Source organism: Burkholderia sp. YHN3-13 (genome assembly GCF_055810675.1).
In genome coordinates, this window is the sequence record NZ_JBVVNQ010000003.1 from 226922 (window position 1) to 284319 (window position 57398).

The 57398-nt window shown below is 68.9% G+C and carries 50 protein-coding genes (2 of these 50 running past the window's edge); 29 read left to right on the forward strand and 21 right to left on the reverse strand.

Annotated features, from left to right (window positions below; genetic code table 11):
- From AC0KUR_RS09310 to AC0KUR_RS09335, 6 genes are all read right to left on the reverse strand, one after another.
- On the reverse strand, nt 1-274 hold the 5' end (the start) of the coding sequence (locus tag AC0KUR_RS09310) for a dihydrodipicolinate synthase family protein (protein WP_059560929.1). The gene continues 662 nt to the left of window position 1, outside the view; the window shows 274 of its 936 coding nt (coding positions 1-274); the start codon lies at nt 272-274; its stop codon lies beyond the left edge, outside the window.
- A 70-nt stretch (nt 275-344) separates the two neighbouring features.
- Complete coding sequence (locus AC0KUR_RS09315; protein ID WP_034192097.1) at nt 345-1229, reverse strand: glycosyltransferase family 2 protein; 885 nt, start codon at nt 1227-1229, stop codon at nt 345-347.
- Nucleotides 1230-1351: 122 nt separating this feature from the next.
- Nucleotides 1352-2056 carry a GntR family transcriptional regulator gene (locus AC0KUR_RS09320; RefSeq protein WP_034192096.1) on the reverse strand — a complete coding sequence of 235 codons (705 nt, stop codon included), beginning with the start codon at nt 2054-2056 and terminating at the stop codon, nt 1352-1354.
- 82 nt (nt 2057-2138) lie between these two features.
- Nucleotides 2139-2906 carry a maleate cis-trans isomerase family protein gene (locus tag AC0KUR_RS09325; RefSeq protein WP_226253183.1) on the reverse strand — a complete coding sequence of 256 codons (768 nt, stop codon included), beginning with the start codon at nt 2904-2906 and terminating at the stop codon, nt 2139-2141.
- 20 nt (nt 2907-2926) lie between these two features.
- The gene (locus AC0KUR_RS09330) at nt 2927-4171 is read right to left on the reverse strand and encodes a D-amino acid dehydrogenase (RefSeq protein ID WP_069706177.1); all 1245 of its coding nucleotides are present in this window, start codon (nt 4169-4171) and stop codon (nt 2927-2929) included.
- 13 nt (nt 4172-4184) lie between these two features.
- Complete coding sequence (locus AC0KUR_RS09335) at nt 4185-4532, reverse strand: RidA family protein (RefSeq protein WP_034192093.1); 348 nt, start codon at nt 4530-4532, stop codon at nt 4185-4187.
- A 306-nt stretch (nt 4533-4838) separates the two neighbouring features.
- Between AC0KUR_RS09335 and AC0KUR_RS09340 the strand changes: the two genes are divergently transcribed.
- The 10 genes from AC0KUR_RS09340 to rfbB are packed head-to-tail and all read left to right on the forward strand — an operon-like array spanning nt 4839 to nt 13984.
- Nucleotides 4839-5933, forward strand: a complete 1095-nt coding sequence (locus AC0KUR_RS09340) for an ABC transporter substrate-binding protein (RefSeq protein WP_049032445.1) — start codon at nt 4839-4841, stop codon at nt 5931-5933.
- A gap of 16 nt (nt 5934-5949) precedes the next feature.
- On the forward strand, nt 5950-6843 hold the full coding sequence (locus AC0KUR_RS09345) for a branched-chain amino acid ABC transporter permease (protein WP_059560921.1): 894 nt from the start codon (nt 5950-5952) through the stop codon (nt 6841-6843).
- A complete protein-coding gene (locus tag AC0KUR_RS09350; RefSeq protein ID WP_083286585.1) occupies nt 6836-7723 on the forward strand; it encodes a branched-chain amino acid ABC transporter permease in 888 nt (295 codons plus the stop codon). The genes AC0KUR_RS09345 and AC0KUR_RS09350 overlap by 8 nt, the downstream gene beginning before the upstream one ends.
- Nucleotides 7720-8502, forward strand: a complete 783-nt coding sequence (locus AC0KUR_RS09355; protein ID WP_473375752.1) for an ABC transporter ATP-binding protein — start codon at nt 7720-7722, stop codon at nt 8500-8502. The genes AC0KUR_RS09350 and AC0KUR_RS09355 overlap by 4 nt, the downstream gene beginning before the upstream one ends.
- Nucleotides 8499-9218, forward strand: coding sequence for an ABC transporter ATP-binding protein (locus AC0KUR_RS09360; protein ID WP_473375753.1), 720 nt, complete (start codon nt 8499-8501; stop codon nt 9216-9218). Before AC0KUR_RS09355 ends, AC0KUR_RS09360 begins: the two co-directional genes overlap by 4 nt.
- Complete coding sequence (locus AC0KUR_RS09365) at nt 9215-10594, forward strand: MFS transporter (RefSeq protein WP_069706174.1); 1380 nt, start codon at nt 9215-9217, stop codon at nt 10592-10594. The genes AC0KUR_RS09360 and AC0KUR_RS09365 overlap by 4 nt, the downstream gene beginning before the upstream one ends.
- 42 nt (nt 10595-10636) lie before the next feature.
- Nucleotides 10637-11533, forward strand: a complete 897-nt coding sequence (gene rfbA / locus AC0KUR_RS09370) for a glucose-1-phosphate thymidylyltransferase RfbA (RefSeq protein WP_175028275.1) — start codon at nt 10637-10639, stop codon at nt 11531-11533.
- Nucleotides 11530-12102 (forward strand): dTDP-4-dehydrorhamnose 3,5-epimerase, encoded by a 573-nt coding sequence (gene rfbC / locus AC0KUR_RS09375; RefSeq protein WP_175903471.1) that lies wholly within the window; start codon nt 11530-11532, stop codon nt 12100-12102. The genes rfbA and rfbC overlap by 4 nt, the downstream gene beginning before the upstream one ends.
- Nucleotides 12099-12983 carry a dTDP-4-dehydrorhamnose reductase gene (gene rfbD, locus AC0KUR_RS09380; protein ID WP_473375754.1) on the forward strand — a complete coding sequence of 295 codons (885 nt, stop codon included), beginning with the start codon at nt 12099-12101 and terminating at the stop codon, nt 12981-12983. Before rfbC ends, rfbD begins: the two co-directional genes overlap by 4 nt.
- Entirely contained in the window at nt 12980-13984 is a 1005-nt protein-coding gene (rfbB, locus tag AC0KUR_RS09385; RefSeq protein WP_069706172.1) for a dTDP-glucose 4,6-dehydratase, read from the forward strand. Before rfbD ends, rfbB begins: the two co-directional genes overlap by 4 nt.
- Here the strand turns inward: rfbB and AC0KUR_RS09390 are convergent.
- Complete coding sequence (locus AC0KUR_RS09390) at nt 13921-14397, reverse strand: hypothetical protein (protein ID WP_473375903.1); 477 nt, start codon at nt 14395-14397, stop codon at nt 13921-13923. The genes rfbB and AC0KUR_RS09390 overlap by 64 nt on opposite strands.
- A gap of 270 nt (nt 14398-14667) precedes the next feature.
- Complete coding sequence (locus tag AC0KUR_RS09395) at nt 14668-15906, reverse strand: SfnB family sulfur acquisition oxidoreductase (protein WP_034192082.1); 1239 nt, start codon at nt 15904-15906, stop codon at nt 14668-14670.
- Nucleotides 15907-16209: 303 nt separating this feature from the next.
- Here AC0KUR_RS09395 and AC0KUR_RS09400 point away from each other — a divergent pair, with 303 nt between their 5' ends.
- On the forward strand, nt 16210-16368 hold the full coding sequence (locus tag AC0KUR_RS09400) for a hypothetical protein (protein WP_473375755.1): 159 nt from the start codon (nt 16210-16212) through the stop codon (nt 16366-16368).
- Nucleotides 16365-17765: an LLM class flavin-dependent oxidoreductase gene (locus AC0KUR_RS09405; RefSeq protein ID WP_473375756.1), complete on the forward strand. Its 1401-nt coding sequence runs from the start codon at nt 16365-16367 to the stop codon at nt 17763-17765. Before AC0KUR_RS09400 ends, AC0KUR_RS09405 begins: the two co-directional genes overlap by 4 nt.
- 127 nt (nt 17766-17892) lie before the next feature.
- Here the strand turns inward: AC0KUR_RS09405 and AC0KUR_RS09410 are convergent, their stop codons facing one another.
- Entirely contained in the window at nt 17893-19320 is a 1428-nt protein-coding gene (locus AC0KUR_RS09410; RefSeq protein ID WP_059560897.1) for an MFS transporter, read from the reverse strand.
- Between the two features lie 347 nt (nt 19321-19667).
- On the opposite strand from AC0KUR_RS09410, the gene AC0KUR_RS09415 reads away from it, so the two are divergent.
- Genes AC0KUR_RS09415 through AC0KUR_RS09425 form a run of 3 tightly spaced genes read left to right on the forward strand, consistent with a single transcriptional unit; the run spans nt 19668 to nt 22319 of the window.
- Nucleotides 19668-20660: an aliphatic sulfonate ABC transporter substrate-binding protein gene (locus tag AC0KUR_RS09415; RefSeq protein WP_059560894.1), complete on the forward strand. Its 993-nt coding sequence runs from the start codon at nt 19668-19670 to the stop codon at nt 20658-20660.
- Nucleotides 20661-20670: 10 nt separating this feature from the next.
- Complete coding sequence (locus tag AC0KUR_RS09420) at nt 20671-21525, forward strand: ABC transporter permease (RefSeq protein ID WP_473375757.1); 855 nt, start codon at nt 20671-20673, stop codon at nt 21523-21525.
- Nucleotides 21522-22319: an ABC transporter ATP-binding protein gene (locus AC0KUR_RS09425; protein WP_124608300.1), complete on the forward strand. Its 798-nt coding sequence runs from the start codon at nt 21522-21524 to the stop codon at nt 22317-22319. The genes AC0KUR_RS09420 and AC0KUR_RS09425 overlap by 4 nt, the downstream gene beginning before the upstream one ends.
- A gap of 222 nt (nt 22320-22541) precedes the next feature.
- Here the strand turns inward: AC0KUR_RS09425 and AC0KUR_RS09430 are convergent, their stop codons facing one another.
- The 3 genes from AC0KUR_RS09430 to AC0KUR_RS09440 all read right to left on the reverse strand — a co-directional run bounded on the left by AC0KUR_RS09430 (nt 22542) and on the right by AC0KUR_RS09440 (nt 27959).
- Nucleotides 22542-22949, reverse strand: coding sequence for a VOC family protein (locus AC0KUR_RS09430; protein ID WP_473375758.1), 408 nt, complete (start codon nt 22947-22949; stop codon nt 22542-22544).
- Between the two features lie 348 nt (nt 22950-23297).
- Nucleotides 23298-26891: a YadA-like family protein gene (locus AC0KUR_RS09435; protein WP_473375759.1), complete on the reverse strand. Its 3594-nt coding sequence runs from the start codon at nt 26889-26891 to the stop codon at nt 23298-23300.
- A 669-nt stretch (nt 26892-27560) separates the two neighbouring features.
- Nucleotides 27561-27959 carry a hypothetical protein gene (locus AC0KUR_RS09440; protein ID WP_473375760.1) on the reverse strand — a complete coding sequence of 133 codons (399 nt, stop codon included), beginning with the start codon at nt 27957-27959 and terminating at the stop codon, nt 27561-27563.
- A gap of 70 nt (nt 27960-28029) precedes the next feature.
- On the opposite strand from AC0KUR_RS09440, the gene AC0KUR_RS09445 reads away from it, so the two are divergent.
- Nucleotides 28030-28845 (forward strand): response regulator transcription factor, encoded by an 816-nt coding sequence (locus AC0KUR_RS09445; RefSeq protein WP_034192077.1) that lies wholly within the window; start codon nt 28030-28032, stop codon nt 28843-28845.
- A 21-nt stretch (nt 28846-28866) separates the two neighbouring features.
- On the opposite strand, the gene AC0KUR_RS09450 is transcribed toward AC0KUR_RS09445, so the two are convergent.
- Complete coding sequence (locus AC0KUR_RS09450) at nt 28867-31056, reverse strand: TonB-dependent siderophore receptor (protein WP_473375761.1); 2190 nt, start codon at nt 31054-31056, stop codon at nt 28867-28869.
- A gap of 315 nt (nt 31057-31371) precedes the next feature.
- Nucleotides 31372-32277 (reverse strand): helix-turn-helix transcriptional regulator, encoded by a 906-nt coding sequence (locus AC0KUR_RS09455; protein ID WP_473375762.1) that lies wholly within the window; start codon nt 32275-32277, stop codon nt 31372-31374.
- 119 nt (nt 32278-32396) lie between these two features.
- Here AC0KUR_RS09455 and AC0KUR_RS09460 point away from each other — a divergent pair, with 119 nt between their 5' ends.
- The 3 genes from AC0KUR_RS09460 (at nt 32397) to AC0KUR_RS09470 (ending at nt 36320) form a co-directional block, all read left to right on the forward strand.
- A complete protein-coding gene (locus AC0KUR_RS09460) occupies nt 32397-33317 on the forward strand; it encodes a LysR family transcriptional regulator (RefSeq protein WP_473375763.1) in 921 nt (306 codons plus the stop codon).
- A gap of 275 nt (nt 33318-33592) precedes the next feature.
- A complete protein-coding gene (locus AC0KUR_RS09465; RefSeq protein WP_034192073.1) occupies nt 33593-35467 on the forward strand; it encodes an amidohydrolase in 1875 nt (624 codons plus the stop codon).
- Nucleotides 35468-35666: 199 nt separating this feature from the next.
- A complete protein-coding gene (locus AC0KUR_RS09470; protein ID WP_034192072.1) occupies nt 35667-36320 on the forward strand; it encodes a hydrolase in 654 nt (217 codons plus the stop codon).
- Between the two features lie 495 nt (nt 36321-36815).
- Here AC0KUR_RS09470 and AC0KUR_RS09475 read toward each other — a convergent pair whose 3' ends face one another.
- The 3 genes from AC0KUR_RS09475 to AC0KUR_RS09485 form a co-directional block, all read right to left on the reverse strand.
- A complete protein-coding gene (locus tag AC0KUR_RS09475) occupies nt 36816-37229 on the reverse strand; it encodes a DoxX family protein (RefSeq protein ID WP_034192071.1) in 414 nt (137 codons plus the stop codon).
- A gap of 260 nt (nt 37230-37489) precedes the next feature.
- Complete coding sequence (locus tag AC0KUR_RS09480; protein WP_473375764.1) at nt 37490-39247, reverse strand: winged helix-turn-helix domain-containing protein; 1758 nt, start codon at nt 39245-39247, stop codon at nt 37490-37492.
- Nucleotides 39248-39640: 393 nt separating this feature from the next.
- Nucleotides 39641-40042, reverse strand: coding sequence for a DUF3331 domain-containing protein (locus AC0KUR_RS09485; protein WP_049028920.1), 402 nt, complete (start codon nt 40040-40042; stop codon nt 39641-39643).
- A 419-nt stretch (nt 40043-40461) separates the two neighbouring features.
- Here AC0KUR_RS09485 and AC0KUR_RS09490 point away from each other — a divergent pair, with 419 nt between their 5' ends.
- On the forward strand, nt 40462-41442 hold the full coding sequence (locus AC0KUR_RS09490) for an alpha/beta fold hydrolase (RefSeq protein WP_034192068.1): 981 nt from the start codon (nt 40462-40464) through the stop codon (nt 41440-41442).
- A 100-nt stretch (nt 41443-41542) separates the two neighbouring features.
- Here AC0KUR_RS09490 and AC0KUR_RS09495 read toward each other — a convergent pair whose 3' ends face one another.
- Entirely contained in the window at nt 41543-43123 is a 1581-nt protein-coding gene (locus tag AC0KUR_RS09495; protein ID WP_059561341.1) for an MFS transporter, read from the reverse strand.
- 83 nt (nt 43124-43206) lie between these two features.
- Between AC0KUR_RS09495 and AC0KUR_RS09500 the strand changes: the two genes are divergently transcribed.
- A complete protein-coding gene (locus AC0KUR_RS09500) occupies nt 43207-44241 on the forward strand; it encodes an HlyD family secretion protein (RefSeq protein ID WP_473375765.1) in 1035 nt (344 codons plus the stop codon).
- The gene (locus AC0KUR_RS09505) at nt 44238-45674 is read left to right on the forward strand and encodes an efflux transporter outer membrane subunit (protein ID WP_473375766.1); all 1437 of its coding nucleotides are present in this window, start codon (nt 44238-44240) and stop codon (nt 45672-45674) included. The genes AC0KUR_RS09500 and AC0KUR_RS09505 overlap by 4 nt, the downstream gene beginning before the upstream one ends.
- Before the next feature lie 25 nt (nt 45675-45699).
- Here AC0KUR_RS09505 and AC0KUR_RS09510 read toward each other — a convergent pair whose 3' ends face one another.
- Nucleotides 45700-46971, reverse strand: coding sequence for an NAD(P)/FAD-dependent oxidoreductase (locus tag AC0KUR_RS09510; RefSeq protein WP_473375767.1), 1272 nt, complete (start codon nt 46969-46971; stop codon nt 45700-45702).
- A gap of 220 nt (nt 46972-47191) precedes the next feature.
- Here AC0KUR_RS09510 and AC0KUR_RS09515 point away from each other — a divergent pair, with 220 nt between their 5' ends.
- From AC0KUR_RS09515 to AC0KUR_RS09545, 7 genes are all read left to right on the forward strand, one after another.
- The gene (locus AC0KUR_RS09515; protein WP_034192064.1) at nt 47192-47464 is read left to right on the forward strand and encodes a UBP-type zinc finger domain-containing protein; all 273 of its coding nucleotides are present in this window, start codon (nt 47192-47194) and stop codon (nt 47462-47464) included.
- Nucleotides 47465-47752: 288 nt separating this feature from the next.
- Entirely contained in the window at nt 47753-49033 is a 1281-nt protein-coding gene (locus tag AC0KUR_RS09520) for a c-type cytochrome (RefSeq protein ID WP_473375768.1), read from the forward strand.
- Complete coding sequence (locus AC0KUR_RS09525; RefSeq protein ID WP_034192062.1) at nt 49030-49530, forward strand: (2Fe-2S)-binding protein; 501 nt, start codon at nt 49030-49032, stop codon at nt 49528-49530. The genes AC0KUR_RS09520 and AC0KUR_RS09525 overlap by 4 nt, the downstream gene beginning before the upstream one ends.
- Nucleotides 49530-51791 carry a xanthine dehydrogenase family protein molybdopterin-binding subunit gene (locus AC0KUR_RS09530; RefSeq protein ID WP_473375769.1) on the forward strand — a complete coding sequence of 754 codons (2262 nt, stop codon included), beginning with the start codon at nt 49530-49532 and terminating at the stop codon, nt 51789-51791. Before AC0KUR_RS09525 ends, AC0KUR_RS09530 begins: the two co-directional genes overlap by 1 nt.
- A gap of 69 nt (nt 51792-51860) precedes the next feature.
- On the forward strand, nt 51861-52778 hold the full coding sequence (locus AC0KUR_RS09535; protein ID WP_034192060.1) for a LysR family transcriptional regulator: 918 nt from the start codon (nt 51861-51863) through the stop codon (nt 52776-52778).
- Between the two features lie 141 nt (nt 52779-52919).
- Nucleotides 52920-54137 carry an MFS transporter gene (locus AC0KUR_RS09540; protein WP_473375770.1) on the forward strand — a complete coding sequence of 406 codons (1218 nt, stop codon included), beginning with the start codon at nt 52920-52922 and terminating at the stop codon, nt 54135-54137.
- A 99-nt stretch (nt 54138-54236) separates the two neighbouring features.
- Complete coding sequence (locus AC0KUR_RS09545) at nt 54237-55349, forward strand: alkene reductase (protein WP_473375771.1); 1113 nt, start codon at nt 54237-54239, stop codon at nt 55347-55349.
- 70 nt (nt 55350-55419) lie between these two features.
- Here AC0KUR_RS09545 and AC0KUR_RS09550 read toward each other — a convergent pair whose 3' ends face one another.
- The gene (locus AC0KUR_RS09550; RefSeq protein ID WP_034192057.1) at nt 55420-56094 is read right to left on the reverse strand and encodes a hypothetical protein; all 675 of its coding nucleotides are present in this window, start codon (nt 56092-56094) and stop codon (nt 55420-55422) included.
- Between the two features lie 94 nt (nt 56095-56188).
- Nucleotides 56189-57398, reverse strand: the 3' portion of a protein-coding gene (locus AC0KUR_RS09555) for an amidohydrolase (RefSeq protein ID WP_473375772.1). It continues 671 nt past the right edge of the window; 1210 of the gene's 1881 nt are visible here — the last part of the coding sequence; its start codon lies beyond the right edge, outside the window; the stop codon is at nt 56189-56191.

Consider the following 57398-nt stretch of genomic DNA (forward strand, 5'->3'; position numbering starts at 1 on the left):
CCGGATTGAAGTGGGTCGTGGTCACGATCACGGGCACCCGCCCCGCGACGTGCTCGAGGATCATCCCGGTGAGCCGCTCGCGTTCGTCGTCGGACAGCGAGAACTGCTCCGAGTAGTTCGCGAGGATGCACAGCCCGTCGGCGCCCGCGTCGATGATGAAGTCGACGCAACGCATCTGCCCTTCCAGGTCCAGTTCGCCCGATTCGGTGAAAATGGTCGGCGCGACGGAAAACGCGCCCGTATAGCGGCGAGTGGCCTGCGTGTCGTGAATCATCTTGTCCGCCTCTGTTATTTAGGATTACATAAATGATGAAACGATATTTCGCACGTCGTCATACGTTGATTCAGACCCTGCCGTACCGGCCGCGCAGCCCGTCCGTCACGCCGCACAGAATCGCGTGCAGCTTGGTTCGCTTGTCGCGGGCATGCAGCAGGATGAACGCCACGTGCTTCAGCGTGATCAGGTTGATCAGCAGCATGGCCGGATAGCGGCGCCAGTAGTCGCGGGCGACCAGGATGCAATTGCGGGCCGCGTAGTAATGGCGCAGTGCGCTCTGGTCGAAGATCTCGACGCGCGGCCAGTGCTGCCGGGCCGACGGACTGCCGAGTTCGTGCGGCAGCGACACGTCCGCGTTCACGCGCACCGGCACGCCGTTCGCCTGCGCACGCATGCAGTACTCGGCATCGACATGGTCGATGAAGAAATCCTCGCGAAACCGCCCGAGGGCGCGATAGGCGTCGAGCGAAATCGCGGTGCCGGACGAGATGATCACCGAGCACGGCAGCAAGCCGTGCGCGCCGTCGCCGATCGGCGTGATCCGCGCGGACCAGCGGCCCACGGTGAAGAGCGGCAGGTTGCGCCGGAAGTTGCGGTTGAAGATCCGCGGCCCGACCAGAAAGCGCGTATCCCCGATCGTCGCGCACCCCGCGAGCATCCGCTCGAAATAGTCGGCGGGCACGGTCGAATCCTGGTCGAAGATGAAGAAGACGTCGCAACCGCGGCGGATCAGAAACTCCACGCCGGCGTTGAACGCGCCGGCGATCCCGCCGCGGTTGTGGTTCGCAACCACGTCGACGCCGTGCGCGGCGAGCCGCGCGTGCAGTTCGCGATCGACGACCGGCGAGTTGTCGACGGCAACGACGGCCGGACTGTACGCGGGCAAGCCCAGCAAATGATCGATCTGCGCCGCGGACGGCTTGTACAACGTGACCAGCGTGCCATGTTTCATGACGGCACCTCGTAACGAAAGCGTGGCGATGCGCCGCACCGGGTTGCGGGCGGCCCGTCCTCCTTTGCCTTGCGTCTCGTCGGTACGGCCTCGCGATGCACGCGTGCATCGCGGGCCGCCCGTTATTTCGCGTACAGCTTGACGACGCTCGCTTCCACGACCCGCGTGATTTCCTCCATCCGCCAGCGGATGTGCGTGTCGGTCAATGCAACGCAACGTTCCGTGTCGCGCGCGGCGAGCGCGTCCAGGATCTCCAGGTGCTCGGTGAAGGCCTCGTCGCGCCGCTGATCGACGTCGACCCACCGCACGTAGTGAATCCGCGCGTTGATGCCCTGCAGCACGCGCCCGATCTCCGCATTGCCCGACAGCGCGGCAAGCTCCAGGTGAAACAGTTCGTCCTTCAGGACGAGCTCCGACGACGGCATCCGCGATGCGCTCTTCATCACCTGCCGCCAGAAGCGGCGCAGGGTCTTGATGTCGTTGTCGGACGCCCGCTCGCATGCAAGCATCACCGCGGTCGACTCGATCGAACGCCTCAGCTCAAAGAGATCGAACACGTCTTTCCCTTCCAGTTGGCGGATGAAGAATCCGCGATTCGGCACGAAGACCAGCAGGTTCTCCGCGACGAGACGGTTCAGTGCTTCCCGGATCGGCGTGCGGCTGACGTCGAACCGCTCCGCCAGTTCAAGCTCGTTGACCCGCTCGCCCGGCCGGATCTTGTACAGCACGGCCATCTGCTTCAACTGCTCGTAAATCTCGTTGACCGTCAGGCCCGCGCGTTTCGGCGCCAGTGTCTCGCGGCCGCCAAGCACGGAATTCGCTGCCATTTCGCCTCCTCCTTCGTCTGTCGGCGACCGTCATTATCGGCCATGAACCGGCCTGCGGGCGCCTCGGGTGCTGCGGCCACCGTCATTGCATCAACAGGCGCCCGAAACCCGGCACCGGATCGTCGACGCCCGCGAGCCGCAGCGCATGCCACGCAAGCGCGTGATTGCTCGACAGGACCGGCTTGCCGGCGCGCGCCTCGATCTCCGCGAGCGCGTCGACGAGCCGGAGGCTCGTGCACGACACGAACACCGCGTCCACCGCCGGATCGACGGCCAGCGCGAGCACCGCGCGCTCGATCGACGCGCGGTCGATCCGCGCCACCTCGTTGTCGTCGCGATGCTCGAACGAGCCCGCCCTGACGACGTCGACGCCACGTGCGCGCAGGTAGGCGGCCATGGCTTCGTTGATCGAGCGCTCGTACGGCGTGAGCAGCGCGACGCCGCGCGCGCCCAGCGCGCCCAGCGCGACCCGTGCCGCGGTGATCGGCGTCGTGCACGCGACGCCCGGCCGCGCTTCGCGGATCCGCTCGAACACGCGCTCCTCGCCGAGCACCGTCGACGCGGACGTGCAGCCGAACGCGACCACGTCGAGGCGCTCGCCGGGGCGAATCAGCTCGACGGCCGCCGCGATCCCGCCGTCCATCCGCGCGAGCGTCTCCGCGGTGATGTCGGCGGAGTTCGCGATCCGGCTCTCGTAGAACGCGACGCCGTCGAGCGCGAGCACGCGCCGCCATTCGTATTCGATCGTATGGTCGGTCGCGAGCACGACGAGCCCGATCGCCGCGCGGCGCGCGATGCCCGCATCGAGCGAGAAGCCGAAGCGCGCGTACGAACCGGCATCCTGCTGCATGGGGGTCGTAAGAAGTTCGCTCACTGGAGTGTCATCCCGGTAATGTCGATGTCGGGTTGCCGGCCGTGGATCAGGTCGGCGACGATTTTCGCGGTACCGCACGACATCGTCCAGCCCATGTGGCCGTGCCCGGTGTTGAGAAAGAGATTGCGATGGCGGGTCGCACCGATGATCGGCGTGCCCTCCGGCGTCATCGGCCGCAATCCGGCCCAGTACGACGGCTTCGTGTAGTCGGCGCCGTTCGGAAACAGCGCCCGCGCGGTCGCCAGCATGTGCGCGAAGTCCGCGGGCGTGTGGGTCGTGTCGTAGCCGCTGAATTCGGCCGTCGCGGTCAGGCGCAGCCGGTCGCCGAACCGCGCCCATGCGACGAGCTGGTTTTCCTCGACGCCGCCGAGCGTCGGCGGATCGTGGCGTGCGTCGATCGGCAGCGTGACCGAATAGCCTTTCACCGGATAGATCGGCAAGCGGTAGCCGAGCCCGCGCGCGACGAACGGCGAGTACGCGCCGAGCGCAAGCACGTAGCGGTCGCCGCTCACGCGGCCCTGCGACGTCTGCACGTAGTCCACCGCGTCCGCGCTCGCGCGCATGCCGTCGATCGTGGTACCGAAACGGAACTCGACACCGAGCGCGCGGCAGCGTTCGGCGAGCGCCCGGGTGAACAGGTGCGCATCGCCGCTCTCGTCGGACGGACAGTAGATCGCACCGGCGATCGCATCCGCCGCGCCGGCAAGCGCGGGCTCGCGCTCGATCACCGCGCGCGAATCGAGCGTCTCGAGCGGCAAGCCGTTCTCGGACAGAATTCGCATGTTCGCGATGCCGCGCTCGAACGATGCGGGATCGCGGTACAGATACAGCAAGCCGCTGCTGATCCGGTCGTACGCGAGCACCTCGTCGCGCGTCGCGGACTGCAGCTGCTGCTGCGCGTAGCGGCACAGCCGCACCTTGATCGACGTGTTCCGGCGCGAGCGCTCCGCCGTGCAGTTCCGCAGGAACAGACGGCACCACGCCCACATCCGCCAGTCCGGCGACCACTTCAGGCGCAACGCCTGCCCGTCCGAAAACAGCGACTTGAGCAGGATCTTCGGCGCGCGCGGGGAGGCCCACGTATAGGAATGCCCCGGCGCGATCAGTCCCGCGTTCGCGAAGCTCGTCTCGAGCGCGACGCCGTCGCGCCGGTCGACCACCACGACCTCGTCGCCGGCCTTCGCGAGAAAGTACGCGGTCGTCACACCGACGATGCCGCCTCCGAGCACGACCGTCTTCATCGCGCGTCCCCCGCTAGCACGCGGCGATCGCCGCGATTTCGACCGTGTATTCGGGAAACGCGAGCGCCGACTCCACGCAGGCGCGCGCCGGCGCGTCGCCCTGCGGCACCCACGCATCCCAGACCCGGTTCATGTCGGCAAAGCTCCGGTGATCGGCAAGCCAGATGCTCGCGGACACGATCCTGCGCTTGTCGAGCCCCGCGCCATCGAGCAGCCGGTCGATCTTGTCGAGGATCTGGCGGGTCTGGCCGGCGACGTCGAGCGCGGTGTCGTCGGCCACCTGTCCGGCAATGAACGCGAAGCCGCCCGCGACCACGAGCTGGCTCATCCGTTCCCCCGCGCCATAACGCTTGATTTCCATCGCACCGCCTCCGCTTCCGTGTCGAGTGGGTTGAATTCTAAGCATCCATATTCACGACTGTATACACTTTTTTCAAAAAGATTCGACGCTGAGCCAATTTGGCGCACGTGCCCGCAGCTGGTGTTTACCGTCGCCCGTATTGTGCATTTCATGCGCTAAAACAACGCATTTTCTTGTGAATTCCGGGGCGCTTCGCGAACCGCTCGAGATTCGTCCAAAAAATGTTTGCCAACGATTTTTGTTCTGTGATTCTGTCGACACTTTTGTATTTCAAACGCGATTCAACATCGATTCAGGAGCGCAAAAATGAAGCTGGGTTGCTGGAGTCTCGGGATCTGCGTCGCGCTCGGCGCGTGGGCAACGTTTCCTGCATATGCGGACGTCAGCGTCGGCGCCGTGTTGCCGCTGACCGGCGCAAGCGCGTCGATCGGCGAGGACCAGCGGCGCGGGATCGAGCTCGCGGTCGCGAAGATCAATGCGCAAGGCGGCGTGCTCGGGCAGAAGCTGCAGGTACGGATCGAGGATTCGGGCGGCACCGCGAACACGGCGCTCGACGCCGCTCGCAAACTGGCGACCGTCGAGCGCGTGCCGCTCGTGCTCGGCGAATTCTCGTCGTCGGTGACGATTCCGGTCGGACAATTCCTCGTGCGCCAGGGCGACGTGCACGTCAACATCGGTTCGTCGAGCCAGCAGGTCCGCAAGATCGGCGCGGGTTCGTTCAGCACGATCGGGCTCGACGACCAGTCCGCGCGCTTCGCCGCGCAGGACGTGTACGACCGCAAGCTGCGGCGCGTCGCACTGATCGCGCCGAACAACGGTTACGGCCAGGGCATCGCCACCGAGTTCAAAAAGCGTTTCGAGGCGCTCGGCGGCACGATCGTCTCGACGGTTCTCTACACCGAGGGCCAGTCGACCTACCGGCGCGAGCTGGAACAGGCGTCGCGTGCGCAGCCCGACGGCTACGTGTACAGCGCGTACGGACAGGAAGCCGCGACGTTGAACCGGCAGGCGTTCGAGATGCGTCTCAACCAGCGGCCGTGGTACGGCATCTACCTGACGATGTGCACGAGCGATACCCCCGCCCAGATCGCGCAGGGGCAGATCGGCCTGGAGGTCGCGGCGCTCGGCGGCAGCGCCGCCGCGTACGCGGCGGCCTATCGCGCCGCGTACCACGAGGCGCCGCGCTCGGCCTTCGGCAGCTACGCGTACGACGCGACGATGCTGTCCGCCGCGGCAATCAATCGCGCGCGTTCGGCCGATCCGGCGAAGGTGCGTGCGGAACTCGCGGCCGGCCAGCCCTATGACGGCGTGACGGGCACGATCGCGTTCGATGCCGACGGCCAGCGGCTGGTGCAGCCGTACGAGAAGGTCGTGTACCGGCAATCCGTCGTCGCGCAGTAGCCACCGGGAGCCTGCGATGCTGCAATTCCTGATCGATGTCCTGATGCGCACGTCCGACCTGTTGCTGGTCTCCGTCGGCCTGTCGACGCTGTACTCGCTGATTCGCTTCCCGAACATCGCACACGTCCAGTACGCGATGGTCGGCGCGTTCGCGACCCTCGGGTTCGAGCGCGTCGGCATGCCGTTCGCGCTCGCGACCGCCGTCTCGTGCGCGCTGGTCGGCCTTGCCGCGACGCTGCTGAACCTGTTCGTGTTCACGCGCCTCCTGCGCTCGGGCAGCGCGGTCGCGATGATCGGCTCGCTCGCCGTGTCGCTGCTCGCCGTCGCGCTGATGCTCGGCACGGCCGGCTCGCGGCCGCTGCAGTACGCGCAGGCGGTGCGCCCGCCGCTGATGGTCGGGGGCGTCGCGATGTCGTCCGCGCAGGCGGCTTCGATCGCGTGCGGTGGCGTCGCGCTCGCCGTGTTCGCGCTGCTGCTATACCGCACCCGCCTCGGCCGGGCGATGCGCGCGCTCGCATCGAATCGCGCGCTCGCGCTCGCGACGGGCATCGATGCGCAGCGCGTGACCAACGTGATCACGTTCGCCAGCGGCGTGCTCGCGGCGCTCGGCGGCACGATGCTCGGCGCGACCGAAAGCGTGCACGTCAACCTCGGCTACGGGCTGCTGATCCCGGTGTTTTCCGCCGCGATCCTCGGCGGCCTCGGCAATCCGCTCGGCGCGGCGGCCGGCGCTTTCCTGATCGCGCTGGCCGAGACGATCGCGCTCGACGTCGACTTCGGCGGGCTGGTCGGTCGGCCGCTCGCGTTCTTTCCGGTCGAATACGTCGGCGCGGTGTCGTTCGCGATCCTGCTCGTCGTGCTCGTGTTCCGGCCGTATGGCCTCTTCGACGGGGAGGTCCGTCGTGTCTAGTTTCATCGTCCATCTGCTGACCGTCACGTGCCTGTACGCGACGATGGCGCTCGGCCTGAACCTGCAGGCAGGCTACGCGGGGCTCGTCAATTTCGGCTTCGTGGCGTTCGCGGGGCTCGGCGCCTACGCCGCCGGCATCGCGTCGCAGCTCGGCTGGCCGCTGCCGGCCGCCCTCGCGCTCGCGGCAGGCGCGGCGAGCGTGCTGGCCGTCGCGATCGCGCGGCTCGGTCGTCACCTGTCGGCCGACTACTGGGGCATCGCGACGCTCGCGATCGCCGAGATCCTGCGCACGTTCGCGCTGAACGAGGGCTGGTTGACGGGCGGCGCACAGGGTATCGGCGGCATCGCGCCGCTCTTTCCCGGATTGCGCGCGCCGTGGGCCGATCTCGCGTTCCTCGCCGTCGCGGCCGGCGGCCTCGCCATCGCCTACGCCGCCTGCCGGCTGCTGACCACCGGCCGCTTCGGCCGCGCGCTGAAGGTGATGCGCGAGGAGCCCGCGCTCGCCGTCTGCTTCGGCTACGACCCGGTCGCGCTGAAGACCTGGGCGAGCGTCGCGGGCGCGCTGCCCGCGGCGTTCGCGGGCGCGCTGCTCACCTGGTACATCAGCTACGTCGGCCCGGACGCGATGGTGGCGTCGGAAACCTTCGCGCTGTGGACCATCGTCATGGTCGGCGGGCTCGGCAGCCACGCCGGCGTGCTGGCCGGCGCGCTGATCGTCCAGGCGGTGTACGCGTTCGCGCCGTTCCTGAAGGACTGGCTCGGCGTCGGCAGCGACCTCGCCGGTGCGGTGCGCCTCGGCCTCGTCGGCCTGATGCTGCTCGCGTGCGTGCTGTGGCGCCCGCGCGGCCTTGTGCCGGAACGACTGGAGGTTCATCCATGAGCGCGCTGCTCGACCTTGAAGGCGTCACGATCCGCTACGGCGACAATGCGGTGCTGTCCGGCCTCTCGCTGTCCGTCGGCGACGGCGAGATCGTCGGGCTGCTCGGCCCGAACGGCTCGGGCAAAAGCACGGCGCTCAACGCGATCACGGGCTTCGCCCCCGTCGCGGCCGGCGCGATCCGCTTCGCCGGGCGTCGCATCGACACGCTTGCGCCGCACCGGATCGCACGGCTCGGCATCCGCCGGACGTTCCAGTTGCCGTCGATGCCCGCGCGCATGTCGGTGCTCGAACTGGCGATGGCCGCGTCGTCGGCCCGTCACGGCCCCGTCGCGGCGCTCCTGCGCAGTCGTGCGACCCGCACGCTGGAAACCGCGACGCGCGCACGCGCCACCGCGCTGCTCGAGGAACTGAAGCTCGCGCACGTCGCGCAACTGGGCGCCGCGGCGATCTCGGGCGGCCAGAAGAAACTGCTCGGCATCGCGTGCGCGATGATTACCGAGCCGAAGCTGCTGCTGCTCGACGAGCCGACCGCGGGCGTTCACCCGAACCTGCGCGGCGAACTGGTCGCCGAACTGCGCCGCATCCGCGGGCTGGGCGTCACGCTGGTCGTGATCGAGCACGACATGCACTTCATCCGCGAGCTGTGCGACCGCTGCATCGTGCTCGATCGCGGCGCCGCGATCGCCGACTGCCGTCCCGCCGAACTCGAAAGCAACCGCCGCGTGCTCGATGCGTACCTGGGACGCGCCCATGCGCGCCGCCTGATGGAGGCGTCATGATCGACGTTCGCGACCTGGTCGCCGGCTACACGGCCGACATCGACATCCTGCACGGCGTATCGCTGTCCGTCGGGCCGGTCGACATCGTCACGATCCTCGGCCCGAACGGCTGCGGAAAATCGACGCTCCTCAAGGCGATCGCCGGCTTCGTCCTGCCCCGCGCCGGCACGGTCACGATGCATGGCCGCGACATCGCGCGCGTGCCGGTACACCGCAAGATCCGCGAACACGACATCGGCTTCGTGCCGCAGACCGACAACGTGTTCGGCGCGCTGACGGTTCGCGAGAACCTGATGCTCGGCGGCCACGCGATGTCCGCGTTCCCCCGCGAAACGCGGATCGAGGAGCTGTGCGAGCAATACCCGGTGCTGCGGCGCCGCTACCGGTCGCCCGCGGGCGCGCTGTCCGGCGGCGAGCGGCAGATCGTGTCGCTCGCGCGCGCGCTGATGTCGCGCCCGGTGCTGCTGTTGCTCGACGAGCCGTCGGCCGGCCTGTCGCCGAAAATGGTCGACGAGGTATTCGACGCGATCGTGCGGATGCGCGATACCGAGCACATCGCCGTGCTGATGGTCGAACAGAACGCGATCGAGGCGCTGCGCATCGCCGATCGCGGCGTGGTGCTGACGATGGGCCGCGTCGCGCTGACGGGCACGTCGACCGACCTGCTCGACAGCGACGAGATGCGGCGTCTCTATCTCGGCGGGCGCGCGGCATGAGCACGAACACCGCTCCCGCCGCCGGTGCGGCCGGCGCGCCTGCCGCGCGGCCGGTGCACGTGATGGTCGCGCTTGCCTGCGGCTTCGTGATGGCGATGCTCGACGTGACCATCGTGAACGTCGCGCTGAAGGCGATGCAGGCGAGTCTCGACATGTCGCTGACCGCCCTCGTCTGGGTCGTCGACGCCTATACGCTCAGCTTCGCCGCGCTGCTGCTGTTCGGCGGCGCGCTCGCGAACCGTTACGGGCCGCGGGCGATCTACGTCGCCGGGCTCGCGCTGTTCGTCGCCGCGTCGGTGCTGTGCGCGGCCGCGCAGACGAGCGGCATGCTCGTCGCCGCGCGGCTGCTGCAGGGCGTGGGGGCCGCGCTCTTCATGCCGAGCTCGCTGAGCCTGCTCACGCTGGCGTTTCCGGCCGGACCACTGCGCACACGGATGATCGGCATCTGGGGCGCGCTGGTATCGGCGGCGATGGCGATCGGGCCCTGCATCGGCGGCATCCTCGTCGACGCGATCGGCTGGCGCGGGATCTTCTGGGTCAACCTCCCCGTCGGGCTCGCCGGCCTGTGGCTCACGCGCCGCCATGTCGGCCATTCGCCGCGCCATCCCGGCCCGCTGAACACGCTCGGCCATCTGCTCGGCGCGCTCGCGCTCGCGGCACTCAGCTATACGCTGATCGAGGGGCCGGGCGCCGGCTGGCGCTCGCCCGCCATCGTCGCCGGTGCGGCCGTGACGTTCGCCGCCGGCGCGGCATTCGTCTGGCGCGAACGTGGCGCCCGCGACCGGATCCTGCCGCCCGCGCTGCTGCGCAACCGGCGCTTCGTCGCGGGCGGCCTGCTCGGGCTCGCGATCAATTTCGGCATCCTCGCGGAAATCTTCCTGCTGAGCCTTTACCTGCAGCAGGTGCGCGGTGCAAGCGCGCTGCGCGCCGGCTTCGAGCTGTTTCCGCTCATGGCGATGTTCGGCATCGGCAATCTCGCGTCCGCCCGCGTGAGCGCGCGGCTCGGTCCGCGCGGCACGCTGCTCGCGGGCCTGGCGCTCGCCACGCTCGGCAGCGCCGCGCTGATCGGTATCGAGGCGCTCCCTTACACGGCGCTCGCGATCGCGGTCGGCATCGCGAACTTCGGTGCGGGCCAGGCCATCCCCGCGATGAATCTCGTCGTCATGCAGTCGGCCGGCCCCGCGGACGCGAATCTCGCCGCCGCATCGCTGAACGCGAGCCGGCAGATCGGCTCGCTGGTCGGCGTGGCGATCGCGTCGGTCGTGCTTCATGCGATCGCCAGCCCGGACCGCGCAACCGCGGCCGGTTTCGCCGTGATCGCGCTGGTCTACCTGGCCGGCTTCGCGATCGTGTTCGGACGCATCGACCCGGGTTGACGCGCACGCGGGCCCGCCCTTCTTCATGACAGCGAGGACATCATGCACACAGCGACTGGCCGTAAGGGATTGATTCTGGCGGGCGGATCCGGCACCCGGCTCCATCCGCTCACGCATTCGGTATCGAAGCAACTGATGCCGGTGTACGACAAGCCGATGATCTACTACCCGCTCAGCACGATCATGCTGGCCGGCATCCGCGACGTCCTGATCATCTCGACGCCGCGCGATCTCGACGCGTTCCGGCAACTGCTCGGCGACGGCGAACAATGGGGCATGAATTTCTCGTACGCGGTGCAGCCGAGCCCGGACGGACTCGCGCAGGCCTTCGTGATCGGCGCGCCGTTCATCGGCAACGACGCCGCGACGCTCGTGCTCGGCGACAACATCTATCACGGTCCGGCGCTGTCGGCGCTGCTGCAGCGCGTCGCCGCGCGCACGACGGGCGCAACTGTGTTCGGTTATTACGTGCGCGACCCGGAGCGCTACGGCGTCGTATCGTTCGACGAGCACGGGCGGGCGATCGATCTCGAGGAGAAGCCGCGCGACCCGAAATCGCACTACGCGGTGACGGGGCTTTACTTCTACGACAACGACGTCGTTTCCCTCGCGAAGGAGGTGCGCCCGTCCGCGCGCGGCGAGCTGGAGATCACGGACCTGAACCGCGCCTATCTGGCGAACGGCAAGCTGAACGTCGAGATCCTCGGCCGCGGTTATGCGTGGCTCGACACCGGCACGCACGAGTCGCTGCTCGACGCGGCGAATTTCATCCAGGTGATGCAGGCCCGCCAGGGGCTGCAGATCGCCTGCCCCGAGGAAATCGCGTACCGGCTCGGCTGGATCGACTCGCAGCAGCTCGAAGCGCTCGCGCACGCGCTGTCGAAAAGCGGTTATGGCCGTTACCTGCTCGACGTCCTGAACAAGGAGGTCGCCGCATGACGTCCGTCATCGAGACGACGCTGCCGGGCGTGCTGCTGATCGAACCGGCGAGCTTCGGCGACGCGCGCGGCTTCTTCGTCGAAAGCTATCGCGAGTCGTGGCTGCGCGACGCAGGTGTCGATGCAGGTTTCGTGCAGGACAACCACTCGCGCTCCCGGCGCGGCGTGCTGCGCGGCCTGCACTACCAGTTCCGGCATCCGCAGGGCAAGCTCGTGCGCGTGTCGCGCGGCGCCGTGTACGACGTTGCGGTCGACATCCGGCCCGGTTCGCCGCATCTCGGACGCTGGTTCGGCACCGTGCTCGACGACGTGTCGCATCGCCAGCTGTGGATTCCGCCGGGCTTCGCGCATGGTTTCTGCGTGCTGTCCGACGAGGCCGACTTCGCGTACAAGTGCACCGCGTACTACGATCCGTCGTCGGACGCGGGCGTACGCTGGGACGACCCCGACATCGGCATCGAATGGCCCACGCTCGACGTGCCGTTCGAGCTGTCCGACAAGGATCTCCGGCAGCCGCGCCTGCGCGACCGGCCGCCGGCGGCGCCCGACCTTCACGGAGCCGCGCGATGACGATCCTCGTGACCGGCGTGCTCGGCCAGGTCGGCCGTGAACTCATGCTGCGCGCGGGGGGACGCCCGACAATCGGGCTGTCCCGCGAGCAGCTCGACATCGCCGATCGGCAGGCGGTGCGTGACGCGCTCGCCACGCACCACGCGACGCTCGTGATCAATGCGGCCGCGTGGACGGCCGTCGATCGCGCGGAAACCGAACCCGACGCCGCCTGGCGCGCCAATTGCGCCGGCCCGGCGGCGCTCGCCGACGCGTGCGCCACGGCCGGCATCCCGTTGCTGCACCTGTCGACCGACTACGTGTTCGACGGCCGCGCGCCAGGCGCGTACGACGAAACGGCGGACGTCGCGCCCCTCGGCGTCTACGGACACACCAAATGGGCCGGCGAGGAAGCCGTCCGCCAGCGGCTGCCCGATGCGCATGTGATTCTCCGCATTGCGTGGGTATTCGGCGCGCACGGCGGCAATTTCGTGCGCACGATGCTGCGGCTCGGACGCGAACGCGACGAACTCGCCGTCGTCGCCGATCAGTACGGCGGCCCGACGCACGCCGCCGCGGTCGCCGACGCGCTGCTCGCGATCGCGGATCGCCATCGCGCGGGCGCCACGCTGCGCTGGGGCACCTACCACCTGTGCGGCACGCCCGTCACGACCTGGCACGGCTTCGCCGAGACGATCTTCTCGCAGGCACGGCGCGCCGGCCTCATCGATCGCCTACCGCTCGTGCGCCCGATCCGCACGGCCGCCTATCCGCTGCCGGCGCCACGGCCGGCGAACTCCGCACTCGACTGCACCCGCATTCGCGAGCATTTCGGCATCGACGCGCCGTGCTGGATCCCGGCGCTCGCCGACGTGCTCGATACCTGGAAACGAACCTCATGAGCCATCGACCGAAACATGTCCTCGTCACGGGCGGCGCCGGGTTTATCGGCGCCAACTTCGTCCATCACCTGCTCGCGACGGATCCGCAGGTCCGGATCGTCAATCTCGACCTGCTCACGTATGCCGGCAGCCTCGACCATCTCGCGGGCGCGGAAAGCACCGACCGCCACCGGTTCGTGCTCGGCGACATCTGCGACCGGCCGCTCGTCGAAAGCCTGTTGCGCGACCATGCGATCGACACGATCGTCCACTTTGCCGCCGAGAGCCACGTCGACCGCTCGATCACCGGCCCCGGCGAATTCGTCCGCGCGAACGTCGTCGGCACCTGGACGCTTCTCGAGGCGGCGCGCACGGTCTGGATGAACGGGCCCGACGCCGACGCGCGCGCGCCGCGCCGCTTTCATCACATCGGCACCGACGAGGTATACGGATCGCTCGCCCCGACCGATCCGCCGTTCTCGGAAACCACGCCGTACGCGCCGAATTCGCCGTATTCGGCCAGCAAGGCCGGCTCCGACCATCTCGTGCGCGCGTACTTCCACACGTACGGGCTGCCGGTCACGACGACCCACTGCTCGAACAACTACGGCCCGCGCCAGCACGCCGAGAAGTTCATCCCGACGGTGATCCGCAACTGCGTCAACGGCACGCCCATCCCGCTCTACGGCGACGGCGCGAACGTCCGCGACTGGCTATTCGTCGACGATCACTGCCGGGCGATCGATGCCGTGATCCGGCGCGGCACGCTCGGCGAAACGTACAACGTCGGCGGATGCAACGAGTGGCGCAACGCCGACATCGTCGACCTGATCTGCTCGCTGCTCGACGTGCGGCGACCGCAGGGCGCGCCGCACGCGCGCCTCAAGCACTTCGTCGCCGACCGCCTCGGCCACGACCGTCGTTATGCGATCGACGCCGGCAAGCTCGAACGCGAACTTCAGTGGCAACCGACGGAAACCTTCGAGACAGGCATCGTGAAGACGCTCGACTGGTACCTGTAGACGTCGCGATGGGTTGACGCTGCCCCGAAAGTCGATCCCTGGGGGAGGTAAAAAACCGGGGGGCGGCAGGCGCGCCGCGTCTCGCTCGAAAACCTGAAGAGCCTGAGGGAAGGGTCCGGCCCATGCGGATGGCCGATCAGCCGCACGAGACGCACAAACGCGTACGACCGCGCGGGTCCGCCTAGCCAAGCCAGCGCGCGTCGGGCCAATGGCCCTGCTCGAACGTGGTTTTCACGCAGTCGAGCTTTCACGCAGTCGAGCAGCACACCGACCACGCAGCGAACCGGCGCGCTCGCCTGCCGGCTGCCGGTCGCCGCCAGTACGATCGTGCGCCGCAGCCCGGGCGGCGCGAGCGGCGCCGCGCTCAGCGTGCGCTGCGCGATCTCCTGCGTGACGGCGACGGCCGGCAGAATCGTCCACCCGTGACCTCGCGCGACCCGTTCCTTCTACACGCTCAGCGTATTGGTTTCGGCCACCACCCGCAGCGTCACGTCGGCCTCGGCCGCCGCGTGCTCGATTGCCGCGCGCAGGCCCTGCGGCGCGGACAGATCCGACGTGCTGGCCTTCCGGCATCGGAATGTCCGCGCAAACAGACAAGGTCATCCACTGGCTGCTCTCCGGCCTGGAACCCGGAAGCCAATCCGAATGCCTGCGCCGTCGCCGACGGCCGCCCCGCCATCCGCTCAGTTCCACGCATGGCGCGCCGGACGCACGCCGTTCAGGTAGTAGTTGCCGACGAGGTGGTATTTCCAGCGCACCGGATCGTGCAGCGTATGCGTGCGCGCGTTGCGCCAATGCCGGTCGAGGTTGTGCTCGGCGAGCGTCGACTGCGTGCCGGCCAGCTCGAACAGTTTCTCGCCCGCGAGCAGCGCGACCTCGGTCGTCAATACCTTCGCTTCGCCGACCGCGACCGATGCGCGCGCGACGTCGTCTTCGGTCACGTCGCCGCGCGCCGCGATCTCGTCGAGCGTGCGCGCCGCGCGTTCGAGCAACGCCTCGGCCGCGTGCAGCTGGATGTGGAGGTGGCCGATCTCGCGAATCGTCAGCGGATCGTCGGCCGCGCGCTCGACACCGCTGTCGACCCACGGGCGCGTGCGGGTCCGCACGAACGCCAGCGTATCGTCGATGGCCGCCTTCGCGATGCCCGCGTCGATCGCGGCCTGGATGATCTGCGACAGCGGACCGTTGAGCGTCGGCACGTCCGACACGCGCTGCGCGGGCAGCACGTGCGACGCCGGGACGCGCACCGCGTCGAGCACGACCGTGCCGCTCGCGGTCGTGCGCTGCCCGAATCCCGACCAGTCGTCGATCACGGTCAGCCCGGGCGTCGCTCGCGGTACGTATGCGAGCCACGCCTGGTGCGCGTCGTCGAGGCCGAGCACCGGCACGTAATGCGCGAACAGCGCACCGGTCGAGTAGAACTTCGTCCCGTCGACGATATAGTCGTCGCCGTCGCTGCGCACGCGCGTCTTCAGGTCGAGCACGTGCTTCGTGCCCTTCTCCGAGAACCCGTTGCCGAAGCGCTTGCCGCTCAGGATTTCCGCGAAGAAATGGCGCTTCTGCGCGTCGGTGCCGGTCAGCGTGATCACGTCGACCAGCCCGAAATGATTCTGCGGCAGCTGCCCGAGCGACGGATCGGCCGCCGCGACGATCTTGACGACTTCGGTCAGCGTCACATGCGACACGCCCGCGCCGCCGTATGCCTTCGGCACCGTGATCGCCCACAGCCCCGACTGCGAGAACCATTCGATTTCGTCGCGCGGCAGGCGGCGGTCCCGATCGCGCTCGGCCGCGCCTTCGGCGAGCCGTTTCGCCAGCGCGTGCGCGGCTTCGATCGCCTGTGCGTCGTTGGCGATCACGCGGGCGGCATGCGGTTGTGCATCGGCGGGACGCTCCTGAATCGTGGCGCTCGTGTCTGACATCGGACTCTCCTGTCGAATGACGAAAGCATTCAATCTAGCAGCGCGGCGCGAGCCGGAAAAACGAGCGATTCTCGGAACGATATTCCTTTGGATAACAAACGACCGCGCGATTCGCGGCGGCTTCGCGCCGGCGACGTCGTGCTGATGCATCGCAATCGACGCGTCAGCGTCGGGGCGCCCCCGCGTGCCCGAAGTAATACGCATCGACGATAACGATCTGCGAATCCGTTATTGGAACGCGCACGCCGCGCTTCCTATACTGGCCTCCCGGCGCAATCGGCCCCGCTCTTCGAGGAACACCGCATGACTTCGTCGCACGCAGCTCCCGACCTTTCCACCGGCACCGACCACGACGCGCTCGCGAGCCAACTCCGGCCGATCCTCGAGCGCGAACACCGCCGCGAATCGGCGCACGAGGCAATCGGCTGGCGCGCCGGCGCGGCAACGGGAGCCGCGCGATGAGCAAGACCATCCGCTTCAACGCGTTCGAGATGAACTGCGTCGGCCACCAGTCGCCCGGCCTGTGGGCGCATCCGCGCGACCGCTCGTGGCAGTACAAGGATCTCGACTACTGGACCGACCTCGCGCGCGTGCTCGAACGTGGCATCTTCGACGCGATCTTCATCGCGGACGTGATCGGCTATTACGACGTCTACAAGGGCAGCAACTATCACGCGCTGCACCAGGCCGCGCAGATTCCGGTCAACGACCCGCTGCAGCTCGCCGCGCCGATCGCGATGGCCACCGAGCATCTCGGCATCGGCATCACCGCATCGACGACGTTCGAGCACCCGTACACGTTCGCGCGCCGGCTGTCGACGGCCGATCATCACACGAAGGGCCGGCTCGCGTGGAACATCGTCACGTCCTACCTGGAGAGCGGCGCAAAAAACGTCGGCGATCACGGCCTGCGCACCCACGACGACCGCTATGCGGTCGCGGCCGAATACGTCGAGGTGCTGTACAAGCTGTTCGAGGGCAGCTGGGAGGACGGCGCGGTGGTGCGCGATCGCGACGGCCGCGTGTTCACGCATCCCGAGAAGGTTCACGAAATCGGCCACAAGGGCCGCTTCTTCGACGTGCCCGGCTACCACCTGTGCGAACCGTCGCCGCAGCGCACGCCGGTGCTGTTCCAGGCCGGCGCGTCCGGCCCCGGCAAGGCGTTCGCCGCGCAGCACGCGGAATGCGTGTTCGTGGCCGCGCCGACTCGCGAGCAGCTCGCGCGCTACGTGGCCGACGTGCGCGCGCAGGCAGCCGCCGCGCGGCGCGATCCGGCGAAGGTGCTGATCTACAACCTCGTCACGGTGATCGTCGACGAGACCGACGAGAAGGCGCAGGCCAAGTTCGACGAATACCGTCGTTACGTGTCGTACGACGGCTCGCTGGTGTTCATGTCGGGCTGGACCGGCATCGACTTCGGCCAGTATGCGCCGGCCGATCCGGTGCGGCGCGTCGAAACGAACGCGATCGTGTCGGCGGTGGAGCATCTGGCCGGCGGCGACACCGCGTGGACGATCGAGGCACTGGCCACATGGGGCGGCATCGGCGGACTCGGTCCGGTGTTCGTCGGCTCGGCCGCGACCGTCGCGGACATCCTGCAGGAATGGGTGGCGGCGACCGACGTCGACGGCTTCAATCTCGCGTACGCGGTGGCGCACGAAACCTTCGAGGATGTCGTGCGTTATCTCGTGCCGGAGCTGCAGCGGCGCGGCGTGTACCCCACCGCGTATGCATCGGGCACGCTGCGCGAAAAACTGTTCGGCGGCACCGCGCGGCTGCCGGACACGCATCCGGCCGCACGGTTTCGCGACATCGAGCAGGTCAAGCGCGCGGCCGAACGGGAGGCGGTCAGCGCGTAGTGAAAGGGGGAAGCCGGTCGGCCCGCGTGCGCGTCGACCGGCTTCCGTGCAAAACGAAACGGCTTCGTGCGGTCCGACGAAGCCGTTTGCGTTTTCCTCGGGGCGTCGCTCACGCGCCGGCGGGTGTTCAGGCGATGCTTTCGTCGTCGATGTCGCGTGCCGTCGGCTCGTAGCGCACGATCAGCAGGAACACGATCGGCGTGACCGCGCTGATCGCGACAACCCAGAACATGTCCGTGCCGAGACGGGCCTGCAGGATCGGCAGCACGAACAGCGCGAGCGCCTGGCCGATCCCGCACAGCGACCGTCCGAAGCCGACGCCGGTTCCGCGGATCGCGGCCGGATAGGACAGCGTCGGATAGATCATCATCTGCGCGCCGGGCCCGAACCCTTCGGCGAACAGCCACGTGCCGAGCATCAGCAGCACGACGCCGACCGCCAGCGCGCCGTGCGGATGCCCCGCCAGCGCGAGCGCGACGAGTGCGACCGTCTGCAGCGCGAAGCCCGCGATCGCGACATGGCGCGACGGATAGCGATACGCGAGGCGCATGCCGAGCAGGCCGCCGGTGAACGCAAACAACACGTTCAGCGCGAGCGACGCCGCGATCGTCTCGAACACGCCCGCGCCGAGAAACTGCGACAGGATCGACGGCAGGAAGAACGCAATCGCGGTGTATTCGAACGGAATGCACAGATTCATCACGCTGGCGACGATCGTGCGCCCGAGATACGGGCGCTGGAACAGCACGCGGATTCGCACGGGCGGCGGGCTCGGCTCGCGGCGCGCATCCTCGGCTTCGTGCGCGTGAATGCCGTACGATTCGCGCAGGATGCGCGCGGCATTGGCCAGGTCGCCCTGGTTCGCGGCCCACAGCGGCGATTCGTTCATGAACCGGTTCCGGAACAGGATGATGACGAGCGCGGGCACCGCGCCGAAGATCAGCGACGCGCGCCACAGCCATCCCGCGTGCTCGGCCGGCAGCAGGAAGTACAGGCCGAAGATCAGCAGGAAGCAGACCGACGACGCGACGTACCACATCGGGCACCACGCCGCGAGACGCGACGCCTTGTTGCCGCGCCCGTTGAACTTCGAGAATTCGGCGAGGAACGCCATCGCGACCGGCAGGTCGATGCCGACGCCGAGCCCCATCACGAAGCGTGCGCCGATCAGCACCCAGACGTTCGGCGCGAGCCCGGCCGCGAGCGCCGCGACCACGAAGAACAGCATGTCGGCCATGAACACCTGGTAGCGGCCGATCCGGTCGGTCAGCCAGCCGCCGATCAGGCTGCCGAAGATCGTGCCGATCATGATCGCCGATCCGACCAGCCCGGTCAGCGCGGGCGTCAGGCCGAACTCGCGCGCGACGTCGTCGATGCCGTAGGACAGCGTCGTCAGGTCGTACGCGTCGAGAAACACGCCGCCCAGCGCCAGCAGCACGATCATCCGTGCATGGCTGACCGAACTGTCGACCGTGTTGATCAGCCGCGCGACGTCGCTGGCCGAGCGGATGGGGGAAGAAACCGGCGTGATCGCGTTCAGATCGATTGAACTCATCGCATTCCTTAATGGGTCGCCGGATGACCGGCGATGCTCGCAAGGTGCGGGAGCTGACGCGCGCATTCGCGATCGACATCGCATCGCATCGAGCGAATGCCGGCTCGACGATACGCGCAGCCGTCGACTCCCGGAAGCGGGCATTCTGTTCCCCGGCCCCTCGTATCCCAAGCGATATAAAGCGATAAATTAATCGGCCTGGGTCATAAAGTTGCCCGCCGGGTCCCTTAGCAGCAGCACGCATGTTCAAACGCGGATTTCTTCGTTAACGGATCGCGGGCGCTTCGTTACATTAGTCGGTCACCTGCCTGTTCGCGGCGCATTGCCGCCCTTCCGGAGATTCCCCGATGAAGCTGTCCTGGTCCCGCGCGTGGCAATCCGCGGCCCTCGTCGTTGCCGCGCTTGCCGGTCTCGTATCGATTCAGGCGCACGCGGCGACGCCCGCCGAAATCCGCGTCGACTACGCGTACTACTCGCCCGAGAGTCTCGTGATCCGCCACTTCGGCTGGCTCGACGACGAGTTCAAGGCCGACCGCACGTCGATTCGCTGGGTGCTGAGCCTCGGCAGCAATCGCGCGCTCGAATACCTGAACAGCGGTGCGGTCGATTTCGGCTCGGCCGCCGGGCTCGCATCGGTGCTCGCACGCGCGAACGGCAACCCGATCCACGCGGTCTACGTGTTCTCCCGCCCCGAATGGACGGCACTCGTCGTGCGCAAGGATTCGCCGATCCGCACGCTCGCCGACCTGAAGGGCAAGAAAATCGCCGCGACCCGCGGCACCGACCCGTTCCTGTTCACGCTGCGCGCGCTGCACACGGCCGGCCTGACGCGTGACGACGTCGAGATCGTCAACCTGCAGCATCCGGACGGCCGCACGGCCCTCGCGAACGGCCAGGTCGATGCATGGGCCGGGCTCGATCCGCACATGGCCGCGGCCCAGCTCGACGACGGTGCGCGTCTGCTGTACCGTAACGTCGCCTTCAATACGTACGGCTTCCTGAACGTGCGCGACGGGTTCGCCGGCCAGTATCCGCAGGCGGTCTCGCGCGTGCTGAAGGTCTACGACCGCGCGCGCCAGTGGATCGTCGCGCATCCGGCCGAAACCGCGCAGATCGTGGCCGACGAATCGAAGGTGTCGCTGCCGGTCGCGAAGCTGCAGCTGCAGCGCAACGATTTCAGCGACCCGGTGCCGGGCGAAGCGCAGCGCGCGGCGCTGAAAGCCGCGGCGCCGGTGCTGACGGCCGAGCAATTGACCAAGCCGGGCGTCGATCCCGCGAAGATCGTCGATACGCTGATCGATCCGTCGTTCGCGCGCCCGCTCGTTGCCGCGTCGCAGTGAGGTTGCCGCGATGACGGACACCGCGGCCCGTGGCGATGCACTCGCGCAGCGTCACGCCGTCTCGCCCCGCGCCGGCCGGCGCGATGCGCTTCGCGCGTGGCGCATCGCCGGCCTCGTGCTGCCGTTCGCGGCGCTCGTGGTGCTGGAATGCGTCGTGCGGCGCGGCTGGCTGCCCGACCATCTCGTCCCGGCGCCGAGCGAGATCCTCGATACGCTCGCGCGGATGGGCGTCACGCGTGTCGCACGGCATGTCGGCGCGAGCACGCTGCGGGTCGCGGCCGGTTTTGCGGCCGGCGCCGGGCTCGCGCTCGTCGTCGGCGCGGCGATGGGCCTGAGCCGCCGGATCGACGCGCTGCTCGAGCCGACGTTCCAGGCGCTGCGCGCGATTCCGTCGCTCGCATGGGTGCCCGTGCTGCTGCTGTGGCTCGGCATCGACGAAGCGCCGAAGATCACGCTGATCGCGATCGGTGCATTTTTCCCGGTGCACCTCGCGGTGGTCGCCGGCATTCGAGACGTCGACCGCAAGCTCGTCGAGCTCGGCGCGGTGTACCGGCTCGGCCCGCTGGCACTGTTCCGCCGCATCCTGCTGCCGGCCGCGTTGCCGCAGATCGTCACCGGCCTGCGTACCGGCCTGAGCCTCGCGTGGATGTTCATGGTTGCCGCTGAACTGATCGCGGCGACGCGCGGCCTCGGCTTCCTGCTGAGCGACGGCCGGGAAACCGGGCGACCCGATCTCGTGTTCGGCGCGATCCTGCTGCTCGCATTGCTCGGCAAGCTGAGCGACGGCGCGATGCGGCGCATCGAGTCGTACTGGCTCGGCTGGCGCGATGCCTTCGACGGCGCGGTGCGCGAGGGTTCGAAATGAGTACGACCGCTTCCGCGGCTTCCGCGCGCACGACCGAGGGTGCCGATACGCCGCTGCTTGACCTGCGGATCACCCGCAAGCAATACGGCGACCGCACGATCCTCGCCGACATCGCGCTACACGTGGCGCGCGGCGAGATCGTCTGCGTGGTCGGCCCGAGCGGCTGCGGGAAAAGCACGCTGCTGCGGATCGTCGCCGGGCTCGACACGCACTTCCGCGGCAACGCGAAGCTCGACGGCGTCGCGCTCGACGGGCCGTCGGCGCGTGTCGGCGTGATCTTTCAGGAACCCCGGCTGCTGCCGTGGCTGTCGATCGCTGACAACGTCGGCTTCGCGTCCGGCCCGCACGGCGGCCGCGACCCGAGCGTCACGCGCCTGCTCGACGAAGTCGGCCTGGCCGGCGTCGCGCGGCAACTGCCGGCCACGTTGTCGGGCGGGATGGCCCAACGCGCCGCGATCGCGCGCGGGCTGTTCGGCGAGCCGGATCTGCTGTTGCTCGACGAGCCGTTCAGCGCGGTCGACGCGATCACGCGGATGCGCCTGCAGACACTGCTGCTCGACGTCGTCCACCGGCACCGGATGGCGGCGATCGTCGTCACGCACGATCTCGACGAAGCGCTGTATCTCGGCGATCGCGTGCTGATGCTCGCGCCGAACCCGGGGCGCGTCGACGACGAGATCCGCGTCGACCTCGCACGGCCGCGCGATCGGCGCGACCCGTCGCTGGCCGCGCTGCGCGCCCGACTGCTCGGTGCGTTTCAGCGCTTTCACGATCATGCGGATGACGCGGGATAAGGCACGATACGCGGCCTTAACGTTCGACCACGGTCAATCCACGCGCTTCTTCGTCGTCTGAACAAGTGGCGCGGGGAAAACCGCGTTCTCCCGTGCGCGGGCCGCTGCCACGCGCTTGCCCATCCATCGAACTCGATCGGCTCCACCGGGGCCGGCGCTGGACAGCCGTGCGGCCCGAACGATTCGAGCAGGCCGCACTGGCCGCGACGACCGGCGCTCGCGTCAATCGTCGAACGTGCCTTGATACTCCGGCGCGGCATCCGCGCGCGTGTTCAGCTCGAACATCACGCCGCCCGGCGCCCGGCAAAAGAATCGCGAACCGCGCCCGTTGTTGAAGATGTCCGTCTCCATCGAGACGCCCTCGTCCCTGAAGCGTTCGAACAGCGCTCGAACGGCTTCGAGGCTCGGCAGTTCGAACCCGACGTGGAAATTCGTCGGCCATGCCGGTACGCCGTCGCCGACGTGATCGATCACGACGTCGAAGCCCGGTCGCTTCAGGATCCAGGATTGGTCCCAGCTTCCCGCGATCGTGAAGCCGAGGTAACGCTCGAAGAAACGGGCCGTCGCCAGCGTATCGGCCGAAGGGAAGCTCAAATGGTTGAGCTTCATCGTGGGTGTCGTTGCGGTCATGGTCGTGCGCTCGCATGCGGTGATGGGCGGAGGCCCCATGCCGTTCCGCCCGACGACTTCAGAATACGAGCCGGCGCCCGCATGCGACAACTCGCATTGCGCAGGCATCCGGACCGCGCGCGAAACCCGCGCCGCACGGCGGTGAGCGCGTGGTCGACGATCGCCGCGGGCGGCGCCGCTCGCATTCCGGGCATGCCCCCTTGACGCGAAAGGCCCGATCGGCGATCGGCATCGAACACCGCTGGCCCGAGGTCCGCGGACAGACCGCGGGCCACGCATGTCCCGCTGGCGACCGGTCGAACCGCGAATCCCCGGATGCCAGCGGCGCTCGACGCTACGGCTGCGGCCTCAGAACTGATAACCCGCGCCGACCACCGCGCCGAAGTCCGAGCGCGTGTTGCCCGTCACCGACGCCTTGACGACCCAACGGTTGCTCTCCGTCACGTACGAGTACCCTGCCGCAAAACCCTGCTGGCCGTGATAGTTCGACGTCGCCGCCGACACCATCGAGCGGCCCGCGCCCGTCGGTTGCGGCAAGCCGGCCACCGCCATCGCCGATGCAACGCCGCCGTACATGTCCTTCTTCAGGTCGTTGAAGGCGTTGTACACCTGCCCGATGCGCTGGTCGGTATAGCCCTTCGCCTGCGTCGACGCCGCCGACAGGTTGTCGTTGAGCTGCTGCACGTTCACCGCGTCGGTCGGCGCCGTCCCGGCCGCGACGTTCGTGACCTGGCGCTCGCTGCCCTTCGCGCCGACCGAGAACGAGTTGTCGCGATCGGCGACCGAGCCCTGGCCGACCGCCACGGCGTTCTTGCCGGTTGCCGTCGCCGTCGACCCGATCGAACCGGCATCGGCGCGCGCGATCCACGACGTGTTCGCATCGGTGGCCGCCGCGTGGATCTTGTCGTTGGCCGCGACATTCTGCAACGCGGTGTTGAACTGGCCCATGTTGACCGCGTCGTTCGCATTCACGCCCGCCGCGACGCCGGTCAGCACGCGGTCCCCTGCCGTGCCGGTGAAGTTCACGCTGGTGCCGCCGCTATCCTTCCCGACCGTGATCGCGCCGTTCGGATCCTGCTGCTGCACGAGGCCGGCCTTGCCGTTCGCGATATTGGTCACGCTCCCCTGCAGGTTCGAGATGTCGGTGGTGTTCTTCGACACCTGCTGGTTGGTCGCGTACAGCTGCGAGCCGTTCACCGCATCCGTGCTGGTGGCGCTCAGCGTGCCGGCCTGCACGTTGGTGATGCGCGTGCCGCTGGCGCCGCCGAGCGTGATCGTGCTCTTCGAGCTGTCGTCGTACTGCACCGCGAGCGCGCCGAGCTGGTTGAGGTTCGACTGCACGTCTTTCAGCTGCTTCACGTTCACCGCGTCGGTATCGCTGGTGCCCGCGGCAACGTTCTTGAGCACGACCGCCGAATTGACGTCGCCGCCGACGAGCGACACGGAATTCAACCGGTTGCCGTTCGGGTCGACGTCGTATTTGACGACGTTCTTCACGGCCTCGCCGGCCTGGTTCGACACGTTCGTGATCTGCTGTTCGAGCGCGGTTTTCACACCCGACAGCTGCCCGCCGTTCACCGCATCCGTGCTGCCCGCGGCGACGTTGCCGTCGGCCACGTTCGTCAGCTTCGTCGGCGCGCCGCCGCGCGCGGCGCTGTACGCGCCGAGCGTCGGGTCGAACTGCAGCGCGTCCTGCTGCAGCCCGGCGATCGCGGCCGTGTTGCCCGCGATGTTCGTTTCGGCATTGCCGAGGCGCGTTTCGTGATTCTCGAGCGTTGTCGTGTTGCTGCCGACGCGGCCGTCGAGGTTCGTCAGCGCGTCGCCGACGTTGTTGAACGAACCGCCGCCAACCTTGTAGGACGGCGCGCCGATCGAGCCGTCCGGGTTGACGGTCGCGCCCCCGCCGAGCGCGGCCGCCGTCCCGTCGATCGCGCGGCGCAACTGCGCGCCGTTCACCGCATCCGTGCTGCCGGCCGCCACGTTGCCTTCCGCGACGTTGGTCAGGTGCACCGGGCTCCCGCCATTGCCGGCGCCGAGCGACACCTGCCGCTTGCTCGCATCGTCGTACTTCACGGCGAGCGCATCGAGCTGGCTCGTGCCGTCGTGAATCGCGGCGGTCAGCTGGTCGACGTTGACCGCGTCCGTGCCGTTCGTGCCGGCCGCGACGTTGCCGATGCGTTGCGGGCCATGGCCGCCGTGGCTCGCGTCGTAGGCGCCGAGGCCCGGGTTCCACAGGAGCGCATCCTGCTGGAGCGCCGCGATGTTGCCCGTATTCGTCGTCACCTGGTTGCCGACGGCCGTGATCGACTGGTTGAGCGTGTCGGTCGCCTTGCCGAGCTGGCCCACGTTCACGGCGTCGTTCGCGGCCACCCCATCCGCGACATTGTGCAGCCCGACCGGCGCCGCGGCTCCCGTCCCGCCGAACGTGACGCCGCTGTGCGCGTCGCTGTCGTACTGCACGGCGTTCTTCGTCGCGTTGCCGATCTGGCTGGTGATCGACGTGCTCAGGTTGCCGAGCGTCGTGCTGAGGTTGTTCGTCACGCTCGTGCTGAGCGATGCGAGGCCGCCGCTCAGTTGCCCGACGTTGACGGCGTCGTGCGCGTCCGTCCCGTCGGCGACGTTGTGCAGCGTCGTGCCGTTGGCGCCCGCCAACGTCACCGAGTCGAAGCCGCTCGCGCCGTCGTACTTCACGTTGCGTGCGTCGGCCGCCTGCAGGCTGCCGATGTTCGCGCTCGCCGTGCTCAGCGATGCGTTGATGCCGGTCACGCTGTTCTGCAGGTTCGTGATGGCCGAGGCCGCGGTCGAGATGGACGTCTGCAGCGGCGCGACGCTGCCCTTCAGCTGGCCGACGTTGACGGCGTCGGTATCGGCCACGCCGGCCGCGACGCCGCCGATCGTGGTGCCGCCGGCGCCGTCGAGCGCGATCGCCGCGTGGGTGTTGTCGGTGTACTTCACGACGTTCTGCGTCGCCGTGACGATGCTCGTGCTGAGGCTGTTGCCGACACTGGTCACGCGCTGGTCGACGTTCGAGATCGTGGTCGACAGCGAATTGCCGACCGACGTCACGCGTGCGTCGACGTTGCCGATGCCCGTGCTGAGCGTGCTGTTCACGTTCTTCAGCTGCTGGACGTTGACGGCGTCCGTATCGGCCGCGCCCGCCGCGACGTTCTTGAGCTGGCGCTCGCTGCCGATCGCGCCGAACGACACCGCTCCGCCGACCGGCGCGGCCGTGCCGCCGAACGCCGGCGTGCCCCCGTTGTTCGCGCCGATGCTGCCCGACCCGATCGCGACCTGGTTGTTGCCGTTCGTCTGCGCCCCCGCACCGATCGCCACCGATTGCGTGCCGCCGGCACGCGTCTGCGTCGCCGCGTCGTATGACGCGCCGGCCGACACGCCGTCGCTCGACGTCGGGTTCGCGCCGCCGATCGCGATCGAGCGGTCGCCGCTGGCCAGCGCCGAGTGGCCGAGCGCGATCGAGCTCGTGCCGTGCGCATCCGCGACGTTGCCGAGCGCCATCGAGAAATCGCCGATCGCGGCCGACTGGCGGCCGATCGCCAGCGCCGTGTTGCCTTGCGCGACGGCCACCGTGCCGATCGCGGTGGACGAGTTCGCCAGCGCCTGCGAGCCGACGCCGATCGCGATCGCGCCGCCGCTGCTGCTGCCGCCGTTGCTGCTCGCGTTCGACTGGTCGCCGATCGCGATGCCGCTGGTGCCGGCCTTCGCATTCGTGCCCTGCGTCACGTTCGCGGTACTCACCGCCACGTAGTTCCCGCTCTTCGTCGCCACGCACAGCGGGTTGGTTCCGTCGATGCACTGCCCGGTCAGTGCGTTGTCCGGATTGCCGCGGTCGACGAAATTGTCGGCATGCGCGGTGCCGGCGATCAGCATCCCCGCGCCCGTGAACATCGCGGCGGCCAGCGCCGAAATCTGCTTCTTCTTCATGGTCTTCTGCTCCGTTGTGTAGCGTCTGGTTTGAATACGGACTACTTACTTTTATGAAAGATTCGACTTCGATTGCGATTGCGACTTCAGTGCGGAACCCGATTCCGATATCCGGTCCGGCCATGCCGGAGGCGCGTTGCGTCGACCATCCGTTTCGACAGGACGATCGAAGCCCCCGGGCACGCCGCACGTTCTACGGCCCGTTCCGTCAATCCGGAAACTGAATTAGGAATACGTAATGCGCTTTATGGACGAGTCTTTCCCCGGATGAATCCGGAGATTCAACCTGCCGTTACCCACACCTCTGATGTGATGTCGCGCCGACCGCGACCAACCCCGTTTCTTTTATTTCATCTTCGACTACCGGCGTTTCGCCTCCGTGCCGCGAGCCTTCGCCCGGACGCGCGTCGATTGCCGCCTCGTATCCGAATCACACAACTTCCGTCACCACTTTCGGTGCCTTCCGTTGCGCTGTGCCACCCGGCGTTCAAAGTTCGGACGAATTATGAGACACGATCTAGAATTATTAAAGGCGACATTCTTTATAGATTGTGAAATTCAATTCATTCAATGACTTGCGCAAAATACGGACATCTCGCAAACGATTTCGCACCACCGGGATTAATCGAAATGTTTTATGGAGAGGACAAATGCTTTGCCGAAGCAGATTTAAATTCGATTCGACCTCGAAACGATAATCCCGCGACCGACCAATGGAATGGTTAAGCGGAGGATATTCGCGTAAACCATGAGCGGCGACGCATGTCGAAGCGCGGCATTCCTGTCGTAATCCGCCATTTTAAAAATCGGGAAAGCGGAATGGCGCGAATATTCCGGACACGTCTGGCGGGATTCGAAATAAGCTCCTACAATTCCGCTCGCATTGATTTCCGCAGTCGCGATCCTCACGATGCGCGCCCGGCAATCGTCCGTGTCTTTACCGGCCAGGTGATCAAAAAAAACGAACGCCGTGCCATCGGGCGGCCGGTTGCTGCCGCGCCGTGCCGCCAACCTCCGGAACCGATGCGAGCGTGCGATGCGCTGATGCATCGTCATAGAGCGGCGCATGACGTTTCTCCCGAACCGGGCAGGCCCCCCGCGGAAACGCATCCAACCGCCTTTCCAGAACAGGTGCACGATGCCTTCATCGACCTCCGCATTGCGCGACGCCCATATCCTGGTCGTCGACGATCAACCCGACCAGCTGCGTTTGCTGACCGACATCCTGCGCGGCACGGGCTGCCGGATCAGCATCGCGTCCGATGGCATGCAGGCATGCCAGCGCGCGCAGGCGCTGTTGCCCGACCTGATCCTGATGGATGTCCGCATGCCGCGGATGGATGGTTTCACCGCGTGCCGGCTGCTCGCCGCCGATCCGGCCACGCGCGCGATTCCGGTCATTTTCCTGACCGTGGCCGGCGCATTGCACGAACGCCTCGAAGGGCTGGAAATCGGCGGCGTCGACTATGTCGTGAAGCCGTTCGAGCCGGCGGAAGTGGTCGCGCGCATTCGCGTGCAGCTCGCGCGGACGACGCGCGAACGACCGGCTGATACGGCGCCGGCGGACGGCCCGTTCGCGGCCGGCGACGACGACGGCATCATCGTGCGCGCGGCGATCCGCCACCTGTCGCGCACGCTGAACGACCCGCCGACGGTGGAGCAACTGGCGCGCGCGGTCGGCACGCATGAAAAGCGGTTGTCGCGCGCGTTTCGAGACAATCTCGGGCAGACGGTGTTCGAGTATCTGCGGCACGAGCGGCTGCGGATCGCGCAGGATCTGCTGGGTTCGACGTCGCTCAGCATTGCGAGCATCGCGAAGGAAATCGGTTTTTCCACGCCGGCCAATTTCGCGACGGCCTTTCGCGAACGCTTCGGCGTCACGCCGACCGAGTGGCGGCGCCAGCGCCGGGCGCGCTCGCGCGCCGCGCCCCGCGAGCCGCAGCGCGGCACTTAGCGGCGTTCGGCCCGCTCGAGGTCACCAGTCGTATTTCGCGCTGGCCAGCACGGTCCGCTCGTTGCCGAACACGCACACGGCATATGATTGACAGCCGCTGACGTAGCGCCGGTCGAACAGGTTCGCGACGTTCAGCGCGAAACGCCAGTGCGGCAGGTCGTAATGCAACGCGAGGTCATACAAGGTCGCGCTCGGCACCGTGAGCGAATTGTCGGGCGCGCCGGCCGACGCGCTCTGGTAGCGCACGCCGCCGCCGATCCCGAGCCCGGACAGCGCCCCCGTACGCCAGGTCCAGTCGGCCCACATCGACGCCATCTGCCGCGGCAGCGGCACGGACACCGGCCAGTGGTTCAGCGACGCATCGTTCGCCTGCACGTTCTTGACGTCCTGGTACGCATACGACGCGACGATCGACAGTTCGCGCGTCACCTTGCCGACCGCGCTCAGCTCGATGCCGCGCGAGCGCACCTTGCCGGTCTGCACGGACGTCGTGCCGGTCGGGTCGAGATTCACCGGCGTCGGCGTCACGACGTTGGTCTGGTCGATCTGGTAGACGGCCACGCTCAGCATCAGGTTCCTGCCGGGCGGCTGCCAGCGCAGCCCGGCTTCGGCCTGCGCGCCGCGCGTCGGTTTCGGCAAGCCGCCGCCGAACATCCGCACGCCGACGACCGGATCGAACGACGTCGAATAGCTCACGTACGGCGACACCCCCGCGTCGCCCTGATAGGTCAGTCCGACGCGCCCGGAAAACGCACTGACGTCCTGCCGCGCCTGCGTGCCGGCCGTCCGGTCGTCGAAACGCGCATTCACGACGTCCTCGCGGCCGCCGAGCGTCAGCGTCCAGCGCCGCCAGCGGATCTGGTCCTGCGCATACACGCCGACCGCATTCATCGCCGTGTACTGGTCGACATGACCGAGCGACGTCGGGCCGGCGAAGATCGCGGCCGTCACCGGCCGGTAGACGGGGTGGTACAGGTTGAGCGACGGCGCCAGCGCAAGCCACACGCTGTTGGTCGTCGTCTGCCGGTCGAATTGCAGGCCGAACAGCAGCGTATGATCGAGCGGCCCCGTGCCGAAGCGCGCCTGCGCGTGATGGTCGACGTCGAGCCGGCTGTAGTTGAGCTGGAACAGCCCCGCGAAACGCATCATGTTCGTCGTGCTGCGCGGCGCGAGGCCGTTGCCGAACACCGTCGCATCGTCCAGCGACAGGTGCGACCAGCGCACGTCCTGGTGCAGCGTCCAGATCGCATTCACGCGGTGTTCCAGCGTGTAGCCGAGCGACCATTGCTTCTTGCGGTAGTCGTTGAACGACGGATCGCCCATGTAGATGTCCTGCGACAGGCGGCCGTTCGGGTTCGGCAGTACGGTGCCCGACGCGGGCAGGAAGTTCGACGAAATGTCGCCGCTGTCCTGCAGGAACGTCGCGGCAACCGTCAGCGACGTATCGGCGTCCGGCCGCCAGCGGAACGACGGCGCGAGCGCGACGCGGCGATCGCCGTTCGGGCCCGTCACCGCGTTGCCGTCGCGCGCGACGCCGACGAAGCGGTACGCATACTTGCCGTCCGGATCGAGCGTGTCGCCGACATCGAGCATGACCTGCTTGCGCGCATCGTTGCCGATCTGCACGCCGGCCTCGCGCACGCGTTCGCCATCGGCGCGCTTCGTGTGCGCGTCGACGATCGCGCCGGGCTCGCCCGCGCCGTACAGCACCGACGTCGGGCCGCGCAGGATCGCGATCGAATCGATCGTGTACGGATCGACGCGCCAGTTCGCGATCACGGCCGTATTCGGCGCCGCCACGCCGTCGACGTACAGCGTCGGCGTGAAGCCGCGCAGCGCCGCATACCAGTCGGTCCGGCTGTCGGCGCCGAACGTCGAGAAACCCGGCACGTAGCGCAGCGCCTGGTTCAGGTCGGCCGCGCCGGTCATCTCGATCTGCCGCGCGGTGACGATATTGACCGTTTGCGGGATCTCGGCCACCGGCGTGTCGGTCTTCGTGCCGGCCGTGGTTCGCCGCCCGACGAGCCCGGCGGACGCGGCATCGGCGGTTCCTTGCACGTCGATTGCCGGCAGCACGGCCGCGGCGGCGCCTGCCTTCGCCGCCGCCGTGCCCGATGCCTGCGCCTGCGCGCCGCCCGCGACCGCCGCGCACAACGTCCCGCCCGCAACGATCGTCATGGTGCGCCGTATCGCGCCTGTCTGCGTCCGCATCGCTTCAATACTCCGTCGTGCTGTCCTGGCCCGTTCGGCCGGATCGACCGGCGCCGTGCGCCGGTGCCCGTCCCGGGGTGTCGTGATTGTCGTGCCGGCGAAGTCGATCGCGCGCGTACCGGCATGCACCGGCCCGCCGCGGCGCTCGCGGGCGCAGCGATCATACCGGGTGGATGTGACGCGGTGTTCGGGAAAATTCGTAGGCGTCGCCGGCAGGCACGACGCGACGGGCGGCGCGCGCGTCCGGGCGCGTCGCAGACGACGGGCCGCGCCGGCATACGCACTGCCCGCGGCGCCGGTATCGTCAGCGGCGACTCAGATATTGTCCATGCGCCACCGGCGCGGGCTGACGCCGGTCAGGCGCGTGAAGGTGCGCGAGAAGTGACTCTGATCGGCGAACCCGCACGCCGCCGAGATCATGCTCAGCGGCATCTGCGGGTTGCGCAACCATGTCTTCGCCCGTTCGACGCGCTGCACGATCAGCCAGCGATGCGGCGGCATCCCGGCCGTCTGGTGAAACGCCTTGACGAAATGGCCGCGCGACAGGCCGCAGGCGCTTGCCACATCGGCGAGCCCGATTTTCCCGTCGAGGTGTTCGAGCAGCAGTTCCTTCGCCCGCTGCTCCTGCGACGGCGTGAGCTTGCCGGCCGACTTTTCCCGCCGCTCGCCGACGCCGCCGTACCGATGGGCGACGTGTGCCTGAAACGCCAGCCCCACATGATCGATGAAGAGCTGCGACGCCTGGTCGGGGCTAGACAGCGCAGGCAGCAACGCGCGACCGAGCGCATGGATGATCGGGTCGTTCGCGCTGAGGTGAGGCGGCAGGTAGAGCTGCGGTCGTTGCCGGCCGCCGAGGTCGTCCACCGTCTCCTCCAGCGTATGGCGCGGCAGGTGGAAATGGAGGCAATCGAACGCGCCCTTGAGATCCGCCACCCAGTTGCGGTCGAGGTCGTGGATCGTCACGGTCCCCGCGTCGTACGGGACGAACGGCGCGCGGCGGCCGTCGAGCCACAGCTCCTGTTCGCCGAACGGGCGCAACTGCAGGACGATGAGATCCGAGTGCTCGGGCGTGTAGGGGGCGGTCAGCCCCATGTTCCTGCGCAGCGTCTTCAGCCGGCTGATGCCGACCTGCCCTTTCGGCAACGTCTGGGTAATGACGGTCTGCCGCACGTCGGCCGGCATGAAATCGGAGGTGGCGGTGTCTGACTGAGGCGCAGTCATCGGTTGACGCGAGCGGCGAATGACGAGGCTCGCCAGTCTAGCAAATCGCGGTGGGACGCGCTGCCCGTACCGCGCATGCGCTGGTATGATGCGCGAGCCCCTCCCTCCCGGAACCCGCGATGAAGCTGTCATTCGAAGCGCTCGAGGCGCTGGACGCGATCGACCGCGCCGGCACCTTTGCCGAAGCCGCGGAACTGCTGCATCGCGTGCCGTCCTCGCTGACCTACCTGGTGCAGAAACTCGAAAGCGATCTCGGCGTGATGCTGTTCGACCGCAGCGGGCGGCGCGCGAAGCTCACGCATGCGGGACGCATCGTCGTCGAGGAAGGCCGACGCCTGCTGCGTGCGGCCGAGCAGCTCGAAATCAAGGCGCAGCGTGCGCAGCAAGGGTGGGAAACCGAAGTCCGCGTCTGCATCGACGAAATCCTGCCGTTCGACGCGCTGTGGCCGTACGTTCACCGGTTCTACGCGCTCGGGATGGACACGCGGCTGCGACTGTCGACCGAAGTGCTCGGCGGCGCATGGGACGCGCTGATTTCGCGCCGCGCCGATCTGGTCGTCGGCGCGGCGGGCGACCCGCCGGAGCTGCCGGGCATCGTCGCGCGGCCGATCGGCTCGCTCAGGCACGTCTTCGCCGTCGCGCCGACGCATCCGCTCGCGTCGCTGCCCGAGCCGCTGCCGATGGCGTCGGTCGTCCAGTATCGCGGCGCGGTGATCAGCGATACGTCGCGCGAACTGCAACCGCAGTCGGTCGCGATCGACGCCGGCCAGCCGTATCTCGCGGTGCCGACGCTCGCGGCCAAGCTCGATGCGCAGTGCGAAGGGCTCGCGGTCGGCACGCTGCCGGAATGCATCGCCGCGCGCGCGATCGCCGACGGCAGGCTCGTCGCCCGCCAGGTGACCGGCATGCGCGACACCACGCACTGCTATCTCGCGTGGCGCGGCGACGAAGCAGGCCGCGCGCTGCACTGGTGGGTCGAGCAGCTCGACCGTCCCGACCTGGTCGAGCGCTTCACGGCGCCCGACAAATCGACCGGCTGATTCGTCCATTCACGGCCGGTGCTGGCGCGGGCAGCCATCCGTCCGACGCTTGACCGCGCACCCGTCATGCACGCCGCCGACCCGGCCTGCGCGCAACCGCACCATCCGCCTCACACCGCCCCCACCCGCCTCGATCGTTTCCTTTCAGATCGTTTAAGACGCCGCTCAGGACTTTCATCCGCGCGTCCCTTAACGTTGGAGTACGACGCCGACACGCGACAGCGCGCCGGCACGCCTCCACGACTCGCCGCGCGAGTACTCAAGGGAAACGCCAGATGACAGCCCAGACGAACGACGTGCCGATCGCGGACACGATCTTTTTCAACGGCAAGATTGCGACACAGGACGACAAGCGCTCGTTCGTCACCGCGCTCGCGGTGAAGGACGGCCGCGTGCTCGCCGCCGGCAACGAACACGACGTGATGCGCCACGCACGCGGCGACACGCCGCGCGTCGACCTCAACGGCCGCACCGCGATCCCGGGCCTGAACGATTCGCACCTGCACGTGATTCGCGGCGGCCTGAACTTCAACATGGAGCTGCGCTGGGACGGCGTGCCGTCCCTCGCGGACGCGCTCGACATGCTGCGCCGCCAGGTGCAGCGCACGCCCGCGCCGCAGTGGGTGCGCGTGGTCGGCGGCTGGAACGAGCTGCAGTTCGCCGAACGCCGTCTGCCGACGCTCGACGAAATCAACGCGATCGCGCCCGATACGCCGGTGTTCATCCTGCACCTGTACGACAGCGCGCTGCTCAACGGCGCGGCGCTGCGCGCGGTGGGCTACACGAAGGACACACCGAACCCGCCGGGCGGCGAGATCCGGCGCGATCGCCACGGCAACCCGACCGGGATGCTGATCGCGCGGCCGAACGCCGGCATCCTGTATTCGACGCTCGCGAAAGGCCCGAAGCTCGGCTACGACGACCAGGTGAATTCGACGCGGCACTTCATGCGCGAACTGAACCGTCTCGGCGTGACGAGCGCGATCGACGCGGGCGGCGGTTACCAGGCCTACCCGGACGACTACGCGGTCATCATGGATCTCGCGAAACGCGGCGAGCTGACGATGCGCATCGCCTACAACCTGTTCACGCAGAACGCGAAGCAGGAGATCGAGGATTTCGCGAAGTGGGTGAAGATGACGAAGCCCGGCGACGGCGACGAATTCCTGCGCGTGAACGGCGCGGGCGAGATGCTCGTGTTCTCCGCCGCCGACTTCGAGGATTTCCTGGAGCCGCGCCCCGACCTGCCCGACACGCTCGAAGCCGAGCTGACGGCGGTGGTCCGCCTGCTCGTGCAGAACCGCTGGCCGTTCCGGCTGCATGCGACCTACGACGAATCGATCAGCCGCTTCCTGAACGTGTTCGAAGCCGTGAACCGCGAGATCCCGTTCAACGGGCTGCGCTGGTTCTTCGACCACTGCGAGACGATCTCGGACGCGAACATCGCGCGGATCGCCGCGCTCGGCGGCGGCATCGCGGTCCAGCACCGGATGGCGTTCCAGGGCGAGTACTTCATCGCGCGCTACGGCGCCGACGCGGCCACGCGCACGCCGCCGATCCGCGCGATGCTGGACGCCGGCCTGCCGGTCGGCGCCGGCACCGATGCGACGCGCGTCGCGAGCTACAACCCGTTCGTGTCGTTGTACTGGATGGTGTCCGGGCGCACCGTCGGCGGCACCGCGCTGTACGGCGAGCGCAACCGGCTCGACCGCATGGAAGCGCTGCGCCGCTATACCGTCGGCAGCGCCTGGTTCTCGAACGAGGACGACCGCAAGGGCGCGCTGGTGCCCGGCCAGTACGCGGATTTCGCGGTGCTCACCGACGACTACTTCACGGTCGACGAGCCGCAGATCAAATACCTGTCGTCGGTGCTGACGGTCGTGAACGGCAAGGTCGTGCACGCGGACGAGGAATTCGCGCCGCTCGCGCCGCCGCCACTGCCGGTCAGCCCCGCGTGGTCGCCGGTGGCCGAGTTCGGCGGCTACAGCCGCTATCGCCCGGTCGCGGCTGCCCGCGCCTGCATCGACAGTTGCGCGAACCAGTGTGGCGTGCACGGGCACGGCCATCTGGCCGCGTGGCGCAACGACGTGCCCGTGAGCGACCACAACGGTTTCTGGGGCGCGCTCGGCTGCAGCTGCTTCGCGTTCTGAACGCCGGCCACCCGGCCGGTTTCCTTCGCCGAAACGCGACGGGCGGTGCCGCCGCTCGTCCGCCGTGCACCCATGTGTCGCGCGTGCCGCGCGCACCGCATGGATGCACACCCTTCCAGGCTGTGCCGATCCGATATCGGCGCGGCCCAACCCGTGCGTCGATCGTCTTCGGCGCCCGACCTACTCTTGGAGAATTGCAATGCCCACCGCTTCGGCCCAACCCGGCAAGTCGCTGATCAACCCGACCAATCACACGCTGATCATGATCGACTTCCAGTCGCAGATGTCGTTCGCGACCAAGTCGATCGATCCGAACCTGCTGCGCAACAACACGTCGCTCGTGTCGAAGGCCGCGAAGGAATTCAACGTGCCGACGATCCTCACGACGGTCGCCGAGAAGACCTTCTCCGGTCCGATGTACGAGGAAATCACGTCGGTCTTCCCCGAGGAAAAGCTGATCGACCGCACGTCGATGAACACCTGGGAAGATCCGCGCATCGCCGAACGCGTGAACGCGATCGGCAAGAGCAAGATCGTGCTCGCCGGGCTGTGGACGTCGGTCTGCATCGTCGGCCCGTCGCTGTCGGCGATCGATCAGGGCTTCGAAGTGTATGTGATCGCCGATGCATGCGGCGACGTATCCGACGAAGCGCACGAGCGCGCGATGCAGCGCATGATCCAGGCCGGCGCGCGCCCGATGACGTCGCTGCAATACCTGCTCGAGCTGCAGCGCGACTGGGCGCGTACCGAGACGTACGCGCAGACCACGAAGACCGCCGCGCAACATGGCGGCGCATACGGCCTCGGCATCACCTACGCGAAGTCGATGTTCGGCGCGAGCGAAGGTCACTGACCGGTGTCGCGGGCGGCATGCCGCCCGCGAACGCCCCATGCTGCCGGCGGCGCCTGCGTCGCCGGCAGTGCCCTTGCCGGGCATCGCGTCAGCCGGTCGAACCGGGCGGACGCTTCATCTCCTTCCTGATCCGTACGATCGAGCCGAGCGGGGCATGCCCCGTCCCGGCCGGCGGGATCATCCTCCTTTCTTCCATCGCGCCCCGTTCGATCGCGAACCCGCTCGTCGCCCGCGCCGGTTCGGGTTTGCCGCCGACGACCGGGCACACGTCATCGCTTCGACGCCGACGGACGCTCGGCACGGCCACCGCACGGACGGCCGTATGAAGCCGCGCGCCGACGAATCCCGCTCGTCCGGCCGACGCACCATAGCGGGCCACGCGCGGGAAATCCGCTACATCGATACGAAAACCGGACGCTCGCGGCACCGGAGCCGGCTGGCTTCGTCCGGCCGCGAACGGCGCACGGGTATGCGCCGACGCAGGCCGCCAACGCGCTATTCCTGCCGGCGAATGACGGCGGGCAGCGCATAACGGCCGGCGCCCGCGATGGCGATCGTGCCGAACAGGATCAGCAGCATCCATGCGAATTGCCCGTCGCGCAGCGACCAGTCCGGATGGACGAACACCAGCGCGACGAGCGTGACGATCAACACCGGCAGCGCTGCAAGCCTCGTCCATACGCCGACGATCATGAAGACCGGGCAGACGACTTCGGCGAAGATCGCGAACAGGATCGACAGCGTCCGGCCGAGATGAAACGGATCCTCGATGGCGGCGGCTTCCGCCGTGTAGTGGATGAGCTTCGGCAGGCCGTGAACGGCGATCAGCAACAGACTGGCGGCAACCCGCAGGAACAGCAGGCCGAGATCGACGGCGTGGCGGGAAAGATTCGATTGGGCAGGATTCATGCGACGGGAAAAGGATGAGGTTCGGTTCGGCGCAAGGCCGCGGCGACGCGCGTGTCCGGCGTCGGGCGCGTGTTGCCGCGCTTGCGATGGACGGCGTCGCGCGACCCCGGCGCACGCGCGCGGCGGGCGCCGCATGCGTGCCGGCGAGTCGCCGACGCGTTCGTGCAATCTACGCGCGCCGCCCGCCGCTGTCCCGCTGTTGGTCCCGCCGATTGCCTGAAACGTTCTGAAGCGCGATACCGCGGCCGACGGGCGTGTCGTTACGACCCGCCCGAACGCGGTTCGGCTTCGGCCGCATCGAGTCCGATCGCGTGCGCGTCGGGCCACGTTTCCTGCACGGCCGTCTGCGCGGTTGCCGCGGCATGGACGGCCAGCAGCCGTGTGCGCGTGTCGACGGACACCGGCGGCGCATCCGGATCGCGCATCGCGTCGAGCGCCGCGCGCGCCCGTTCGCGGCACTCGTCGACGAGCGACAGCTCGAACAGGCAGGGCACCGCGACGGCCGCGAGCGCCATGCCGAGCGCGGTGTCGCCGTGCGCGGAGAACGCCCAGTCGAGCGCCTCGCGCAGATTGTCGAGTTCGCGCCGCACCGCATCGACCCGCGTGCCGCCGTCGTCCGGCGCATCCGTGAACGACGTCAGGAAATAGTGTGCGTGCGCGCGTGCCGCCGCCTCGCACTCGCCGTGCGCGTCGAGCTGCTGCTGCGCATACGCGCGCGTGGTCGCGAGCAGCCGGTAGCGCGGCACCTCCTGCGCGGCGTCGAGGATCAGCAGCGACTTCGACACCAGGCCGGCGATCGTGTCGAGCAGCCGCGTGCCGGTCAGGCCGCGAGTCCCGACAACGCCGCGCACGGCCTCGATCGAAAACCCGCCGCGGAACACGCCGAGCCAGCGCAACAGCAGGCGCTCGTCGTCGTGGAGCAAGCGGTCGCTCCAGTCGTACATCGCACGCAGCGTCCGGTGGCGCGGCAACGCAGTGCGAAAGCCGCCGGTCAGCAGCCGGAAATGGTCGTCGAGGTGCGCGGCCAGCACGTCGATGCCGAGCACGGCGGCACGCGCCGCGGCCAGTTCGATCGCGAGCGGCAAGCCGTCGAGCCGGCGACAGACCGATGCCATCAGCGACACGCTGCGCGCATCGAGCGGGAAACGCGGGTCGGCCGCGCAGGCGCGCGCCGCGAACAGCTGCACCGCGCTCGCGCGCATCGCGTCGTCATCGTCTTCGCCCGGCACGTCGAGCGGCGGAACCGGGCAGACGCGCTCGCCGTTGATGCGCAACGCCTCGCGACTGGTCGCGAGCACGCATGCCCCGCCGGCCGCATCGGTCAGCGCGCTGGCGAGCTGCGCCGCCGAATCGAGCAGATGCTCGCAGTCATCCAGCACGAGCAGCATCCGGCGATGCGCGACGCGGGCGAGCACGGTCTCGAGCGTCGGCGATCCGCCCGGCTGCGCGACACCCAACGCAGCGGCCAGCGCCTCGGGAACGAAACGCGGGCACGCGACCGTCGCCAGCGACACGACGACCGTGCCGTCGGGAAACCGCGCACCGGCACGCGCGGCCGCCTCGACCGCGATGCGCGTCTTGCCGATGCCGCCCGCGCCGACCAGCGTCACGACGCGGGCAGCCTGCAGCGCGGCCAGGACGTCGGCCACCGCCTGTTCGCGGCCGAACAGCACGCTCGACACACTCGTGGCGCGCACTGCTGCGGTACGCACGGGCACCTCGCCGTCCTCCTGCCGTGCGACGAGGCGATAACCGCGGCCCGGCACCGTCACGATCAGGTTGCGATCGTCGGCCAGCGCCTTGCGCAGCGACGCGATGTGCACCTGCAGGTTGTTTTCCTCCACGACCGTGTGCGGCCAGACGCGCTGCATGATTTCGTCTTTCGAGACCAGTGCGCCGTTCGCCCGAATCAGCAACTCGAGAATGTCGAATGCGCGACTGCCGATACGCAGCAGCTTGCCGTTCGAACGGATTTCACGTCTGTCTAGAAAAACGTGAAGTGTTCCAATCCGGATCATGGGAATTTCTTGTGGATGACATTCAACGGCGCACAGTCGAAATCGCGCGCCGGTTTCGACTTCAATGCTACGGCATTTGCATGAATGAAAGATTCAAATTATTGGAATGAAGCGATCGAATTTTTTGAAATGACGCGCATCGGTCCGGATGGCAGCCTGCCGAGGCGGGGCCGGCCCCGCCCCGCATACGCCGGCCTGCGTCATGCGCGAATGCCTCATTCATTCGTGAATGCATTTCCAATTCCCTGATGAAATGCATTTCAGGATGTTTTCAGGAAAATACAGCTTTTCGTCGTATCGAAACGAGCGGCCGTGGTTAATGGGTGGCCTGAATCGGCCCGCCAATTCTTTCAAATTCATTTCACCGCAGTCGGTGTGTCGACAGGCAGCGCGTCACGCCCGCACCTGGCGCGACACGAACTGGTCGACCGCGGACGCGAGAACCATCTCGCGGCAATTCGCCGGACGTTTCGCGCCGCGCCACTGCGGCTTGTAGATCGCGTCGCCATGACGGATCTCGTGGCCGGTGAGCGCGCAGCGCCCGCGGGCGCGCGCCTTCGCGCTGATCCAGCGCTGCTCGTCGTAGCGGCAGTGAGTCGGGTCGCTCCACGACACCAGCACCGACGAATCGGTCTGCCGCTCGACGGCGACGATCGCGCTGTGGCGCCGCACGCTGCCGCTCGACGGTATCGAGACGTCGCCATGGCGACGGCTGCGCGGCGCGATCCAGCGGCCCGCATCGAGCGGCGGGCCCAGCAGCGTCATCGTGTGTGCCCAGCGGTTGAAGGCATCCATGTCGGCATCTCCAGGCAAATGTCGGGCGGTCCGGCGCGATCGGACCCGTTTGTGCCGCGACACGCGTCGTGCGCCGGCGCGCATCGGCGCGAATCGGCGCGCCCCGTGCGATCCACGGCAAGCGGACGGATCCCACGATAGCCACGCGCGGCTGAATAGTCCCGGTCGCGCGCTTAATCGATCTGCCGTGCGGTCGTCGCGGCCGGCCAACCGGCCGTGTTCATAACAATTCAGCCGTCATTCAGTACGGCGCGCAGTCCGCCGGGATAGGCTCCGGTCGGCATGCATTCGTCGGCATTGCGCGCCCTGCCGGGTGCGCAACGACCGGCGCGGGCCTGCTGCCAGGCGCCACGGCTGCGGCCGCCGCCTCGCCCGCCATTTCCCGCGGCGCCCCGGCGCCGCACCTATCAGGAGTTTCGATGGATTCCGTCAAGAACGACGTGGTGCCGTCGGCCCGCCGCCGCGACATGCTCGTGGCCGGCGCGACCGCCGTCGCCGCAGCCGCCCTGCCGGCCGCGGCTGCCGCGGCCGCCACGCCCGCCCGCGCCGCCTCTTCCCCCCACGCTGGAGCACACACGATGAACACGATCGTCACGAAGGACGGCACGCAGATCTACTTCAAGGACTGGGGCACCGGCCGCCCGGTCGTGTTCTCGCACGGCTGGCCGCTGTGCGCGGATGCCTGGGACGCGCAGATGCTGTTCCTCGTGCAGCACGGTTATCGCGTAATCGCGCACGACCGCCGCGGCCACGGCCGTTCGAGCCAGCCGTCGCGCGGCAACGACATGAACACGTACGCGGACGATCTCGCCGCGCTGCTCGACGCACTCGACGTGCGCGACGCAACGCTCGTCGGCCACTCCACCGGCGGCGGCGAAGTCGCGCGCTACATCGGCCGTCATGGCACGAAGCGCGTGGCGAAGGCCGTGCTGATCGGCGCCGTGCCGCCGCAGATGGTGAAGTCGCCGACCAATCCGGGCGGCCTGCCGATGGACGTGTTCGACGGTATCCGCAAGAACGTCGCGGAGAACCGTTCGCAGTTCTACAAGGATCTCGCAGTGCCGTTCTTCGGTTTCAATCGCCCGAACGCAAAGGTGTCGCAGGGCACGATCGACGCGTTCTGGTCGCAGGGGATGATGGGCGGCATTCACGGCCAGTACCTGTGCGTGAAGGAGTTCTCGGAAGTCGACTACACCGAGGACCTGAAGAAGTTCGACGTGCCGACGCTCGTGCTGCACGGCGACGACGACCAGATCGTGCCGATCGACGATTCGGCCCGGCTGTCGTCGAAGATCGTCAAGCATGCGGTGTTGAAGGTGATCGAGGGCGGCTCGCACGGCATGTGCGTCGTGAGCGCCGATCGCATCAACGCCGAGCTGCTCGCGTTCCTGCAGGCGTAAGCGCGCCGTCCGTCGCGGCGGCGCGCATGCCGCCGCGGCGGACGCCGCCCATGCGCCGTTCAGGACTTTTCAGGAAATTTCAGATCGCCCGGTGCGGCGCTCACGGCGTCCGCACCGGGCGCAGCAGGATGCCGAGCAGCGCGCCGGCGAGCGCGAACGCCATCGCCACGCGGAAGTTGTCGGCCAGCGCGAGCGTCGTGGCCTGCACGCGCACCGCGCGATCGACGAGCGCATAGGCCGCCTGGTTGCCCGTCGCGAACGTGGCGCCATGCGCGACCAGCGACGCCGCGCCGGCCCGCAGCCGTTCGAGCGTTTCCGGATCCGACAGCGACACATGCAGACCGACGAGATTCGAATGGGTAGCCTCCCTGATCCGCTGAACCACCGCGATCGCCGTCGTACCGAGCTGCCCGCTCAGCAGGCGCGTCGCCTGCACGACCGCGCCGAACGTCAGCGCATGCTCGGCCGTCACGTGCTTGCCGAAGAAGAAGATGACCGACGTGAGCGCCATCGTCTGACCGAGCGCCTGCAACAGTTGCGACGGAATGAAGTCGGGCTCGGCCCAGACCGGTGTGAGCCGCGACCCGAGCGCGAACGCGATCGCCACCATCGCGAAGCCGGCGACGATCAGCCGGCGCGGATCGACCCGTTGCAGCAACAGCGCGACGCACGGCGCGAACAGCAGTTGCGGGATCGCGATCCAGCGCAGCGTATCGCCGATCTGCAACGGCCGCAGGCCGTACGTGCTGGCGAGGAACAGCGACGGGATGAAGCTCGTGTTGAGCACGGTGAAGCGCACGAGGCCGACGAGCACAATCAGCAGCGCGATGTTGGGCCGTGTGAGGTAGCCGAGGTCGAGCCCTGCCCGCGGCGAAGCGAGTTCATGGATCAGGAACGCGGCGATCATCAGGATGCCGGCAGCCAGCAGCGCGACGATCAGCGGCGACTGCAGCCAGAACAGCCGCTCGCCCTGGTCGAGCGCGATGCACAGGCACGCGAAGCCGCCCGCGCCGAGCAGCATCCCGCGCGCGTCGACGCCGGACGCGAAGCGCTTGATCGGCTCGTCGCCGAGCGACAGCATCAGGCACGCGATGAACGGCACGGTCAGCGCCGCGTTCTGCCAGAACAGCCAGCGCCAGCTCAGGTGTTCGCTGTACCAGCCTTCGAGCGTGGCCGACAGGTTCAGCGACATCTCCAGATTCATCGCATACGCGGCGATGCCGAACGGAATCAGCCGCGGCGGCAGCGTGCGCACGACGAAGCCGACCGTCAGCGGCACGAACACGCCGGACGCGAGCCCCGCGACCGCCTGGCACACGATGAACGCGCCGAACCGCGTGCAGAGCGGCAGCACGCTTTCCGCGCCGAGAAACACGACGGCGCCCGCGACCAGCACGCGACGCGTGCCGAACATGAAGGCCGCCGCGATCGCGAGCGGCCCGACGAACATCTGCGACGCGGTAAACGCGGTGTTGATCCACGCGCCTTCGTCGACGCCCACGCCCAGCGCGCCGCGCACGTCGGCCAACCCGAGCGACGTGATGCGCGACGTCAGCGTCGCGATGATCGCGCCCAGCAGCACGGCCGCGATCGCGGCGATCGACCGAAACGTCGGAATGTCGGAGGCCGGCCCCGCGGCCGGCGCGGGCACGGCACGGCCGGTGGCGAACGTCGTGTTCATCGTCGAGCGGCTCCCGCCTGTCAAGCTGGCGCAAGCATAACGCGGTGCGTCGAATCCTGCCCGTACGATGGAGTTGGCCGATCATGACCCCACCCCCACCCAGCCCCGCGCCGTCGCCCGCCGGGCCCGCGCGTTCCCGAAAGCCGGCCATCGTCGCGATCGCCGCGATCGCGCTGCTGCTCGTCGCCTTGCTCGTGTACGAGTTCGACGCACGCGATCGCGGCACCGACGACGCGTACGTGACCGGCCACCTGCACGTGATCTCGCCGCGCGTCGCCGGCACGGTCGAACGTGTGCTCGTCGACGACAACCAGTTCGTGCACGCGGGCGACGCGCTCGTGCAGATCGACCGGCGCGACTTCGACGTGCGCGTCGCCGCGCAGCGCGCACGCGTCGCTCAGGCGCATGCCGATGCGAGCCGCGCACACGCGCTGATCGAGCAGGCGGACGCCGCGCTCGTATCGGCGCACGCCGATGCCGACAAGGCCGAGCTCGACTACGCACGTGCACGCGAGCTGACCCGCGAGACGCCGCGCGGCCTGTCGAGGCAGGAGTTCGATGCGGCCGATGCCGCACGCAAGTCCGCCCGCGCGCGCGTCGCGGCGGCCGACGCGCAACGGCGCAGCGCCATCGCCGCCGCCCAGGCCGCCGACGCGGCGTCGAGCCAGAACGACGCCGAGTTGCGCGACGCGCTGCTGCAGCTCGGCTACACGGCGGTCGTCGCGCCGTCGGATGGCTACGTCGGCAAGAAGACCGTCGAGACCGGCGAGCATGTCGCGCCCGGCCAGGCGCTGCTCACGCTGGTCGAGCCGCATCCGTGGATCGTCGCCAATTTCCGCGAGACGCAGCTGCGGCACGTGCGCGTCGGCGACGCCGTGCAACTGCGCTTCGATGCGCTGCCGGCGCGCGCGTTCAGCGGCCGCATCGACAGCCTGTCGCCCGCGACCGGCGCGCAGTTCGCGCTGCTGCCGCCCGACAACGCGACCGGCAATTTCACGAAGGTCACGCAGCGCGTACCGGTGAAGATCCTGCTCGACGGCCCGGCCGCGACGGAGCCGCGCATCCGGCCCGGGCTGTCGGTCGTCGTCACGCTGCAACCCGCCCGCGAATCGCGATGAAGCGCGCCTTCGCCCTGCTCGCCGCGAGCCTGCTGGCCGCATGCTCGATTGCGCCGCAACCGCTCGCCCCCGTGCCGGTCGGACACGACGGGTTCCGCCATGTCGACCCGTCGACCGATGCGCGTGCGCCATCGCTCGATACGTGGCCCGCCTGGTTCGGCGACCCGCGGCTCGGCCGCCTCGTCGACGCCGCGCTCGCGCACAATCTCGATATCCGCGCGGCGGCCGCGCGCGTCGACCAGGCGCAGGCGCTGCTCGGCGTGCGCGAGGCCGCGCTGGCGCCGACCGTGCGCGTCGACCCGTCGTTCAGCCGCACGCGCGTATCCGGCACGGTCGACAACGCGCTGCCGAAGCGCACGATGCACAACTGGTCGGTTCCGCTCGCCGCGCGCTACGAAGTCGATCTATGGGGCCGCTTGCGCGGCGATGCCGATATCGGCGAACAGAACGTGCTGCAGGCGGCGGCCGACCGCGATGCGGTGCGTCTGCGGGTGGCGACCGAAGTCGCGGCCGACTACCTGACGCTGCGTTACGTCGACGACGATCTCGTGACGCTCACCCGCGCGATCGGGCTGCGGCGCATCGCGCTCGACGTGATCGCCGCCCGCGTGCGGGCCGGCGCGGCGAGCGATCTCGACGGGCTGCGCGCGTCGGCCGATCTCGATACCGCGCATGCCGATCTCGCGGAGAGCCGCCGGCTGCGCGAGAACCTCGTCGACGCCATCGCGGTGCTGACCGGCGTGTCGCCGACCGCGTTCGACATCGACACGGCCGCCGTGCCCGTGCAGGTGCCCGATGTGCCGGCCGGGCTGCCGTCCGCGCTGCTTGCCCAACGCCCGGACGTATTCGCGGCGGCACGGCGTGCCGACGCGGCGTCGCTCGAGCTGGGCATCGCGCGCACCGCGTGGCTGCCGACGCTCACGCTGACCGCCGACGGCGGTTTCGCCACCCGCGACCTGCGGTCGTTTCTCGACCGCAACAGCTCGCTGTGGAGTCTCGGCGCGAACGTCGCGCTGACGGTGTTCGACGGCGGCAAGCGCGACGCCGCGGTGGCTGCCGCGCGAGCCGGCACGGACGTCGCCGACGCCAACTATCGCGCGGCCGCGATCGGCGCGTTGCGCGACGTGCAGGATGCGCTCAACGACATCGCCGCGCAGAAGGAACGGATCGCGCGCTACGACCACGCGGCGCACGCGACGGACGCCGCGGCGCGGCTGTCGCTGAGCCGTTACGCGCACGGTTACGTCAGCTATCTGGAAGTCATCGACGCCGATCGCGATGCGCTGAATGCGCGACGCCAGCTGATTCACAGCCGGCAGGCGCTGGCCGTCGCGACGGTGACCCTCGTCCGCGCGCTGGGCGGCGGGTGGACGCCGCCGGCGCGCGCCGGCCGGGACGGGTGGCACGACGCGACGCGGGCCGACGCGCGATGAATGCATCGAACGGCCCGCGCGCGCGTCACGCGCCCGCGAGCCGATGCGCATCCTCGCCGAGAAACCGGTGCACGAAGGTCACGGCCATCGCGCCTTCGCCGACCGCCGACGCGACGCGCTTGACCGATCCCGATCGCACGTCGCCGGCCGCGAACGATCCCGGCACGCTGGTTTCCAGGTGGTACGGCCGCCGCTCGAGCGGCCACACGCGCTCGAACGCCGGACAGTCGTACAGGTCGCCGCCGGTGACGAGATAACCGCCCGGATTGCGGATGATGTCGGTGTCCTTCGCCCAGTCGGTATTCGGCGCGCCGCCGATGCACACGAACAGGCGCGTGGCCGGCAGCCGTTCGAGCGTGCCGTCCGCCGAGCGAAGCTCGATCGCGTCGAGCCAGCCGTCGCCGTGCAGCGCGGCGACGCTCGACCGGTAGCGGACCTCGATGTTCGGCGTGCGCTCGATCCGGTCGATCAGGTAGCGCGACAGCGTGTCGGCGAGCGACGCGCCGCGCACGAGCATCGTCACCTGGCGCGCATGCCGCGCGAAATTCATCGCGGCCTGGCCGGCCGAATTGCCGCCGCCGACGATGAACACCTGCTCGCCCGCGCACATCGGCGCTTCGCTCGACCCGGCGCCGTAGAACAGCCCCGCATTGAGAAACGCCGGCTCCTCCGGCAGCCCGAGGCTGCGATATTCGATGCCGGTCGCGCAGATGTTCGCGCGCGCAACCAGGATCGACCCGTCGGCGAGCTCGACGCGAATCTTGCCGTCCACGAACGTCGCATGCACGCCCTCGCGCATCGTCAGCAGCTCGACGCCGAACTTCACCGCCTGCTCGCGCGCGCGTTCCGCGAGCTCCGCGCCCGGGATGCCGTCGGGGAAGCCCATGTAGTTCTCGATCAGCGAACTCGTGCCGGCCTGCCCGCCGATCGCGCCGCGCTCGATCACGACCGCGCGCAGCCCTTCGGACGCCGCGTAGACCGCCGCCGACAGCCCGGCCGGCCCCGCGCCGTAGATCGACACGTCGTATTCGACGAAGCGCGGGCGCGCGACCCAGCCGAGTCGTGCGGCGATTTCGGCCAGGGTCGGCTGGTACAGGCGCGACCCGTCCGGAAAGATCACGACCGGCAGCCGGATGTCGCGCAGCGGCGCGATGCCGAGCACCTGCGCGCAGTCGGCGTCGGATGTCAGCTGGCACCAGTCGTACGCAATCATGCGCCGCTGCAGGAAATCGCGGATCGCATACGCGTCCCTGCTGCGCGGCAGGCCGACGATCCGCACGTGTTGCGGTTGATCCATGAGCGCCTCCCGATGATGTCGATGTCGGATGCGGCCCGGCCGGTGCCGCGGCCGGACGCATTCGCGACTGTACGCCGCCGGCGCGGGCCGCGCGGGCCGCTTCATGACAATTAAGGTCCGGCCGCGACGCGACGCCGCACAATGCCGCATCCCCTCCCGCTTGCGGCCTCGTGCCGGCCGCGCCGCAAGCGTCGCTCCCGCGCCGGCATCGGAGCGCAAGATGGCCAACGCCTGTACGCATCTCGACGAAGCACGCGTGTTCGACACCGACAAGGACGACTGTGAGGCATGCGTCCGATCGGGCAGCCGCTGGGTGCATTTGCGGATGTGCCTGATCTGCGGGCACGTCGGCTGCTGCGACTCGTCGCCGAATCGCCACGCGAGCCGGCATTTCCGTGAAACCGGCCACCGGCTCGTCCGCTCGATCGAGCCCGGCGAGCGCTGGATCTGGTGCTACGCGGACGAAGTCGTCGCCGGCGAGGTTCCGTCATGACGCGGCGCATCCCGGCCGAGCCAGGGCCGGACACCGTTCAGAACGTTTCAGCGCCGCTTAAGGCAATGGTCGCGGCCTCTGCGTAGACTGCGTTCATGAGCTGCCGCGCAGGACGGCGCTTGCGCCCGTTATCGACTGCTGGAGTGACACCATGATCCCCGTCGCCAATCACCGCCGCGCCGCAACCCGGTCGCGGCCGCATCGGGCGGCCGCGCACGGCCGACCCGCATCGTCCGGCGTTGCCGCGCACCGCATCGCTTGCGGCGCACCGCGTCGCGTGGAGCGCGCATGAAGCACAAACGACTCTGGTTCGGCGCGGCCGGCGTGGCGATCGCGGGCATCGCGGTCGCGATCGGCATCATGGTGCGGCCGTCGATCGCGCCGATCGATCCGCCCGCCCCCGCTTCGTTCGATCCACAGCTGGTGCGCGCCGGCGCGCGCGTCGTCGCGCTCGGCGACTGCATCGTGTGCCACACCGCGAAGGACGGCAAGCCGTTCGCGGGCGGGTTGCCGCTCGCGACGCCGTTCGGCACGATCTACGCGACCAACATCACGCCGGATGCCGAAACGGGGATCGGCCGCTGGTCGCGCGACGCATTCGCCCGTGCGTTGCGCACCGGCATCGGACGCAACGGCCAGCCGCTGTACCCGGCGTTTCCGTACATTCATTTCACGCGGATGTCGGACGACGACATCGCCGCCGCGTACGCGTACCTGATGACGCGTGAGCCGGTACGTGCGACGGCGCCCGCGAACGACCTGATATTTCCGCTGAACTTCCGGCCGCTGGTCGCGTTCTGGAACGTGCTGTTCCTGCGCGAGGGCGCGTATCGACCGGACCCCGCGCAGTCCGCGCAATGGAATCGCGGCAGGATGCTCGTCGACGGGCTCGGCCACTGCGCGTCGTGCCATTCGCCGCTGAACGCGATCGGCGGCGAGCAGCGCGGCCGCGCGTTCGACGGCGGTATCGTCGACGGCTGGGAAGCGCCGCCGCTCAATGCGCTCGGCCAGGCCGCACGGCCGTGGACGCAGGCGCAGCTCGTCACCTACCTGCGTACCGGCCGCGCGAGCGAGCATGGCGCGGCGGCCGGGCCGATGCTGCCGGTCACGCGCGACCTCGCGACGGTGCCGGTGGAGGACGTGGAGGCGATCGCCGCGTACATCCTGTCGATCCAGAAGCCGGCGAATGCGCGTGCGGCCGCGAACCCGGTCGAACGCGCCGCGACGACGCCGGCCGCGCGGCGCGGCGCGGTACTGTTCCAGGCGTCGTGCGCGCAGTGTCACGGGCCGGCCGCGCCGATGCAGTCGATCGGCGAACGGCCGACGCTCGCATTCAGCACGGCCGTCAACGCCGATACGCCGCGCAACGCGATCCAGATGATGTTCAACGGGATCGGCTGGCACGGCGAGGACACGCTGAACTACATGCCGTCGTTCATCGACCAGTACGACGACGCGCAGATCGCCGATCTCGCCGCGTACGTGCGCGAGACCTATACCGACCGTCCCGCCTGGCCGGGCGTCGACGCGATGGCCGCGAAGCTCAGAAAAGAGGACACCGCACGATGATTACCCTCACCGTCAACGGCGTGCGGCACACGCTGGACATCGATCCGTCCACGCCGCTGCTGTACGCGTTGCGCAACGACCTGCACCTGCACGGCGCGAAATTCGGCTGCGGCCTCGGACAATGCGGCGCCTGCACCGTGATCGTCGACGGCAAGCCGACCTTCTCGTGCCTGATGCCGGTGGCCGCGGTCGGCGCGCGCGGCGTGCGCACCATCGAAAGCCTCGGCACCGCCGAGCATCCGGGCCCGCTGCAACGCGCGTTCATCGAGCACCAGGCCGCGCAGTGCGGCTACTGCATCGCCGGGATGATCATGCGCGCGCAGGCACTGCTCGAACGCAATCCGAAGCCGACCGAACAGGAACTGCGCACGCACATGGAACCGAACCTGTGCCGCTGCGGCACGCACATGCGGATTCTCGCGGCGGTGCGCTCGGTCGCGGGGCTGCCGGCCCCCGAACCCGCGTCCGCTCCCGTCACGATCAGCAAGGGGCTGTGATGAATTCCCACGACGACATCGACGAAGGCCGCCGGCACTTCATCGTCTCCGGCGCGCTGTTCGTCGCGTTCAGTCTCGCACCCGCGTCGCGCGCGGCCGCGCAGTTGGTGATCGCCGACGAAGGCGCGGCCGTCCACGTGGCGAAAGCCACCCAGGCGCTCGCCGGCAGCCTGAAGACCAATCCGCTGCTCGACGCGTGGGTCAAGATCGCGCCCGACGGCAAGGTCACCGTGTTTACCGGCAAGGTCGAGCTCGGCACCGGCGTGCGCACCGCGTTGCTGCAGGTGGCCGCCGAGGAACTCGACATGAAGCCGTCGCTGATCACGTTCCTGACGGCCGACACCGGCGCGTCGCCGGACGAAGGACTGACCGCCGGCAGCCATACCATGGCCGACAGCGGTTCCGCGCTGCTGAACGCGACCGCGCAGGTGCGCGCGCTGCTGGTGGAAGGCGCCGCGAAACGCTTCGGCGTCGATCCGCGCGTGCTGACGACCGCCGACGCGGTGATCAAGGCGCCCGACGGCCGCACGATGACCTACGGCGACGCGATCCGCACGGTCGACCTGCACCGCAACGCGGCCCCCACGTCGCCGCTGAAGAACCCGGCGACATTCGCCGTGATCGGCACGTCGCTGCCGCGCGTCGACATCCCGAACAAGGTCACGGGCGGCATCAGCTACGTGCAGGACATGCAGTTGCCCGGCATGCTGCATGCGCGCGTCGTGATGCCGCCGGTGTACGACGCGAAGCTGCTGTCGTTCGACGAAGCCGCGATCCTGAAGCTGCCCGGCGTCGTGCGCATCGTGCGCAACGGCAGCATGCTTGCGGTGGTCGCACAGGGCGAGTGGCAGGCGGTGGTCGCGCAGCGCGCGCTCGCGGCCGCCTGCCGCTGGTCGCCGGGCCGCCAGCTGCCCGAGCGCGCCACCGTCCATCAGGATCTCAAACGGATTTCGACGCAGCGTATCGAAATCGCGAACACGCATGCGCCAACCGCGCCGGCCGTGAAGACGCTGAACGCGACGTTCCTCAAGAATTACCTGATGCACGGGTCGATCGGACCGTCGTGTTCGGTCGCGCATCTCGATAACGGGATGATGACGGTGTGGACCCACTCGCAGGGCGTCTATCCGCTGCGCGACGCACTCGCCGAGATGCTGTCGATGCCGAAGGCGAGCGTGCGCTGCATTCACACCGAAGGGTCCGGCTGCTACGGGCACAACGGCGCGGACGACGCGGCGGCGCACGCCGCGCTGATCGCGGCCGCGATGCCGGGCAAGCCGATTCGCGTGCAATGGATGCGCGAACAGGAACACACGTGGGACCACTTCACGCCGGCGATGGTGACGGAGGTCAGTGCATCGCTCGATGCGGGCGGCCGCATCGTCGACTGGAACTATGCGTTGTGGAGCAGCTCGCACAACGAACGGATCGTCAACGCGGGCCGGCTGCTGCCCGCGCGCATGCTCGAGCCGCCGTTCGTGCCGGCGCCGTCGACGCCGATGCTGCAACCGGAGGGCGGCGGCGACCGCAACGCGATCCCGCTGTATGCGCTGCCGAACCAGCACATCGTCAACAATTTCTCGCCGACGATGCCGCTGCAGACGTCCGCGATGCGTTCGCTCGGCGCGCACACCAATGTCTGGGCGATCGAAAGCTTCATGGACGAACTCGCGCACGCGGCCGGCGTCGATCCGGTCGAATTCCGGCTTCGTCACATGGAAGACCATCGCGCGCGACAAGTGATCCAGCTCGCCGCGAAGCACTTCGGCTGGCCCAGGCCGCCGCGTGCGCGCAATCGCGGCGTCGGCTTCGCGTTCGGCAAGTACAAGAACCTGATGGCATACGTCGCGATCGCGGTCGAGGTGTCGGTCGTCCCGGAAACGGGCCAGGTGACGCTCGAACACGCGGAAGCAGCCGTCGACGCAGGCCAGATCGTATCGCCGGACGGCATCCGCAACCAGATCGAGGGCGGCATCGTGCAGGCCGCGAGCTGGACGCTGTACGAGGCGCTGAAGTACGACACCGAGCGCATCCGCAGCTTCGACTGGAGCAGCTACCCGATCCTGCGCTTTTCGGCCGCGCCGCAAAGCGTGAAGGTTCACCTGGTCAATCGTCCCGGCGCGCCGTTTCTCGGCGCGGCCGAGGCGTCGATGGGGCCGACCGCCGGCGCACTGGCCAACGCGATCTTCGACGCGACCGGCCAGCGCCTGCGGGAAATGCCGTTTGCCGGCGACGCGCTGCGCAAGCGCATCGACGCCTGACGGCCCGATCAACGACACAGCGCCGGCACGCCCCGGCGCCGCAAGCCGACAGGCTGGAGAACCCCGACGATGGACACCTTGCTTTCGATGCGCGTCTTCACGCGCATCGTCGAAACCGGCAGCTTCACGCGCGCATCCGACACCACCGGCCTCACGACGCCGCGCGTGTCCGCGCTGCTGAGCGGGCTCGAGCAGCATCTCGGCTGCCGGCTGCTGAACCGCACCACGCGCCGGATCTCGCTGACCGAGGACGGCCAGGCGTACTACGAACGCTCGGTCGCGGTGCTCCGCGAGATCGACGACATGGAGGCCTCGGTATCGCAGGCCCGCAACGTGCCGCGCGGCCGGCTGAAGGTGAACCTGCCGCCGGCCATGGCCAAGCAGATCATGGTGCCCGCGCTGCCGGCGTTTCTCGCCGCCCATCCGGGCATCATGATCGAACTCGGCGTGACCGATCGCCAGATCGATCTCGTCGGCGAAGGCGTCGACTGCGTGGTGCGCATCGGCGCGCTCGACGATTCGGGGATGATCGCCCGGCGGATCGGCAGCCTGACCACCTGCACGTGCGCGTCGCCCGCCTATCTCGCGCAGTTCGGCGAGCCCGCCACCGTCGACGATCTCGCGCAGCACGTCGCGGTCAGCCACATCTCGGCCGACACCGGGCGGCCGCGCCCGTGGGACTACGTCGTCGACGGCGAGCCGCGCGTCATGCAGATGTGCGGCACGGTCGCGGTCAACGATGCGGACAACTACATCGCGTGCGGCGTTGCGGGCATCGGGCTGATCAAGACGTCGCTGTACCTGGTCGAGCCGTACCTGCAGTCGGGCCGGCTGCGCGAAGTGCTGACCGACTTCAACGCGCCGCCGCGCCCGATCTCGGTGCTGTATCCGCCCAACCGGCACGTCCCGGTCAAGCTCAAGGTGTTCGTCGACTGGCTGGCCGGCCTGTTCGCGCAGATTCCGACGCTGCAGGGCCAGCGCGGCTGAACGCACGCGTTCCGGCACCTTTGCGCGGCACGCAATGCTCGATTGCGTGCCGGACCCATTCCGCGCCGGCCGCCCGGTCAATAGCATTCACGGTATCGCGGCCGGTTACGTCGCCGCCCTGTTTCCTTCCCGGAGCCGACCATGTCAACGGATACCCCCACGCTCGCCTCGCCCGCACCCGCGGTCAAGCTCACGCAGGCGCTCATCCTGCTGTTCGCGTTCAGTTGCGGCGCGATCGTCGCGAACCTGTACTACGCGCAACCGATCACCGAACTCATCGCCCCCGGCCTGCACATGTCGAGCGGCACGGCGAGCCTGATCGTGTCGCTGACGCAGATCGGCTATGCGTTCGGGCTGTTCTTCATCGTGCCGCTCGGCGATCTGCTCGAAAACCGCAAGCTGATGATCGTCACGGCCGTCGTGTCGATCGCGAGCCTCGCGGCCGCCGCGGTCGTCCGCACGCCGGGGCTGTTCCTCGCGGTCTCGCTGCTGATCGGCTTCAGCTCGGTGGCGGTGCAAATCCTCGTGCCGCTCGCCGCGCATCTGGCACCGGACCACTCGCGCGGCCGCGTCGTCGGCACGATCATGAGCGGGCTGCTGCTCGGCATCCTGCTCGCCCGGCCGCTGTCGAGCTTCGTGGCCGACGCGTTCGGCTGGCGTGTCGTGTTCGCGGGCGCCGCCGTGGTGATGACGCTCGTCACGGCCGTGCTCGCGCTGACGATGCCGTCGCGTCAGCCCGACCATCGCGCCACCTATTTCGCGCTGATCGGCTCGCTGCTGCATCTCGTGCGCACGATGCCGGTGCTGCGCCATCGCGCGTTCTACCAGGGCCTGATGTTCGCGTCGTTCAGCCTGTTCTGGACCGCCGTGCCGGTCGAGCTGACGCGTCACTACGGGCTGTCGCAATCCGCGATCGGCCTGTTCGCGCTCGTCGGCGCGATCGGCGCGACGTCGGCGCCCGTCGCGGGCCGTCTCGCGGACGCCGGCCACACCGTGCGCGCCACGCTGATCGCGCTGGTCGCCGGCACGCTGGCGTATGCGAGCGCGCCGGTTCACGGCGCCGGCGTGTACGGCCTCGTCGTCACCGGCATCGTGCTCGACTTCGCGGTGCAGATGAACATGGTGCTCGGCCAGCGCGAGATCTACGCACTGCACGCGGCGAGCCGCAACCGGTTGAACGCGCTCTACATGACGAGCATCTTCGTCGGCGGCGCGGCCGGCTCCGCGCTCGCGAGCCCGCTGTACGAGCACGGCGGCTGGCCGCTCGTCGCGGCCGTCGCGGCGGCGTTCCCGCTCGTCGCGCTCGCCCATTACGTCGCGATCGGCCGCCCGCACGCGCGACGTCACGCGCACGCGTGAACCGCCGCCGACGGCGCGGTACCGCGCCGTCGGCCTGTCACACGGCATCGTTGCCGCGCGGTCCTGACCGCGCCCATCCTCACCCATGAAGGAGTCCTCATGTCTTCCCTGCTCGCTCCGTACGACCTGCGCGGCCTCGCGCTGCCCAACCGCGTCGTGATGGGCCCGATGACGCGCTCGCGCGCGCCGTCGCGCGGCCTGCCGACCGAACTGATGGCCGAGTACTACGCGCAGCGCGCGTCCGCCGGCCTGATCGTGACCGAGGCGACCAACGTCAGCGCCGCGTCCGCGGCATTCGAGCTGACGCCGGGGCTCGTCGACGACGCGCAGGCCGCCGGCTGGAAAAAGATCACCGACGCGGTCCATGCGAACGGCGGACGCATCTTCGCGCAGCTGTGGCACGGCGGCCGGGTCAGCTCGCTGACGCTGCTCGGCGGTGCCGCGCCGTTGTCGCCGTCCGGCGTCAACGACGATCTCGAACAGTTGCAGGTCTGGGCGCAGTTGCAGAACGGCTATTACACGAAGATTCACGCGACGCCGTCGCGCGCGATGACGACCGCCGAGGTCGTCGAAGCCGTGGACGAATTTCGCCGCGCGGCGGCGCGTGCGATGGCGGCCGGCTTCGACGGCGTCGAGATCCATGCGGCGAACGGTTATCTGCCGCACCAGTTCCTGTCGTCGACGCTGAACCGCCGCGACGATCGTTACGGCGGGTCGGTCGCGAACCGCGCGCGCTTTCTGGAGGAAATCGTCGCGGCGGTCGGCGGCGTGATGCCGCTCGCGCGTGTCGGCGTGCGCATCTCGCCGTACGCGAAGTACAACAACGTGCGCGATGCCGACCCGGATGCGACGCTGGCCTACGTCGGCCGCATGCTCGACGAAGCCGGCGTGGCCTATCTGCACGCGGCCGACACCAACGGCTGGAGCGGCGAGCCCGACCTGCCGCGGATCGTCGAGCATGCGCGCCGGTCGTTCGGCGGCACGTTGATCGTCAACGGCGGCATTGCGCCCGATGCCGCGCAGGCGCTGATCGACGCGGGCGACGCCGATCTCGTCGCGTTCGCGCGTGCCTACATCGCGAATCCGGATCTCGTCGAACGCATTGCCGCGCGCGCACCGCTCGCCGAGCCGAAAGCGGCCGGCTGGTACGGCGGCGATCGCGCCGGATATGTCGATTACGCACGGTACGACGCGGCAGGCGCGCACGCATGAGCGGCGTATCGGCCGCCGCGCCCGCACCGCGGCCCGCGCAGGCGGCCGGCGCGGCGCCGGCCGCCCGCCGTCAACCGTCGTTCCAGCGCGCGCCGAGCACGCGCCCGCAGAAATTCGGCCGGTAAAATTCCGGATCGAAGCGTTCGAGCACGTCCGCGCTCCATGTGCCGAACGTCGACGGCGCCCGATGTTCGACGCCGCGCGCGACCGCTTCGAGGAAGGCTTCCGCGAAACCGCCGTCGCGCGGGTAAGCGGCGAGCAGCGCGTCGCGCTCCTGCAGCGTGTACGCGTCGAAATCGGTTGCCATCAGGTCCGTCGAGACGGCCGCCGCCAGCGCGCGCGAGAGCGGCGATACGCGGGCGGCCACGCCCGGCGTGGTATGCAGCGCGATCGCATACCACACGTCGTCGCGCATGCGCCGCGGCCGGCGATGCCGAAGCAGCAGCGCGCGCGCCGCATCCGCGCCGTCGACTTCGTATCGCGCGGTCGAACGGCAGTACGCGTAACTCAACCCCATGTTGGCGTACATCGCGGCCACGAACAGCGCATCGGCGTCGCACGGTTCGCCCGCGCGACGCGCGGCGAGCGACGCGAGGACGAACACGCGTCCGGCATGATCGGCGAGCGCGGCCGGCAACGCGGCGCGTGCCGCATCGGCCGCCTCGATCGCAACCGGCGTGCGCGGAATGCCGACGCCCGCCACTTCGTCGCCCGCTGCCTGAGCGCGCGTACGCGCAACCTTCATCCTGTCTCCTCCAGGCCCCGCGCCGGGGGCCGAAAAACGATCGTTTCGCGCGGCGCCTGCGCGTCGGCGTTTCCTGCGCACCGGCACGCGCAGGCTAGAAAACGACGCAGCGGCGCCCAAACGCCGCGCAGCGATCGACCGCGCCGGACGCCGCCGGATAACGCGACCGCGCGAAGCGCCGCGCGGCGCCGCGTGCGCGGCACGCATCCGCGCCGACGTCGGCGCACGCTTCGTCGCAGCCCGCCGCCCCCGTACGGTCGCGGCTGCCCGCCGCGGCTCCGGCCACCGGCGACCATCCCGGGCTGACCGGCAGCGGCGGCGGCGCGAGCGACAGGAATTCCGCATCCGCATGCACGATCCGGCCGTCGACGACCGTCAGCACCGACGCAAGCGACGGGATGCGCGGCGCATCGATCGTGAAGTAATCGTCGGTGAGCACCGCGAAATCCGCGTACTGGCCGGGCATCAGCGCGCCCTTGCACGCGTCTTCGTTCGAGAACCATGCACTGCCCACCGTAAAGCGGCGCAGCGCCTCCATCCGGCCGAGCCGGTTGCGCGCCGGATAGAGCGCGGTGCCGCCGACGGTACGCCCCGATACCATCCAGTACAGCGCCACGAACGGGTTGTAGCTCGCCGCGCACGTCGCGCCGGTCCCCGCGCCGACCGGCAGGCCGGCGTCCAGCATCGCGCGGATTGGCGGCGCGCGCGTGGCGGCGCCGGCGCCGTAGCGGGCCACGAAGGCCTCGCCCTGGAACGCCATCCGCGGCTGAATCGTCACGCCGCCGCCCAGCGCCGCGATCCGCGCGATGTTCGCGTCCGCGATCCGCTCGCAGCGGTCGAAGCACCAGCGCAGCCCGTCGAACGGCGTCTCGCGGTCGACGGCCTCGAACACGTCCAGGAAGCGGCCGATCGACTCGTCGTGGATCGCATGCAGGCGGAACGGCCAGCGGTGACGCACGAGCAGCCGGACGACCGGGGCGAGTTCGGCTTCGAGCGACGCCGGCAGATCGCGGCGCAGGTCGAGGAAATTGCCCAGATCCACGGCCGAGAATACGAGCCGCGCACCCGCGCCGTTCGTGCGCAGGAACGCGTCGCCGCCGCCGGGCGTCATCTGCGCGATCCACTGCGCGAAGTCGTCGAGCTCCCGTCCCGCGCGTTGCGCGCCGACGCTGTAGGCGATGCGCGCCGTCAGTTCGCCGCGCCGCGCGAGCTCGACGATCGCCGCGTAGTCGTCCGGATAGGCCAGCCCGTCGCCGCCGGCATCGATCACGCTCGTCACGCCGACGCGATTCAGCGCATGCAAG

Bases quoted from the DNA above. Each gene is read 5' to 3' on its own strand.
- AC0KUR_RS09315 (WP_034192097.1), bottom strand. From the start codon at position 1,229: ATGAAACATGGCACGCTGGTCACGTTGTACAAGCCGTCCGCGGCGCAG.
- AC0KUR_RS09320 (WP_034192096.1), bottom strand. From the start codon at position 2,056: ATGGCAGCGAATTCCGTGCTTGGCGGCCGCGAGACACTGGCGCCGAAA.
- AC0KUR_RS09325 (WP_226253183.1), bottom strand. From the start codon at position 2,906: ATGCAGCAGGATGCCGGTTCGTACGCGCGCTTCGGCTTCTCGCTCGAT.
- AC0KUR_RS09330 (WP_069706177.1), bottom strand. From the start codon at position 4,171: ATGAAGACGGTCGTGCTCGGAGGCGGCATCGTCGGTGTGACGACCGCG.
- AC0KUR_RS09335 (WP_034192093.1), bottom strand. From the start codon at position 4,532: ATGGAAATCAAGCGTTATGGCGCGGGGGAACGGATGAGCCAGCTCGTG.
- AC0KUR_RS09340 (WP_049032445.1), top strand. From the start codon at position 4,839: ATGAAGCTGGGTTGCTGGAGTCTCGGGATCTGCGTCGCGCTCGGCGCG.
- AC0KUR_RS09345 (WP_059560921.1), top strand. From the start codon at position 5,950: ATGCTGCAATTCCTGATCGATGTCCTGATGCGCACGTCCGACCTGTTG.
- AC0KUR_RS09355 (WP_473375752.1), top strand. From the start codon at position 7,720: ATGAGCGCGCTGCTCGACCTTGAAGGCGTCACGATCCGCTACGGCGAC.
- AC0KUR_RS09360 (WP_473375753.1), top strand. From the start codon at position 8,499: ATGATCGACGTTCGCGACCTGGTCGCCGGCTACACGGCCGACATCGAC.
- AC0KUR_RS09365 (WP_069706174.1), top strand. From the start codon at position 9,215: ATGAGCACGAACACCGCTCCCGCCGCCGGTGCGGCCGGCGCGCCTGCC.
- rfbA (WP_175028275.1), top strand. From the start codon at position 10,637: ATGCACACAGCGACTGGCCGTAAGGGATTGATTCTGGCGGGCGGATCC.
- rfbC (WP_175903471.1), top strand. From the start codon at position 11,530: ATGACGTCCGTCATCGAGACGACGCTGCCGGGCGTGCTGCTGATCGAA.
- rfbD (WP_473375754.1), top strand. From the start codon at position 12,099: ATGACGATCCTCGTGACCGGCGTGCTCGGCCAGGTCGGCCGTGAACTC.
- rfbB (WP_069706172.1), top strand. From the start codon at position 12,980: ATGAGCCATCGACCGAAACATGTCCTCGTCACGGGCGGCGCCGGGTTT.
- AC0KUR_RS09395 (WP_034192082.1), bottom strand. From the start codon at position 15,906: ATGTCAGACACGAGCGCCACGATTCAGGAGCGTCCCGCCGATGCACAA.
- AC0KUR_RS09400 (WP_473375755.1), top strand. From the start codon at position 16,210: ATGACTTCGTCGCACGCAGCTCCCGACCTTTCCACCGGCACCGACCAC.
- AC0KUR_RS09405 (WP_473375756.1), top strand. From the start codon at position 16,365: ATGAGCAAGACCATCCGCTTCAACGCGTTCGAGATGAACTGCGTCGGC.
- AC0KUR_RS09410 (WP_059560897.1), bottom strand. From the start codon at position 19,320: ATGAGTTCAATCGATCTGAACGCGATCACGCCGGTTTCTTCCCCCATC.
- AC0KUR_RS09415 (WP_059560894.1), top strand. From the start codon at position 19,668: ATGAAGCTGTCCTGGTCCCGCGCGTGGCAATCCGCGGCCCTCGTCGTT.
- AC0KUR_RS09420 (WP_473375757.1), top strand. From the start codon at position 20,671: ATGACGGACACCGCGGCCCGTGGCGATGCACTCGCGCAGCGTCACGCC.
- AC0KUR_RS09425 (WP_124608300.1), top strand. From the start codon at position 21,522: ATGAGTACGACCGCTTCCGCGGCTTCCGCGCGCACGACCGAGGGTGCC.
- AC0KUR_RS09430 (WP_473375758.1), bottom strand. From the start codon at position 22,949: ATGACCGCAACGACACCCACGATGAAGCTCAACCATTTGAGCTTCCCT.
- AC0KUR_RS09435 (WP_473375759.1), bottom strand. From the start codon at position 26,891: ATGAAGAAGAAGCAGATTTCGGCGCTGGCCGCCGCGATGTTCACGGGC.
- AC0KUR_RS09440 (WP_473375760.1), bottom strand. From the start codon at position 27,959: ATGCGCCGCTCTATGACGATGCATCAGCGCATCGCACGCTCGCATCGG.
- AC0KUR_RS09445 (WP_034192077.1), top strand. From the start codon at position 28,030: ATGCCTTCATCGACCTCCGCATTGCGCGACGCCCATATCCTGGTCGTC.
- AC0KUR_RS09450 (WP_473375761.1), bottom strand. From the start codon at position 31,056: ATGCGGACGCAGACAGGCGCGATACGGCGCACCATGACGATCGTTGCG.
- AC0KUR_RS09455 (WP_473375762.1), bottom strand. From the start codon at position 32,277: ATGACTGCGCCTCAGTCAGACACCGCCACCTCCGATTTCATGCCGGCC.
- AC0KUR_RS09460 (WP_473375763.1), top strand. From the start codon at position 32,397: ATGAAGCTGTCATTCGAAGCGCTCGAGGCGCTGGACGCGATCGACCGC.
- AC0KUR_RS09465 (WP_034192073.1), top strand. From the start codon at position 33,593: ATGACAGCCCAGACGAACGACGTGCCGATCGCGGACACGATCTTTTTC.
- AC0KUR_RS09470 (WP_034192072.1), top strand. From the start codon at position 35,667: ATGCCCACCGCTTCGGCCCAACCCGGCAAGTCGCTGATCAACCCGACC.
- AC0KUR_RS09475 (WP_034192071.1), bottom strand. From the start codon at position 37,229: ATGAATCCTGCCCAATCGAATCTTTCCCGCCACGCCGTCGATCTCGGC.
- AC0KUR_RS09480 (WP_473375764.1), bottom strand. From the start codon at position 39,247: ATGATCCGGATTGGAACACTTCACGTTTTTCTAGACAGACGTGAAATC.
- AC0KUR_RS09485 (WP_049028920.1), bottom strand. From the start codon at position 40,042: ATGGATGCCTTCAACCGCTGGGCACACACGATGACGCTGCTGGGCCCG.
- AC0KUR_RS09490 (WP_034192068.1), top strand. From the start codon at position 40,462: ATGGATTCCGTCAAGAACGACGTGGTGCCGTCGGCCCGCCGCCGCGAC.
- AC0KUR_RS09495 (WP_059561341.1), bottom strand. From the start codon at position 43,123: ATGAACACGACGTTCGCCACCGGCCGTGCCGTGCCCGCGCCGGCCGCG.
- AC0KUR_RS09500 (WP_473375765.1), top strand. From the start codon at position 43,207: ATGACCCCACCCCCACCCAGCCCCGCGCCGTCGCCCGCCGGGCCCGCG.
- AC0KUR_RS09505 (WP_473375766.1), top strand. From the start codon at position 44,238: ATGAAGCGCGCCTTCGCCCTGCTCGCCGCGAGCCTGCTGGCCGCATGC.
- AC0KUR_RS09510 (WP_473375767.1), bottom strand. From the start codon at position 46,971: ATGGATCAACCGCAACACGTGCGGATCGTCGGCCTGCCGCGCAGCAGG.
- AC0KUR_RS09515 (WP_034192064.1), top strand. From the start codon at position 47,192: ATGGCCAACGCCTGTACGCATCTCGACGAAGCACGCGTGTTCGACACC.
- AC0KUR_RS09520 (WP_473375768.1), top strand. From the start codon at position 47,753: ATGAAGCACAAACGACTCTGGTTCGGCGCGGCCGGCGTGGCGATCGCG.
- AC0KUR_RS09525 (WP_034192062.1), top strand. From the start codon at position 49,030: ATGATTACCCTCACCGTCAACGGCGTGCGGCACACGCTGGACATCGAT.
- AC0KUR_RS09530 (WP_473375769.1), top strand. From the start codon at position 49,530: ATGAATTCCCACGACGACATCGACGAAGGCCGCCGGCACTTCATCGTC.
- AC0KUR_RS09535 (WP_034192060.1), top strand. From the start codon at position 51,861: ATGGACACCTTGCTTTCGATGCGCGTCTTCACGCGCATCGTCGAAACC.
- AC0KUR_RS09540 (WP_473375770.1), top strand. From the start codon at position 52,920: ATGTCAACGGATACCCCCACGCTCGCCTCGCCCGCACCCGCGGTCAAG.
- AC0KUR_RS09545 (WP_473375771.1), top strand. From the start codon at position 54,237: ATGTCTTCCCTGCTCGCTCCGTACGACCTGCGCGGCCTCGCGCTGCCC.
- AC0KUR_RS09550 (WP_034192057.1), bottom strand. From the start codon at position 56,094: ATGAAGGTTGCGCGTACGCGCGCTCAGGCAGCGGGCGACGAAGTGGCG.